This is a genomic window from Candidatus Methylacidiphilales bacterium, from assembly GCA_030054035.1.
GTDB lineage: Bacteria > Pseudomonadota > Gammaproteobacteria > JASGCS01 > JASGCS01 > JASGCS01.
Window position 1 is genome coordinate 1 of the sequence record JASGCS010000001.1, and the last position, 57,671, is coordinate 57,671.

Consider the following 57,671-nt stretch of genomic DNA (forward strand, 5'->3'; position numbering starts at 1 on the left):
AACCTCAGGAGCTTCAGGAACAATATCTCTTACCGCAACTGCAGGTTCTATCGGCTCCTCAACGAATCCCATTATCATTGAACGAACTTCAGGTAATTGGACTAGCTCAAACCTTACCCTCAAAGCCACCAATGGCTCTCTCTTTATTAAAACTGCATCTACTGGTGCACTCTCAGCGCTCACCGATGCAACACCATCTATTACCTTCTTACCAACTGGCACCTTCTCACTTGAACAAACTATTGGAGATATAACATTAACTAATTCTATAAATTTACCAAACTCAACAGTAATTATTAAAACTTTTGGAACTAATGCGTCAATTAATTTACAATCATATTCAATAACCGCTTCAGTTGTATCACTTTCAGCATTAAACTCAATTCATTATTTTCCAAACTCTAGCGCAAGTATACAAATAACTGCAAGTTCAATTAAACTCACTGCTAAAACTATTGCAACATACTCATATCCATTGAATCTAGATATGTTAAATACCATAGGTAATAAATATATCTACATTTTTTCTTCGTATGTTTATTTTGGTAAAATTATTGGTCGAGGTGATTTATTTATTAATGCAGACAGCCCTAATGCAGACAGCACTAATGCAGACAGCCCTGTTCCCTCTAACCAGAATGTTAAATTAAGTGTTCAGGAAGTAGGTAATAGTGATAGTGCGCTTCGATTTAATAATATTATGATAGGCAGTTCTGGCAGTTCTGGCAGTTCTAGCAGTTCTAGTGTTCAGTCGATTTCAAATGGACATTGCGCAGAAGACTCAAGAGGTAGAGTGTTAAATTTTGATGAAAGTAATTGTGTTAACTCTAAACCTTTTTATAAAGTAGCAAATTTTAATTTTAACGACACTCTAAAAATCTACACAAGTTCTTATATTGGAACAGAAACTAAGGCACTATATATTGATTTTGATGCGGTAAATAAAAGACATAAATTAGCACCAAATGACGTGTTGGTTACGGCAAGTTCAGGTTTGGAAGCGTATCTGTACGCTAATACATCAATACTAGATCAGCAAAATGATATTAGAAAAGCTATAGCTGATGGATATATTGTAATTACAAATTTTAGCACTATTGCTGTACCGAATTTTAATATTGTTTTGACTTTTCCAATTGTCTATGTACAGGTCGAACCACCTCAAGAAATTGCATTGTTTAAAGTCTCTGATGAGCCAATACAAACCTGCCCAGATCAGGCTTTGTCAGAACAAGCCTACTTAGAGCTAAAAAAATTGAATATTCCTGGATGCGAAGATTCCTTAAGGATTGCTAGTGCTGATGCAAACAGGGTAGATTCCTCTGAATTAAAAAACAATTCGGTCAATGTTACTTTACCATCCCCAACCCCGCCCACCATTCCGTTAACGACATCTGAAGAGCCCCAGAATTTAGCACCCTCATCTGCTCCTGCCACTTCTCAAGGTAAATAAAATTAAATTAAATACGGGCGTAAATACTTGCCAGTCTCAGATTTTTTATTTTGTGTGACTTCTTCAGGTGTCCCGGTGGCAATAATTTGACCACCAAGATTACCACCTTCAGGTCCCAAATCGACCAGATAATCAGCTATTTTAATAATGTCTAAGTTGTGTTCGATGATTACAAGAGTGCTACCTTGATCTCTTAACTTTAACAAGAGTTGAATTAATTTTGCAATATCATGAAAATGCAAACCAACTGTTGGCTCATCAAGTAAATATAACGTTTTTCCAGTATTTCTTTTTGAAAGTTCTTTACTCAGTTTAATTCTCTGCGCCTCACCACCTGATAAGGTTGTTGCAGATTGACCAAGTGTTAAATACCCAAGGCCAACATCAAGTAAGGTTGATAATTTAGAGTAGATATGAGGATGATTTTTAAAGAACTCGCACGCTTGAAGTATGGTTAAGCATAAGACATCGTAAATATTTTTATCTCTGTAATAAATTGAGAGTGTTTCCTGATTAAAACGTTTGCCTTTACAAAGCTCACAGGTGACATAGACATCAGCTAGAAAATTCATTTCAACATGCTTGAGCCCATCTCCTTCGCATTCCTCACATCTGCCACCGCTGACATTAAAACTAAATCTACCCGGATTAAAACCTCTTGCTTTTGCATCAGGTGTTTGAGAAAAGAGCATTCTGATTAAAGTAAATAATCCGACATAGGTTGCTGGGTTTGATCGTGGCGTTCTTCCAATTGGACTCTGGTCAATATTTATAATTTTATCTAGTAAATCTAGATTTTCAATCCCATCACAGTTTTTTGGATTGCTTTCACTTTGATGCAAGTGATGCGCAACGATTGGGTAGAGTGTTCCGTTTATCAAAGTTGATTTTCCTGATCCTGAAACACCTGTAACACAGGTAATACACCCAACTGGAAATGAGACCGTTACATTTTTTAAATTATTGCCATGCGCGTTTTTAATTGTAATTTTTGGTTTGTCTAAATAAGATTTTCGCTGAGATGGTATCGGTATGAGGAGTTCTTCTCTTAAGTATTTTCCCGTTAATGAATCAGGGTGTTCCATTATTTTCTTTGGAGTGCCACTGGCAATGACGCTACCTCCTTCAACGCCCGCACCGATACCTAAATCAACGATATGATCAGCGTTCAATATAGCGTCCTTATCATGTTCTACAACAATTACGGTGTTGCCTAGGTCTCTCAAATTAAAAAGCGTTTGAATAAGTTTTTGATTGTCTCTTTGGTGCAATCCAATCGAAGGCTCGTCTAACACATACATCACACCTACTAATCCAGCACCAATCTGGCTCGCCAGCCTAATTCTTTGTGTCTCTCCCCCTGAAAGCGTGTTGGCGTTTCGATTTAAACTTAAATAGCGCAATCCAACGTTGGTTAAAAATGTTAACCGTTGAACTATTTCATTAATGATTGGAGATGCAATATTTTTTTTATTTCCCAGTAACGGTAATGATGTAAAAGCGCTAAGCGCTTCTTCTATGTTTAGATTTGCTAGATCAGGAACACTAATTGTACCTATTTTCACGGAGCGGGCGGTGGGGTTTAATCTTGAACCTTCACATTCTTGACAAACACTTGTGCTAAATAATTTCAATAACTCGTCTCTAACTTCTGGAGATTCTGTTTCTTTATACCTTCTTTCAAGTTGTTTGGCAATACCTTCAAAGCTATGTTTTCTAATAATATCCTGACCTCTGCTACCTTTGTAAGTAAAAGGGATTCTCGTATGGTTATTACCATAAAATAGGATAGAACTGTGTTTTGCCGAAATTTTTCTGACCGGAATGTCAAGGCTAAACCCATAATAGGTAGCCAAGCTCTCTAGTAATTGCAGTGAGTAGTGATTTTGTTTCCCCCATCCAAGTATTGCCCCTTCGCGAATACTTAACTCAGGGTGCACAATGAGCTTCTCCTTATCTATAAAACTTGTAACTCCCAAACCATCACATGACAAACAAGCGCCAAGGGGATTGTTAAATGAAAACAATCTTGGTTCTAGTTCTCCCAACGAGAAATCGCATTGTGGGCAAGAGAATTTGGTTGAAAATAATATTGGCTGTTCAAGTTTCTCTGAAGTTATTTTGATAATACCTTTACCAAACACAATTGCCAGTTCAAGTGCGTCAGAAATTCTTTTACGTTTTGAATTTGTCAATACTAATGAGTCAATAATTAATGAAATATTGTGTTTTGTTTTTGGTTGTATTACTGGCATTGCATCAAGCATACAAACCTTACCATTGAGTTCAATTTTCATAAATCCCTTTGACTTTAACTCTTCAAATAATTGCTGATGACTCCCTTTGCCGTTTGTTATTAATGGTGCTTGTATGGAAACCATTTCGTTCTGAAGTTGTTCAAATAGACCCTCAATCATTCGGTCAACACTTTTAGCTTCAAGTGAAATTTGATGGGTAGGGCAGTGTGGAGTACCTACTCTAGCAAACAATAATCTCACATAGTCGGAAATTTCTGTAATTGTCCCAACTGTAGATCGTGGATTATGCGAGGTGGATTTTTGTTCAATTGAAATCGCTGGTGAAAGTCCTTCAATTGAATCAACATCTGCTTTATCCATCATGGTAAGAAATTGTCTAGCGTAAACTGATAGTGATTCAATATATCTCCGATTACCTTCTGCAAAAAGTGTGTCAAATGCAAGAGATGACTTTCCTGAACCTGAGACACCAGTAATAACTACAAGTTTGTTTCTAGGAATTTCTAAGGAAATATTCTTTAGATTGTGCGTTCTTGCACCCTTAATTACTATTTGTTTCATTACGATATAATATTAATGTAGGTATTATACGAAATTTACTCAATGACCATATTTGCTTTAGTAACCATGTTTATGACAAGGATGTTTGGTCTTTTCTTGTTGTTTCCTGTATTTATGATAAGTGCCCGTGATTACCCAGCTTATTCACCTCTACTTGCTGGTTTAGCTATAGGAGCCTACGGCCTTACCCAGGCATTGTTCCAAGTTCCCTATGGGGCATTATCTGATCGTTATGGACGTAAACTTGTTTTAGGGATAGGTTTTTTTATTTTTTCCCTAGGCTCGTTTATCGGGGTTTATGCAACTACAATGTATCACTTGTTGATTGCAAGAATAGTGCAGGGTTGTGGTGCGGTAAGTGCAATAATTCTTGCTCTTGCTTCTGACTCAACTTCGGCCAACCATCGCCCCTTAGTTTTTTTATTCTTTGGCCTTTCAATTGGCTTTGCTTTTATTATTTCTTTAAGCGTTGCGCCACTGCTTGTTTCGCACATCGGACTTTCAGGAATATTTTTAATTACCGCAATCTTATCACTTGTATGCATTTTTTTATTGTTTTGTGTAAATTCAAATCCTAGTAATTCAATGGAAGAAACTATTGCGATGCCTCAAATTGAGGAGAATAGTTATAAACAATCTTTTCACTCCGCCTGTATTTCTATAGCATTTTTACATGGGCTACTGACAATTATTTTTACTCGAGTCCCTGTGGTGTTATTGGATATGTACCATATCCCACTTACCAATCATACCTATGTTTATTTAGCTGTTCTTGTTGTTTCGACTTTTCCAGTGTACGCCATCATACGTAAACCTGTTTTGTTAGCACATTGGCGAAAAGTACTATTTAGCTCACTTGGGATTTTTGTGCTCACAGTACCGGTGCTGTTATTAGGGACTTTCTCTTTTAATTGGTACTGTTTATTCTTAGTGGTGTTTTTCACTGGTTTTTCACTGTTAGAAGGTTTTTTACCGCATATCTCTGTACAAGTAATCCCAAAATCTAAAAGAGGGGCATTACTCGGTGTTTATTCTACTTGTCAGTTCTTTGGAGCGTTTATAGGTGGTGTTTTAGGTGGTTTGGGTTCTCATTATTTATCTATCCATCAATTTACTTTTGGGTTATTTGTGCTATTATTTATATGGCTATTTGTATTACTATTAATAAACAATCTTGGTAGGGTAAAATTAAGACTGTTGCGAGGTTAAAAAAATCAGAAAATAGTATAAGTTAGTTTTTATAAAATGTAGTGAAATATACTAAACTAACTAGTGGAGAAAAAAATGAAAGGTATAAATAAAGTATTTTTAATTGGTAGAGTGGGACAAGATCCTGAATTCAGAACTTTACCTAGCGGTGAGAATTTTGCAAGTTTTAGTCTTGCAACCTCAGATCGATGGCGGGATAAAGCTTCTGGGGAGATGCGTGAGCGAACTGAATGGCACAGACTAACTTGTTGGGGGCGTACCGCTGAAATTGTTAAAGATTATGTCTCTAAGGGACTTTTATTATATATAGAAGGTCGGTTGAGAAATAATAAATGGCAAGACAAAGATGGGAACGAGCGACAAAGAACTGAAATCGATGTCCAAGAATTACAGATGTTATCACCTAAAAATACTTCTAGTGATCAAGGGGGCGGTGGTTATTCAAAAAACCAACCTGCACCATCCCAACCTACCCAATCAGGCCCTCCTGATAGTATGAATGGTCCTTCCAGTGAACTTGAGGATGATTTACCGTTTTAATTGTCTTGCTGCGTTGAACTGATAGATGATAGGTAAATCTTTTGGCTATCAGTTCGATTGGCTTGTAAAATGTTACTCATGGCCCAATTGTTAGAGACTGAAAGTGATACGTTAAAGAGCCAAGTGCTACCTGTATTTGTGCATACCTATGGTTGCCAGATGAATGAGTATGACACAACAAGATTAATGGATGCTCTAAAAAACACATTTACCATTGATGTAGTTTCCTCGCCGTATCTTGCAACGTTACTAATTATGAACACATGCTCGGTGAGAGAAAAAGCCGTTGATAAAATGTTTTCTGAATTAGGGATATGGAGCAAAATTAAAGCTAAAAATAAAAATCTAATTATAGCAGTCGGTGGTTGTGTCGCGAGCCAGGAGGGTACGTATGTGTTTAGGCGTGCCCCTTATGTTGATATTGTTTTTGGGCCCCAATCCTTACATCTACTTCCTACCCTGGTCACAAAAGCCGTCCAAGGAAAACGACACCAAACTGCAATTTCTTTTTTAGCGGAAGAAAAATTTGATCAATTACCTGACCATGTTGTTGAAACTGCTGAACACAATAAAAAACACTCATTTGTTTCTATTATGGAAGGATGTGGTAAATTTTGTTCATATTGCATCGTTCCGCACACAAGAGGTTCTGAATTTTATCGCGCCGTGGACAGTATTGTCCATGAAGTAAATTCACTGGTATCACAAGGGATCACTTCGGTTACCTTATTAGGCCAAAATGTAAACGCCTGGAAAGGTTTTTGGAAAGGAAGGCGAGTAGATTTTGCGTGGTTGCTTCATGTAATTGATGCGATTAAAGGTGTTTCAGAGCTTCGCTTTACCACCTCCCATCCACTTGAAATGACCAAGCGTTTAATAACTTGTTACTCAACAACCCGTTCCCTCGTTGCTGAGTTACATTTGCCAGTGCAATCTGGTAGCGATAGAATTTTAAAAAAAATGAAGCGGGGATACACCGCGGCTCAGTATATTTCGATAATTCAAGAGCTGAGAAAGATTTCACCAAATATCATACTTACTACGGATTTTATAGTTGGGTTTCCTGGTGAGACCGATGAAGATTTTCAATCAACCGTTTCTCTGATTAAAGAGTGCGATTTTGTTCGGGCGTATTGTTACATGTATAGTAAACGGCCTTTTACCAGTGCGCAACATATGGACAATCAAGTCCCACTAGCCCAAGCACAAAATAGACTTAAACATCTTCAAGACATGTTCATTAGTCGGAAAAAAATTGTGCAAAAAAACAATTACCAACCGATTTTATTTACATGAAAAATATCAGGCCAACTGAACATTTTGTTTTATCTCCAGAAAATAACCAGCAGTTACTTTGTGTCAATGGACATTTAGATTCCAATCTTAGATTTATCGAGGCTGCATGTCAGGTTTCAATCCATAATCGTGGCCATGAGTATTTTATTTTTGGCAATCAAAAAAATAGCTCAACGGTACGAGAGACGATTGAGTATTTTTACCATGAACAAAATCAACAACCCATCACAAAAGAAGAGATTATCACACATCTAGGTAATCAAAATCTACCTCTAACTTCTATCCATCATACCGAGACCAAAAGTTCTGAAAGTGTAACTATAGCGACACCATTAAAACTAATTTCGGTGAGTACACAAAATCAAAAAAATTACATTAATTCAATTAGAAAAAATGTATTAACATTTGGAGTTGGTTTTGCTGGTACCGGTAAGACCTACTTGGCTGTGGCTTCTGCAGTATCATTATTGTGTGAAGGTAGTATTAATAAAATTGTATTGGTCAGACCTGCGGTTGAGGCAGGTGAAAAATTAGGATATCTACCTGGCGATATTCAAGAAAAAGTAAACCCATATTTAAGACCTGTGTATGACGCATTAACTGAAACATTAGGACATACTAAGGTTTCTGATTTACAAGCAAGGGATGTTATTGAGATTGCGCCGTTAGCATATATGAGAGGTAGGACCCTGCAAAATGCTTTCATCATTCTCGATGAAGCACAAAACACTACACAAGATCAGATGAAAATGTTTTTAACTAGACTTGGTTACGGTAGTAAAATGGTTATAACTGGTGACGAATCCCAAATTGATGTGCCAAGACACCGCTCCGGACTACAACATATCTTGCATTTAATACAAGGTTTGCTTGATCGACGCCCCATAGGAGTGGTGAGATTTTATGCAAATGATGTTATGAGGCATCCACTAGTGGCAGATATAGTTCAAATTTATGAAAGTCAAGAAAAAAAACAAGCAGGGTAATGCCTCTTCACCATTTCCCCTAACAATACAGAATTATTGTTACGAATTTAAGCCCCCTATACATCTCATGAAAACTTGGTTACAGGCTGCTGGTTGGAAAAAACACCAACCCCTCAGTTTGCTTTTTTTTGGACTTAGCAGAATGAAGACAATTAACGGTAACACACGGGGACGAAATGTACCTACTGATGTTTTGAGTTTTCAAGTGCATAACCCAACACTTTCAAAATATACCTGTGTTCAAAATAATATCTCTGTCCCAATAGCATACTTTGGTGAAATTGTTTTATGTCCTTCGTATATCGCCTCCGATGCCAAGCGATATGGCTTACCCTTTACCCAAAGACTTGCGCATGTAACCATTCACGCCTTTTTACATCTGATTGGTTATGATCACGTTACTAGCCGAGATCAATTAGTGATGGAAACGAAAGAAATAAAGGTGCTGCGCTCACTTGATATTCCCAATCCATACCTATGGCAATGAATTCTATACAAACAATGAAGCGCTTTTTATTTGCTCTGGTACGGAAAGAGTTAAACTATTTACCAACTACTTCCACCGAATTAGCCCTACTTATCGAGGAAGTCGCAAATAGATCACAAGGTAAGGTAATTGATTTTTCTGTAGTCCCAATGTTAAAAAGTTTACTAAGATTTTCTGAGTTAACCGCTAGACAAGTAATGGTACCCCAGTCGACGATGAAAGTGGTTAATAAGGAAAGTGATTTGGATGAAATTATTGAAGTGATGAGTTCGTCTGGTCATTCAAGGTTTCCGGTCATTGGTAAATCAAGAGATAATGTCGAGGGTATTGTGTTGGCAAAAGAAATATTTTGCTTCGCATCTCATTTTAAAAAAGAAAAAGAACGATTTGTATGGAATGATTTTATCAGAACTCCACAGTTCGTTCCTGAATCTAGATCCATTAATGTCTTACTCAATGATTTTAAACGCACCCATAATCACATGGTTTTAGTGGTTAATGAATATGGAAGTGTTTCTGGTCTGGTAACCATTGAGGATGTGTTAGAGGAGATTGTGGGCGAAATTGTTGATGAAAGTGAAAGAGAGATTGTCGAGCAAATTATCCAATTAGATAAACATCACTATCTTATTCACCCACACACAACATTATCAACTTTACAAAAACAGTTACAAATTGATCTACAAAGCGATACCCAAGACACTATTGCGGGATATATATTTGAAAAATTAGGTAGATTAGCGAAAAAAAAAGATGTGGTCTCCTTTGATACCGGTGAGTTTGAGATTGTGAAAGCCAATAAACGAGGAATTGAAAAAATAAGATTAACCTTGTTTGATTCTGATCATTAGTCATAGTGTGGTGCAGAGTTTTGTAGCATTTCTAGTAGGAGGGCTAGGCGCGTTTGGTTTTGCTCCTTATTCAAGTGTCCCCCTGCTTGTATTAAGCCTATGGTATTACTGTGTTTCAAAAGGAGGTTTTTTTTGGGGAGTAGGCTTCTTTCTTACTGGTGTTTACTGGGTCTATGTCCCAATAATTCAATTTACTAGCGCTACTTGGTATTTGGCAATTGTAATGGTATTTTTGTTAGTAGTTGTGCTCGCGTTATTTTCCTATTTGCCAAAAGTTATCTTGGCGCGATGTATCCCAGATTCTATACACTATCTCGCGCTCCCTGTCTTGTTTTCTATCGGCGAGTACTGCAGAACTTTTATCGGCGGAGGGTTTCCCTATCTTATGATTGGTGACGCATTAAGTGGCACAGTGCTTGATGGATTGCATCCAATCTTGGGTTCGTTAGGCAGTGGTTTTTTATTACTAGCTACCGTTTCTTTTGTATCTAGATTAGCTAAGAAAAAACAATGGTCAGGTATACTTCTAACCACAACAATTGTTATTTTTATTCAAACTAGTTTAGGTTTTATTTCTTGGACAAAACAGGTTTCTTCAGATCATGCTATAGCGCTTATCTCAACCCAAGTCAAGCAAAGTATTAAATTTACCTCATCTCAAGCGTTGCAAACTCTTAAGAATATTGAACTACTCTCCACAAGTACTCTTTCAAATAATTCAGTGCAGATTATAATTTTTCCAGAAACAGCAATTCCTTTTAGTAGCGATAGCGTTATCCCGATGTTGCAATCCATCAAAAAACAAATGCGAGATGATCAAATGGTCATTACTGGAATATTTTTACCTCATACGCAAGGCTATTCTAATGGGATCCTTGCGTTTACTTCTACCAATCAATATGAATATCGTAAAAGGCAATTAGTGCTTTTTGGTGAATTTTGGCCAAACATTCCAGGTGCAAACATTATTTCAAATCTTTTGAATATTCCGTTTTCTTCACTCAAGTCGGGTGCAAAACAACAAATGCCATTGATATATAAAGATTTTTATCTAATTCCTACGATTTGTTTTGAAGTAGGTTACTCAAGATTATTCAGACACAATCCCGCTCAAAAAAGTGCATTTATTTCAATTAGTAATAACGGTTGGTTTGGTAATACCAGAGCGTCAGATCAGCAATTACAAATAGCAATCAGTAGAGTTCGAGAATATGGTAAACCGTTATACCTTGTTTCAAATTATGGCACTACTACTCTAATAACCACTGATGGAAAAACTCAAAATCCAATTACTTCTACTGATGGTGTAATGAAATATCCTCTTTTAGCGACTTTGGGAAGTACCCCTTATAATATATGGGGGAATATACCAGTGGTTATAATCTGGTTACTGATTTTGAGTATTGTTATAAGGTATGTCATTAAAGAAAAACGAAAATTACCAGTTTGATCTAATAGAAAAAGAAGTTCAAGAATTTTGGCAACATGACAAAACGTTTGAAGTGGAAGTGGATAATACAAAAGAAAAATTCTATTGTCTTTCTATGTTCCCTTACCCGTCAGGGAAGTTGCATATAGGTCATGTAAGAAATTATACTTTAGGAGACATAATTGCACGCTATCAGAGACATCAAGGTAAAAATGTATTACAACCTATAGGGTGGGATGCGTTTGGATTACCGGCTGAAAATGCTGCGAGAATAACTAATAGCTCACCTGAAGTTTGGACTAAAAAAAACATAGCTGAAATGCGCACCCAATTAGTACGTCTAGGCTATGGCTATGATTGGCGCCGAGAATTAGCAACATGCGATCCAAGTTATTATAAATGGGAGCAGTGGTTATTCACCAAATTAATTCAAGATAAAACCAAAGGATCTCCCTTAAGAAAATCCGCAACTGTAAATTGGGATCCGGTTGATCAAACAGTGCTTGCCAACGAGCAAGTCATAGAAGGGAAGGGATGGAGAAGTGGTGCGCCAGTTGAAAAGCGTGAAATTCCTAGCTGGTATTTTAAAATTACTGACTATGCCGAAGAGCTCTTAGTTGGACTTGATCAATTAACCGGGTGGCCAAAAGAAGTAATTCAAATGCAAAAGAATTGGATTGGAAAGTCTGAAGGAGCAACTGTTAGATTTTTACTCAACCTACCTTCCCCCTCAACCTACCCTTACTTGGAGGTCTATACAACTAGAGTTGATACTTTATTTGGAGTAAGTTATCTTGCTATTGCAAAAGAACATCCATTAGTGTCATTGTCGAAATATAAAAATGAAATAAAAGACTTTATTGAGATATGTAAATTAGGAAGTACTTCGGAGAAAGAAAGGGCTACTGAGCAAAAACTTGGATTCTTAATTCCTGATTTACATGCTATTCACCCATACACCAATACAGTAATTCCGATTTATATCGCAAATTATGTATTAATGGAATATGGTAGCGGCGCTATCATGGCTGTCCCGGCTCATGATGAGCGTGATTATGAATTTGCAATTAAATATACCTTACCTATTAAAGAAGTAATTTCACATGCAACCTTACCAATCCCTCACGCTGAGGAAGGTGTCTTGATTAATTCAGAGGAGTTTACAGGTCTTCCCAGTAAGGTCGCTAAAAATAAAATTGTTCAGTATCTATCTGCTAAAAATCTTGGCTTTGTTACTACTACATACCGACTAAGGGATTGGGGGGTTTCCAGACAACGGTATTGGGGATGCCCTATACCAGTCTGTTATAGTGAAGACGGCGCCGTTCATGCCCAAAATACTCTTCCAATTGTTTTACCAAACAAAGATTTCCAGACTTCGAATATTCAATCATTGGCTCACGATAAGGAGTTTCTGCACTCTTGTGCCCCAGGCTTGACTCGTGACCCAGATACTTTTGACACTTTTGTCGAATCAAGTTGGTACTATGCACGGTTTCCAAGTTATGACTCTGCTAACGCAATGATCGATCAAAGAGCTTCTTACTGGCTTCCAGTTGACCAGTATGTAGGTGGGATTGAGCACGCTGTATTGCATTTACTCTACGCAAGATTTTTTAATAAATTATTACGAGATCAGGGTTTAGTGCAATGCGATGAGCCTTTTATTTCTTTGTTGACTCAGGGCATGGTTTTGGCTCCTGCATATAAGCATGTAACTAAAGATGGCGGAATTGAATGGGTTTCGCCAGAAGATGTTATCACCCATAAAAAAGGAACAGATAGTTACTACACTGATAAGAGAGACGGCTCTCAGATACTCTGTGTTGGTAAGGAGAAAATGTCAAAATCTAAAAAAAATGGCGTTGACCCAGATCGATTATTAGATGAATATGGGGCAGATACATTACGTCTGTACATAACGTTTGCTGCCCCTCCTGAGCAAACGCTCGAATGGTCACCTGCTGCATTAGAGGGCTGTTCTAAGTTTTTAAAGAAAGTATACCTTTTATGTAGAAGCCATTCGGAAGATTTAATTACGCTGTACCAAGAATTCGGAATACCAAAAAAAACTATTGTCTCTCCATCAGCAACACTTAATCGAATTTGTGACGCTACTCAAAAAGCACTTTATGATTACGAGCGAAAACAATTTAATACAGTTGTTTCAAGTGCCATGATTATCTATAATGAGCTCGTGGATCACACAATTAAACAAAAGGATCAAACGTTGGTGTTTTTTTCAATTTACACTATTTTATTGCTCTTGTCTCCTATTACCCCTCACGTATGTCAATATTTATATCGTGAGTTGGGTTTCGGAGAAAATATCCTTAAAGCACCCTGGTTACAATCTAGTGAGTATAAAAATTCAAGCGAGTCTGTAACAATGGTGATTCAAGTGCATGGCAAAAAAAGAGGAATTTATGAGTGCCCGAGAGACTCTACACAATCAGAAGTAATTGCACTGCTCACCAATCATTCGCAGTATAGCAAACTCCTAACAACACAACCAAAAAAAATTATATTTATACCAAATAAAATATTAAATATTATTCCTAGTGAGAATGAGCCACATTCTTAAATTTCTTACTCTCACTATTTTGATTCAAAGTTGCTCTACCGTTTCTTACCAACAAGCACAGGCATTAGTATTAGATAAGAAAGTCTATATTCAATACCTACAAGCGAACAATGATTTTCAAACTGCGCTTGAAAAAGTGGTTCCTTTAGCCCAAGCACCTTCGGACATAGCGCTTACCATACATACAATTGAGATTAGAAATTCAACCGCATTATATAATTCACTTGGAGGTAGGCTTGAGAATGTTATTCTTGTCGTAGTTCAATTCTCAGTTACCTATCTTGGTAATCAATCAATGCTTTATCAAGCTCGTTCAATTTCTTTTTTCCCATCATTTCAATCGGAACAAAATAAATTTAATGCATTTAGTAATTCTGAAACATTAGTGTTGCTTGCCGATGTTTCACAACAGATTAAAAATAGAATCGATTGGTTTGTCTCAAGCGTTATGCCTTAGTAGTAACTATTCATGAGATAATTTAATATAATAGAGCAAAAGAATCATGGATTTTATCTACCCTTTAATTAGGCCCCTATTATTTTTACTTGACGGTGAGTTTTCTCATACTATCACCATTCAATTACTAGATAAATGTCCGTGGTTAGTTAGAAAGTTCAGCTTTTATAAACCTGTAGTGGTCTCTGGAGTTCAATTTAAAAATCCAATTGGCATAGCTGCTGGATTAGTTAAAAATGCAGATGCGCTTATTGCATTAGCTCGTATGGGGGTTGGCTCAATTGAGGTCGGTACCGTAACTCCTCATTGGCAATCAGGTAACGATGGTCCTAGGCTCGAAAGAATAATTTCAGATCAAGCACTCGTCAATAGAATGGGTTTTAATAATAAAGGTTTTTTAATAGTGCGTGAGCGCTTACTTGCTGTGAGAAAAAAGTTACAAAATATGAATGTCGTGATTGGGGTTAATATTGGCAAACAAAAATCAACTCCAATTGAAGAAGCGCATCTTGATTATATAGAAGGAATTCGTTTTTTCAAAACTTGTGCAGATTATTTTGTTCTCAATATCTCTTCCCCTAACACTAAAGATCTTCATTTGCTTCAATATGGAAATAGATTTAGTGATATGTTATCAAAAGTTACTACCTATTGGCAACAAATTGATTTACTTAATCAAGCGAAACCTCCTATTTTTATTAAAATATCTCCAGTCTTATCTGAAAAGGAAATTTCATTTATTATTGATTGTTGTGTTTCAGCTGGTATCAATACTATAATTGCTACTAATACTTTACCTACCGAACAAGGCGGCTTATCTGGATTACCGCTAGCTCAAAGAAGTAAAGAAACCTTAACTTTAATAAAAAAAATCAACCCTTCAATTCAAGTCATTTCTAGTGGGGGAATAATGTCTTCTCATGAGGGAATAGAAAGATTTCAGTTAGGCGCCTCAATTATTCAATTATATAGTGGCTTAATTTATCAAGGACCAGGATTAATTAGAAACATTGCCAAATTACTTGACAAATGATATAAAATATATTAGAATAATTCTAAAATATAAGGAGTCAAAAATGGAACTAAAAAATAGTAAAACTGAAAAAAATTTAAAAGATGCGTTTTCTGGTGAGTCGCAAGCCAACAGAAGATATTTGTATTTTGCTGCGAAAGCAGATGTTGAGGGTTACAATGATGTTGCATCTGTTTTTAGATCTACCGCAGAAGGTGAAACAGGTCACGCACATGGCCATCTAGAATTTTTAGAGGCAGTGGGTGATCCAGCTACTGGAAAGCCAATAGGCCCAACTGACGATAATTTGCGCGCTGCTATTGCAGGAGAAACACATGAATACACTGATATGTATCCAGGTATGGCAAAAGTTGCTCAGGAAGAAGGTTTTGCAGAAATTGCAAATTGGTTTGAGACCTTAGCAAAAGCTGAGCGATCTCATGCAAATAGATTTCAAAAAGCTCTTGATAGCTTAAAATCTTAATTTTCTTAGCGTAAATTTTAAATGAGTTTGCGTGAGGGAGGGCTAGATGCCCCAACCAGACATCCAGTTCTTTGGGATAAGCCAGAGTTTTATGATCAAGCCGAATTAGATAAAGAACTAACTAGGGTCTTCGATGTATGTCATGGGTGTCGTAGATGTGTTTCTCTCTGTGAATCATTCCCAACTCTTTTTGAACTTGTAGACTCGTCTACAAGTTTTGAAATTGATGGAGTGGATACAAAAGATTTTCAAAAGGTAGTTGAACAATGCTTTCTATGTGATCTTTGTTATATGACAAAATGCCCTTATGTGCCTCCCCATGAATGGAATATAGACTTCCCTCACTTGATGCTTCGCGCAAAAATTGTTAGATTTGCTAAAACAGGTAGTTCACTTCGCGAGAAAGTTCTTTCATCTACAGATATAGTTGGTAGGATTGCTTCAATCCCAGTTGTTAAGTCTGTAGTTAACTCAACTAATACAGTAAAACCATTTAGAGTTCTTTTGGAAAAAGCGCTAGGAGTGCATCGTGAGGCATCTTTACCTACCTATCAACGATTATCACGATCATCACTTATTGACAATCAACCCATTTCAAAATATAAAGTTTTGTTATTTGCAGGTTGCTATGCTAATTACAATAACCCATCTCTAGCTGAAGATCTAGTTTCGGTATATCAACACCAATCCGTCTCTATTTCATTATTACCTAAAGAACAATGTTGTGGAATGCCAAAGTATGAGCTTGGTGATATTGCCTCTGTGGTAGCTATCAAAGAGGCCTTAGTTGACGCTCTCTTTCAAGCGGTTTGTGATGGTAAAAAAATCGTTATTCCAGTTCCATCATGTGTATTGATGATGCGACAAGAGTGGCCACTATTGTTTCCAAATGATGAAAAAGTACTTGCAATATCTAAATCAATTTATGATCCATGTGAGTTTTTAATGAAAATTCATCGTGAACAATTGCTCAATACTAATTTTAAAAATACTCTGGGTGTTGTAAGTTACCATGCTTCTTGCCATCAACGAGTGCAAAATATAGGCTCGATGACTAGGCAATTACTTCAACTTGTGCCAGGCACAACTGTCCATACTATAGAGCGCTGTTCAGGACATGATGGAACCTATGGAGTAAAAAAAGAGACATATCCAATTGCTAAAAAATTAGCCAAACCTATTAGCGACGCACTTAGTAAACAAAAGTCAAATTATTTTTGTAGTGATTGTTCTTTGGCAGGCAACCATATTGTTCATATTCATGCAAACGCGACCAATCATGTGTTCACTAATTATCACCCACTTTCACTAATTAAAATCGCATATGGAATCTAATCTTTCAAAATTGCATATTTCCGATTTTCTAAATATTCGTGAGTATGAATTAGTTAGAAACGAATGGACAAAAAAGATTATCGCCCATAAACAAACGAGAAGATTACAAATTAACGAACATATTATGTTGTGCTTTGAAGATAAACGTACCATTTGGTATCAAATTCAAGAAATGATCAGAATAGAAAAAATCCATTCTTCAGAACTTTTGTTAGAGGAAATTGATGCCTACTCGCCGCTAATCCCTAATGGTAGTGAGTTTAAAGCAACGATGATGATAATGTATGAAGATGCTTCCACGCGAAAAGAGTGGTTGACTAAATTAAAAAATATTGAGCATACGGTTTGGGTTGCGATTGGTGATCACCCACCTATTTACGCAATTGCTGATGAGGATTTGCCTAGAAGTGACGAAGAAAAAACCTCTGCGGTTCATTTTTTGCGTTTCCCCTTAACAGAATCTCAATGTAAAGATTTTAAGAAAGGGGCGCAGGTGTCAATTGGGGTTGATTGTAAAGTGATTACCTTAGATACTATTATGCTTTCAGATCATTTACGCAAAGCATTACTGAAGGACTTGCTGTAAAAAATAATCTCTGCCCCATTTAAAGTATCTGAACACAAGCCAAACTCTTTTGCTAATTCTTTAACCAAGTCTTGAGGTAGTTTATTTTTTGGATACAGGTCAATTAACTCTTTTGTTGTAGAGTCAAACATATGAAAATGAGGTGCTGTATTGGTATCATAATATGTGCGATTAGGCTCAACGACAACTTCATTAAGTAGCCCTTTTTGTACAAAAATCTTTAATGTGTTGTAGATCGTGGCAAGAGAAATAATTTCCTCCTTTTTGTTAATTGAATTGTATAGTTGCTCAGCAGTCACATGCATGTGAGATTGGAGTAAAAATTCCAGTAGCACAACCCTTGGCTTGGTAATTCCTAAACCATATTTACGAAGAGTGGCGACGCTTTCATTCGACATTTTTTGTTATTATATCACTTTGAGGGTTAAAATAGTATTAAATGAACCCAGTCTATTGGTATGCGTCTGACGATCATGTTATCGTGAATGAGTATCTTGAAGTTTGTAAAAAAAAACATGGTTGTAGCAAAGCTATCTTAGAAATTATTGATGACTATCGAAGTTTTGATTGGAACATGATTGTGGAGTTAAGAGATGCACAAAGTATTTTTGATACAAAAGAGAGCATAGTAGTAATTCTAAATCTACCTTCTGACCCAGATAAATCACTTAACGCTGCAGGAAAGCAAGTAATAGACGACTGGATGGTAAAATCTAAATCTACCGTATTGTTTATCCGTTCACCTCTGTATTCTTATGGGGTTAAGAACACAACGTGGTATAAACAATATAAAAGTATTGGGATAATCCATGAAATTTCTTTGACACAAGATGAAATCGTAACTTGGATTGATAGGCGGGCAAAACAGAAGGATCTGAATTTAACTCAAGATCAAATAGATAAACTCATAGGAACATTTAGTGGTAAATTAGATTCAATTGAAAATGAACTTACCATCATGTCTTACTCTTCACACGCCCTCAAGGTGTTGCCAAATGTATCTAGATCACTTTCTGAATTAAGTGAAGAGCTTCCAAAGAAATCGCTCGCAAACCTCATTGCCTTAATTAATACTTATGAAAAACAAGCCGAGGACCCTATGCAGGTATTTTCAATAATCTCTTTCTTTATTAATAAGTGTTTTAAGACAGATATTGGACTCTGGAATTATAAAAGTGGCGTTACCATTCGTGGAAAAGCTGCTGCTGCGCGCTTTTATGAATTATTAGCAGTAGAATTAGCAATAAAAGGTATGAGAGGTGCTCCACCTTGGTTTGCAATACGTGAGTACGTTAGACGTATTGCTTCATAGAAGATGAAAAACTACATACATTCTTTAGTCATATCCGCCAAAGATGCCGCTATAACTATGAGAGAAAGTGGGCCCCTGCAACGCAATGAGGCCTTACGGATTGCTGCATTGGAAATTAAAAATCGAGCTTCATATATACTTGATGAGAATGAAAAAGATTTTATTCAAGCAAAATCACAAGGGTGCGATCAGTTCATTCTTGCGCGATTGCGTTTAACCAAAGAAAAAATTGATAGAATTTTTGATTCTATTCAGGCTGTGGTTCAGCTTCCTGAAGTAATTGGCGTGACTGATTCTAAACCCCAGCAGAATGGCATCACGGTTGGTACTATGAGAGTTCCAATTGGAGTGATTGCAATAATTTATGAGTCTAGACCGAATGTTACTTCAGAATGCGCTTCACTCTGCTTAAAATCAGCTAATGCTGTGATTCTTCGTGGTGGTAAAGAGTCTATCAATACAAACCGAGCAATACATACTTGCTTTCAAGTTGCGCTAGAAAAAGTTTCACTTCCAAGTGGGTGTGTGTTGTTTATTGATAACACTGATTACGCATTAGTACAGTCTTTATTATCTATGAATCAGTGGATTGATTTAATAATTCCTCGCGGTGGAAAATCATTAATTGAAGCGGTAAGAAAACACTCTACTATCCCTAGATTAGATCACCTTGATGGGGTATGTCATATTTACCTAGATGAAACAGCCGATGAATCTATTGCTATTCGGATTTGTAAAGATGCAAAAATGCCACATTATGCTATGTGCAATTCCGTAGAAACAATTCTAATTCACCATTCTAGGGTTCCTGACCTAGCCCCAAAGTTGGTAGATGAGTATCAGAAATTAGGCGTCGAAGTTCGTGCCTGCCCAATAATTTCTTCTCACGTTTCTGGCACTGTTCCAGCCACAGAAGAAGACTGGCATACAGAGTATTTAGCCCCAATCATTTCTATCAAGGCAGTTCCCACCCTAACAGCCGCTATCGCTCATATAGAAACTTTCGGATCCCATCATACTGATGCAATTATCTCTAAAGATCAAAAGTCTATTCAAATATTTCAAAAGCATGTAGATTCAAGTTCCGTGATGATAAATACCTCAACAAGATTAGCGGATGGGTTTGAGTATGGCCTTGGTGCAGAAATAGGAATTTCTACTGCCAAACTACATGCCCGTGGACCGGTTGGATTAGAAGGGCTAACTTCAAAAAAATTTATTGTATTTTCTGATGGATCGGTTAGAAATTAAACCAAGTAAAACATTGTGTATTTATGGCGGTGCGTTTGATCCACCTCACCGTGGACATCTGCATTGCGTATTAATCGCAAAAAAGTATTTTCCTAATGCAAAAATTATTGTGTTACCTACACCAACAAACACTACATCAAAAAATACAAAAAGTTCTTTTTATCATAGATTTAAAATGGTTAAGTTACTCATGCCGCCCTATGTTTATGTTAGTGCCATTGAACAGCGCCGAAAATTTATTTACTCATATCAAACCCTTCGCTACTTAAAACAAGGTCGTTTTAAACAATATGTATTCCAATGTATTATCGGGGATGATCAATTAACTAATTTCACAAACTGGGAATATTGGAAAAAAATTCTTACCTTAGCTCATTTATTTGTTATCCCTAGACTTTTATCTAAATCGGCAATCGATACATTATGTGTTCGTTTGCGCAAACAAGTTCCAATGATGTTGGGAGTATCCGTTGCTTCTCAGAAACCTGTTTTAATTAGTTCAACTCACTTGAGAGAAAGTGTTTTTGAACCCCCACCTAACATTCGCATGTACAGCAAAAAAAACAAACTCTATCGATATGCCACGTATTCCTGAACTTCTAACTTCAATTATCTCTATCTTAGAGGATCAAAAAGCAACTGAGATATTTTATACTTCAGTAAAAAAACACACGAGCCTGTGTTCGTATATTGTTGTCGCTTCTGCGCGATCTACCAAACATGCGTACGCTTTAAGCGATATGGTCATAGAGCTATGTGAGGATAGCTCATTACCGTTAGCGCATAGGGAAGGTGATAGTTCTAGTGAGTGGATCTTGATTGATGCTGGCAGTATTATTGTGCATGTTATGACCCCAGAGATGAGAGCTTTATATTGCTTAGAAAAGTTATGGCACTAACTTTGACGATTAGAAATTGGTCAAAGCGAATATTTATTTGGTTATTTTCATTTAGTATCGTGTGGTTGTTGATTATGCACTTGATAGTCTACGGAATAAACACAAGTTTATCCAAACCAGTAAATGATTTTATAACCACCTATTTTAAAAATAAAACTAACCTGACTCTTTCCCATGCTGGAATAGTAGCAAGTACTAACGGATATTCGGTTACATTCTTAATAAAAAACGTCGCTATCTCCACCAGTGATAAAAAAAATATTGTTCCGAATATTGATCATATTGAAATAACTCTTGCATTACTCAATTATTTCAATTTTATAAATCCCTCAATCGCAGAAATTGTAATCTCAGGGTTGAAAATTAAAATAACTCGAGTTTCTGATTTTGATTTTAACGTGGCGAATTATGCATTATCATTTCAAAATAAATCTACAAGCAACCCGTTAGCTAAGCTCGGTAGAGTTCCATGGACTGTTATCATACTATCAAGTGAGGTTGAGTATAGTGACTTGGCTCATCCAACTCAAATTATAATAAATCCAGAAATAACTATAGCCAACAGCGCAAAGCAACTTTCGGTAACATTAAAGAGTTCACTTCCTATTCAATACGGCACTAATCTACAAGCCTTAATTGAATTAAACAAAAGTGATGCTACAATCCAAAGTTTTAGCTTAAGACTTAATAATATTAATATTAAACCAATATTTGAGGTTACTAGATTGGCTAAATATCTGAAACATAGTAATGCTAATCCCAATATATCCTTTGTATTATTTGGAAATAAAATACAAAAGCAATTACAAATCAAGGGTTCGTTTATTGTGCAAGAATTAGAAAATAAAACTTCACTCCAATCTAGTTTTACTCTCGATGATTTAGGAAATACCTATTCTTTGTGGATCAAACGACTTTCGGTTTTGCAAGGAGAGAGAAAAGTTTTACTAGGAAATGATATTCAAGTCGTTATCGATACCCATTTAGATAATACTATTCAGTTCAAAAGTGCTTATATTTCCCATCTTGTTTCACATCGATTTGAGCTATCTCCTTTTTTAATCACCGACCATATCCCAAATCATGTCAACTTACAAAATACTTATTTTTCTGGAGAATTAAATAAAGTGTCCATTGCGTTTGAAAATGGTTTTGCTTCTCGGATGTCTATGAACGGCCTTATCTCTATTTCTGAAGCAGCAATTAATGATCAATATTACATCACCAATACTCGACTAGTAATTACCTCTGTACCAGGAGATATACGAATAGCGGTAACTGGCATTAATGTTACACTCAAAGTATTCGAGTTGTTTCCTCTAAACAAATACGCTGATTCGTTATCAGGCATATTGAGAGTTAGAAGCTCAGGCGATAATGTATCATTAATAAGCGAACGTATTACATTACAAAATAATGGGAGCAAGCTTTATGGTCAATTACTTTTAAGGTATAAAAAAAATTACTCTCCTTATTTGAACTTATATCTCGTTGCCGATACTTTTGATGGTGTGACTGGATTGAATTCAATACCACACAGTATACTTAACACCCAGCTATCATTTTGGCTTACTAACTCGGTTACAAGCGGCGTCGCAACAAATTTTAAACTTTTGTATGCAGGTAACTTGTTATACTCATTACCTTCTGCGGGTCCAGAGGTGCTTGAAATTAACTTTGATTTTCATTCAGTATCATTACGATATCAATCTCAGTGGCCAATTGTTAAATCATTGGTTGGACGATTTAACTTCGCTAATAATTCACTTCGGATTATCATTGATGATTCAATGATTTACACTATGCACACAAAGGGGACAATTGAAATTACTGATTTTAAGCAAGTTGTACTACACGCAACGTTACATGTTTCTGGCAGCGCAACAGAATTTAAGGAGTTTGTTCTTAATTCGCCACTTACAGCTTTTCTGGGAAAATTTGTCAATACTGTCACAATGGAAGGCCAATTTAAATCTTTACTAGCTTTTTCAATTCCGATACTAGACCCTACACTTGATCGAGTTGCTCTTCAAGGTTTAGTTATCCCCACAATATCAAATTGTAAAATAAATCAAAGTCATATAACGGTGTCAGATGTCAATGGATTAATTTATTATAACGAACATTCAGTTTATAGCGATTCTATATCGGCTCAATATGATGGTGAGCGCCTTGAGACATCAATTCGTACAATTTACAATAATGATAACCATCAAGTAGTATTAGAAATGAAAGGGCGTGCATCGCTACAGGCTCTCAGCGGTGTTCCAAATATCATTACCACCTTAGGAGTTCATGGTAAGACAAATTTTACTTTAGATATGTTGATCCCCATGCGTACCGCAGTATTACCTTCTGTGGCCACAATTAAATCAAACATGATCGGTATTTCAATACAACAATCAAACCAGCTTCAAAAGAAAATCGAAGAAGTAAATCCTTTACTAGCACAAGTATACATTTATAATGACAAACTCGTAATAACAGCTCGGCTAGAAAAAAAAGCCAGTACCACACTGTCTTTTTTAAAACAAGCCGGTCAATTTCAGTTAGCTAGTGGGGTAATAACTTTAGGGGAAGGGATGGATCAGGTCCAAACTCTGGAACTACTTTCAAAACAAAAATTAGATATTAACGCTAAGCTATCAAAAATAGGGATCGATCCTTGGCTTGAGCTAAAAAATGCAGCTTCTGCATCTTTAATACCAATCCCAATTATATTGAAATTAAAGAGTGAGCAATTATTTTATAATAACTATATAATCAACAATAATGAGATGAAATGTGAGCTTAGTTCACAAACTCAGTTTAATTGCGATTTGACCTCAACTGAAATAGACGGCGCAGTGTTAAAAACTCCTAATCAACCACTCACGTTCTTAATAACAAGACTTGTAATAGGAAATAGAAATCTCGCAAAAAAAATTGGATTTAGTAAGTTTAGACCCACCCAACTCCCAGCATTTGTAATGGATTGTGCTTATTGCCAATACCAGGACAAAATTTTCAGGGATACTAAAATTTACAACTCTCCCCAACCAAATGGAGCATTACTGACGTTAATTATGCAAAATAAAATTACAGATTATTTAGGAAAAGTTCAATGGTTGCATGATGAAAATACTAATAGTGATCTTTCCAGGCTAGAATTTAATATTTCTAGTAAAAATATGGGTGGGGTGATGAGTGACATTGGATTCCCACAGGTGCTTGAAAAAGGTGAAGGTACTGCAAAAATTAAACTTGCATGGTCAGCCCCATTATTTTCAATTGATATAAACACTTTGAGTGGCGATGCTGATTTTGATCTTAAATCAGGAGTACTAAAATCTATTTCTCAAAACGAAGCTCAAAATTTACTAAGTATTTTAAATATTACACAGATTCCCAATAGAATTTTATTTGATTTTGATGATATTTCTAAACATGATAACTCAGACACTATTTTTGATCACATTACTTCGTCGTTTACACTCTCTCAAGGTGTGGCCTCAACATCTAATGCAAAAATACAAGGCAGTTTTGGATCCATTACGCTTTTCGGTACCGTTGATTTTAATGAACAACGCTTTAATTTAAACGCGCTTGTAATACCTAATATTTCTGATGCTTTGCCAATAATCACAGGATTTTTAGGAGGTCTCCCATTACTTCTTGGGTCACTTATTATAAACAAGGCAGTTGATAGCTCAGGAAAGAGCGTAAACACATTGGGTGCAGTAAACTATTCAGTAACTGGAAATTTCAATAATCCCACTATCGTTAAAGTTGAAAAAAAATAACACCCGTGAAACTGTATCCATTTTAATTTATATGATACTATAATGCAGAATAATATGGAGAATAAAATGAAAAAAACAAGGGTTATTAAAACAGTAATTTTAATTACACTAGTACTAGGTACTCGAAGCAGTTTTGCTGAAATTCATGTTGTTGGTTCAGGAACTGTCTATCCATTTACTGTAAAAGTTGCAGAAGTTTTTGCTAGTAAATCATCAGCGAAAATACCACGAGTTGAAGGCATTGGTACTGGAGCTGGGATTAAACTTTATTGTAGCCCTTCCACAAGTGTTAGACCACAACTTTTAAACGCATCGCGATTGATAAAAGACGAAGAGCGGGAACAATGTGAAAAAAATGGAAGAAGTAATCTCGTTGAGATGAACATTGGGTATGATGGCGTGGTGCTCATTAGAGGGTTGAAAAATAGTAATGCACAACTAACCCTGTATCAACTCTATCGAGCCATTGCTCGCTATGTACCAAACTCTGACGAAACTAATTTTATTGAAAACTCAACCAAGTTTTGGAGTGAAATAGACTCAAGTCTTCCGAAAACTAAAATTGAAATCTACGGCCCATATGCGGCTTCAGGTACCAGAGACACTATAGATACACTTATCGTTGAAAATATCTGCAAGAAAATAAAGAGTAGTAAACAATTATCCAAAGCAGATTTTGAAAAATATTGTAGGTCGATAAGAATTGATGGCGGCTACATTGAAACTGGTGATAATTTTAGTCTAACTGTTTCAAAAGTCTCAAGAAGTCAAAATGCGTTTGGTTTAGTTGGTTTTAGTTATTTAATTGAAAATAAAAACAAAGTTGGTTCTGTGGCTATAGAGAGTGTTATTCCAACTATCAAATCTATTTCTAATGGCACATATCCATACTCAAGAAAATTATATCTTTATGCAACTGAAGCGGAAATGAAAAGCAACCAAGAGCTCAATGAATTTCTGAAAGAATATTTTTCTGAGCGTGCAATAGGTGAAAATGGTTACGTAACTAAGATCGGACTTATCGCTTCACCACTAGAAAATCGCAAACAGCTACGAACGTATCTTAACAAAAAATAAACTTGAAGGTTTTGAAAATAAATAGGATTGTTTATGGTTGAAAGAATAGCACGATTTTATTTTATCTGTAGTGCTATTCTTGTATCGTTAATTACTGTTTGCATTGTTGGCAGTATATTGTTTGAGAGCATTTCTTTTTTTGGCACTATTTCAATATGGGAGTTTTTTTTATCGACTCAATGGGAGCCTTCTAGCAATAGCAATGAGCACTATGGTGCAATCCCACTCTTTTTCGGCACCATCGCAATATCGTTAATTTCGATGTCAATTGCAGTCCCGTTTGGAGTTCTTACTGCAATATATTTATCTGAATACATTAAACCAAATATGAGAAAATGGTTAAAACCAATCATTGAATTTATTGCCGGCATTCCAACAGTGGTCTATGGTTTTTTTGCAGCCATGGTTGTTGGACCACAACTTAGATCTTTTGCTGAATTTTACGACATTCCCGCAACTACTGAAAGCTCATTAGCCTGTGGTATTGTTATGGGGGTAATGATTATCCCATATATTTCATCAATGAGCGACGATATCATTCAATCAATACCTGAAAATCAAAGACAAAGCTCACTCGCACTTGGAGCCAATAAATCTGAAACCATATTAAGAATTGTAATACCGGCCGCTTTACCCGGCATAATTGCAGCTTGTATTCTTGGCTTATCTAGGGCTATCGGAGAGACCATGATAGTGGTTATGGCTTCTGGACTTACTGCTCGAATTTCTTTAAATCCTTTTGAGTCGCTTACAACTGTCACCGTTCAAATAGTTGGGTTACTTACTGGCGATCTCTCTTTTGAAGGAGTAAGCGTAAAAGCAGCCTATGCGTTAGGGCTCACGTTATTCATCTCTACTTTTATTTTTAATGCACTAGCGATTCGAATTATAACGTATTATCGGAAAAAATATGTTTAGTGTAACTTTTCGCCGAGCTTTCAAAGATCGAATGTTCGCCATAATTAGTTTTTCCTCGGTGTTAGTTACGTTACTATTTTTAGGCTTCTTTTTGTACACTGTTATTTATAAAGGCATTAATGTATGGTTTTCACATTCACTTACCCTTACGATTACTGAATGGGTAGTAGAAAAAAATATTGATGAAACTGGTAATGAAATAAATTCATTAACTCCAGATAGCTATGCTACCCTTGAACATTCGCTTCAAAAAACTCTACCAATCTACTTGCTTAATAAAGCCAACCTCGAACAAGTTGAACTTACTAATTTAATATCTTCAGGTTCGTCGCTTATTCTAAATTCACAATTTCATAAAAATAATCAAATTACTAAATCAACATTCGTTCAATCAGTACCACTAGATAATGAAGTGATGCTTTTTATAAATGAAGAAAATGAGTCAAGCTTAACTGACTTAGAAAAAGAAATTGTAAGGTATTGGTCAGCGAAAGGTCTAATAAAGAAAAGTTTTAATAAAAATTTCTTCACTTCATATGATTCAAAATCTCCAGAATTAGCTGGAGTTTATGGAGCTCTGGTCGGCTCTGTTACTATGTTACTTATTGCGTTTATGATTTCTTTTCCAATTGGACTTGGAGCATCGGTTTATTTTCAAGAACTCGCTCCTAAACATAAAATCACTGATTATTTAGTGATCAATATTAATAACCTAGCAGCTGTACCATCCGTTATCTATGGAATACTCGGATTGACTTTATTTATTACCATGTTTGGTCTACCTCGGGCTTCTGCTTTGGTGGGTGGGATGGTGCTTTCGTTGATGGTAATGCCCCTGATAATAGTAACTGGTATGTCAGCTTTAGCTAATATTCCAAAATCAATTGATGAAGCGGCGTTAGGACTCGGGGCTAGTCGCATACAAGTTATTCTCCACCATAAAATCCCTTTGGCCTTACCAGGACTTTTAACTGGTTCTATCATTGGGGTCTCAAGAGCGCTAGGTGAATCATCACCTCTTTTACTTATTGGAATGTTATCATTTATTTCAAATAAAACTGAGTCTATCACCGACCCGATTGCTTCACTACCTACCATCATCTACTTATGGAGTCAACAGCCTGAACAGTATTTTGCAGAAAAAGCCGCCGCTGCAATTTTCGTACTATTAGTCGTATTAGTATTTCTTAATTTATTTGCTATACTATTACGAAATCGGTTCCAAAAAAGATTTTAATAAAGAAAGGTTTATTCAAATAATGCAAGATACTATATTTAATATTCAAAACGCAACATTTCAAGAAACTTTTGGTGAAATGTATGTCGAATCTCCAGTAATTACTGTGAGAAATCTTAACGTCTTTTATAATAAAAAGCAAGCTATTTTTAATAGTAATCTTGATATCGGTAAAAAAGAAGTTTTAGCTTTGATTGGACCATCAGGTTGTGGAAAATCAACTTTTATCAGATGTTTAAATAGAATTAATGATACCATAGAAGGATGCACCATAGATGGAACGGTAACATTTGAAGGTAGGGATATCTATGAGGCAACGCAAAATCTTGCCCAATTGAGAAAAAATATCGGAATATTGTTTCAAAAACCGAATCCTTTTCTAAAATCAATTTTTGATAATGTTGCCTATGGACCGAGAATCCATGGATTGGCTAAAAATAAAAAAGAGCTTGAAGAAATAGTTCTTACAAGTCTCAATCGAGTTGGTTTGTTAGACGAAGTTAGGGATCGCTTACATGCACCAGGAACTAGCTTATCTGGGGGACAGCAACAACGCTTGTGTATAGCGCGCACCATTGCGATTAATCCTCAAGTAATTCTTATGGACGAACCTTGTTCAGCTCTTGATCCAATCGCAACTGCAAGAATTGAGAAATTAATCAATGAATTAAGAGAAAAGTATACTATTGTAATTGTTACACATTCTATGCAACAAGCCGCAAGAGTTAGCCAGCGTACCGCATTTTTCCATTTGGGTAAAATAATTGAAGTTGGGCAAACCTCACTTATTTTCACCACACCAAAACATCAGCTAACTGAAAACTATATAACAGGGAGATTTGGCTAACCATGCAGGAAAACAATAATTCAACATACTTTAAACACACCTCTCCAGATTATTCTCAGGAGTTAGAAAAATTACATCAGCAGTTAGTTAGTATGGCTGTAGAAGTTCTGCAACAAGTTACCAATGCTTTTACTTCACTATTGGAAAATAATATCCAACTTGCAAAACAAGTAATGAAAAATGATCAACGTATTAATGATTCTGAAAAAAGAATCGATTCTCATATTATTACCACCATTGCGTTGAGACAGCCGGCTGCCAGAGATTTAAGGATGTTAGTTTCTGGACTTAAACTTATTCAAGATCTTGAGAGAATTGGTGATGAAGCAAAACGTTTTGCTTCTATTAGTGCGTTTATAATTGACGATCAAATGGCCGATTCTGCCAAACCACTTTCCGAACTTAGCGAGTTAGTTACCCATCGATTGCAAAAATCCTGTCACGCCCTTTCGTCATTAAGTCTTAGTGATGCGCTAATTCAATTACGTAAAGATTCAGAAATTGAAATTGAATTAAGAAATCAAACGAATAATTTGGTTAAGTTATTAAAGGATTTTCCAGAGCATGCTTGGACTTACTTGCGTTTAAGTAATTGTATCCGATCCTGTGAGCGGATAAGTGATCATTGTAGTAATATTTGTGAGTATATTGTCTATGAAGTGCAGGGTCTTGACGTCAGACATTTAGGTAATCAGTCAGAAGTTCCAACTAAAAATTCATAAGTTTTAACAACAGACTTTTTTGCACATGGAGTCTATTTTCCGCTTCATCCCATACTCTAGAAGTTGGCCCATCAATAACATCACCTTCAACTTCTTGGTCTCTTTTAGCTGGAAGGCAATGTAAAAATATTGCATTTTTATTGGCAAATTTCATAATTTGTTTAGTGACTTTAAATGGGCTAAATAATTTTTTTCGTTCATCTTGTTCGCTTTCTGAATGATGCATACTCAACCATACATCTGTCATGACTACATCAGCACCTCTGACCATGGTCTCGGTATTTGAACTCGCTTTTACTCCTTGCTTGATTAGATAATCTTTATTAATTTGAATTATAGATTCTGGGCAAGCAATGCGTATTTCAAAATCACAAATTTCACTCGCTTTTACTAATGAAAAAAATACATTATTACAATCACCAATCCAGCAGATAACTTTATTTTTTACTGATCCAAATTCTTCTTGTATGGTCATAATATCTGCCAAAACCTGACAGGGATGTTCCTTGTCACTTAATCCGTTTATAATTGGAATAGATGAATACTTTGCAAATTCAATTAAGGTTTCATGATTTTTAGTTCGAACCAAGATGGCATCACAGTAACGTGAAAGAACTTTAGCGCTGTCTGAAATACTTTCTCCTCGTGCTAATTGCGAATCTCCATACGGCAAGACTATCGCGTTACCATCTAAGTGGTTCATCGCTACTTCAAATGAAATTCTTGTCCTTGTAGAGTGACTTTCAAATACCATCGCAAGTGTTTTGTTAGTAAGCAACTTGCTATGTTTTTTTTTCTGCCTATGTTCCGCTTTTAACTCTATTGCAGTTTTGATAATGCATTCAAATTCAGACTTAGTTAAGTCTCCAATAGAAAGCAAATGCCTAAGAGAAATATTTAAACTCACGACAAAATTAAATAAATGATTGGTTAAACGATATCAGTAAAAAATATAGCCACCATGACCATAGGAAACCATAGATAAAATCATTGGAATAGAAAGTATGGCGTTGGTACGTGATGCGTAAAAGGCTACCATTCTAGCTTTATTTTTTTCTTCATCGGTTGCTTCTACAATTCCGAGAACTTTTTTCTGATTTGGCCAGATAAAAACCCAAACATTAAATAACATAATGGTACCTAACCAGGCACCAATACTCATTACTGGAGATGAAAATTTAAAAAAGATATCTATAATTTTACCATTACCAAAGAGCAACTCGATTGCGATTGCTCCAGTTAACCAAGTTGCAACGGCACCCCATCTAAACCACAAAAGTGCTCGAGGTGCTAGGTATTTTGTTATTCCTTTTCCGCCGGGCCCATTAGTGTCTGAAGCGGCTTCTGCTAGAGCTGGAACTTGAACAAAATTAAAATAATACAATAAGCCAATCCATATAATTCCAAAAAATACATGTAACCACACTACAAGACTTAAGGTATTTAAAGCAATTTCTTGTTTTCCTGATAGGAAAGAAATAATTATTGCTAATATAAAACCAACAACCAATGTGCCAGTAATAGTTTTTAATGGGTTCATAATTTTACTCCTTGTTTGATCACGCCAACATTTTACCACATACTGTAAACTATTCTTACAATATCAATGTGTGGAATTTTTGGAGAATTTAGGATAACTGCCAAGGCTCAAGAGCAACATCTCTACTATCAAGCCTTACAGAAAATAGCCTATCGCGGACCTGATCACCAAGCCATAGTTCATTACCAGCATTGCACGCTGGCTCATGCCAGGCTTTCTTTGATTGATTTAGATCAGCGCGCCCATCAACCTCTTATTTCTCTTGACAAACGTTACACAATAGTGTTTAATGGAACTATCTATAACTATAGAGAGATTACTAAAACGTTACAAAAACTTGGCCACCAATTTGTAACAAGTGGCGATACAGAAGCCATTTTATTAGGGTATAAAGAATGGGGATCTGCTATTTGTGAAAAATTAGACGGGATATTTGCCTTTGCGATTTATGATGAAGTTAACCAGCAATTATTTTTAGCTAGAGATAGATTTGGTGTTAAACCATTATATATCTATAAGAATAGCCAACTGATTAGATTTGCTTCAAATATTGATGCGCTATTGTCTTTTCCTGATATTTCAATTACTTTTAATCAACCTGCGCTTCATTACCAATTCTCATTTCATGGCGCCGTTCCCGCACCACATACTATAGTCAAAGAGATTACAAAATTACCTCAAGCTACGTATAGTTTTTTTTCAAGAACCCAAGATGAGGTTTCTTATCAATATTGGTCACTTATTTCATGCAGAGCTAAAACCATGATCTCGGTACAAGAAATGCAAGATCAAACAAAACAATTGCTCTTATCTGCAGTCAGAAAGCAAATTAACGCGAATGAAGTACCGGTTGCCATATTGTTATCTGGTGGACTAGATTCTAGTTTGCTAGCTGCCCTAATGACCAAATGCAGCGATCAGCCAGTTTGCACCTTTAGTATTGGATTTGAAGATCATCCAAGTGAAGAGGGTAATGAATTTAGATATTCAAACCTAGTCGCGGATCATATAAGCAGTACGCATAAGGTCTTTCTTATCCCAACAATTGATCTTATGAAAACGCTTCCGAGCGTTATTGCTTCAATGAGCGAACCAATGTTCGCACAAGATGCAGTGGGGTTTTATTTACTTGCTCAGGAAGTGAAAAAAGAATTTAATATTGTTTTAAGTGGACAGGGTGCTGATGAAGTTTTTGCAGGCTATCATTGGTATCAGCAGTTTCACGCAAATCCCCAGTTCTCAACGTTCGACTTGGCTTACCTAGATCGATCTCATGAAAATCTACTTTCTCTGTTAAATATATCTCCAACTACTCCTGACTACAGTCGTCAATTAGCGCAGCGAGAACTTTCTAAACCATTTGCTGATACTTTTTTAGATCAGGCACTTAGATTTGACATAACCAAGTTGCTCGTAGATGATCCTGTCAAGAGGGTTGATTCAATGACAATGGCTCATGCGCTGGAAGCGCGAGTACCTTTTTTAGATCAGTTCTTAGTTGAATTTGTCGCCACTTTACCACCTGAAGTTAAATTACAAAATCAAGGAAAAGGGATTTTGAAAAAAATTGCAGAACAATATTTACCTAGAGAAGTGATTTATAGAAATAAAGGATATTTTCCTGTCCCTCCACTTAAATATCTTCAAGGAGAAACTCTCACTCTTGTTACCGATACATTAACATCTCAAAATTGTAAACATAGAAATTTATTTAACCAAAAAACTATTGAGCGGTTGCTTACTGATCCCAATAATCTTGGTAGAACCCCCATAGCAGGTAATACTCTTTGGCATGCTACCTTGTTTGAGCTCTGGCTACAACAAAAATTACCTAACTGTAGGCTAGATTAGTTACATAGCTCCCAACTTCTACGCTATGAGTAGGGCTTTATTTTATGTTAACTCTTAATTTATTTTGTGTTATAATAATTGGCCGTAGTATTGGGCCTTGAACGCAAGGAGGGGTACTCAAGCGGTCAACGAGGGCAGACTGTAAATCTGTTGGCTATGCCTTCGTAGGTTCGAATCCTACCCCCTCCACCAGGTGGTAGATAATTTTAACCGCGGGTGTAGTTCAATGGTAGAACCTCAGCCTTCCAAGCTGATGGTGGCAGTTCGATCCTGCTCACCCGCTCCACTACTGATGCCCATATAGCTCAGTCGGTAGAGCACTTCCTTGGTAAGGAAGAGGTCACCGGTTCGATTCCGGTTATGGGCTCCATACTATGAAATAAGGAGAATGATAATATGTCAAAAGAAAAATTTGAACGCACTAAACCCCATGTTAATGTAGGTACCATAGGCCATGTCGATCATGGTAAAACCACTCTTACTGCCGCACTTACTATGGTTATGGCTAAGAAATTTGGTGGTGAGGTTAAAGGGTATGATCAAATTGATAATGCCCCTGAAGAAAAAGCTCGAGGTATCACTATCTCTACTTCTCATGTTGAGTATTACTCAACTAACCGTCACTATGCGCATGTGGATTGCCCTGGCCATGCTGACTATGTTAAAAATATGATTACAGGTGCCGCCCAAATGGATGGTGCAATTTTGGTGGTATCAGCAAATGATGGACCTATGCCACAAACCCGAGAACATATTCTCCTTGCTCGTCAGGTAGGTGTTCCTCGCATCGTCGTCTTCCTCAATAAGGCAGACATGGTCGATGATAAAGAACTCATTGACTTGGTTGAGTTAGAAGTTCGCGATTTACTTAAAAAGTATGAATTCCCAGGCGATGAAACACCAATCATCATCGGAAGTGCGCTCAAAGCTGTTGAAGGTGACCAGTCAGACATCGGCACTAAAGCAATTGAAAAATTAGTAGAAGCCATGGATTCATTTATACCAATTCCAGAACGACCCATTGATCAACCATTCCTACTCCCTATTGAAGATGTCTTTTCAATATCAGGTCGAGGTACCGTAGTTACTGGTAGGGTTGATCGAGGTAGGGTGCTGGTTGGCGATGAAATAGAAATAGTTGGCATCAGACCAACTCAAAAAACTACCTGTACCGGAGTTGAGATGTTCAGAAAGCTGCTTGATGAAGGGCAAGCCGGCGATAATGTTGGTGTTCTTCTGAGAGGCACTAAACGAGAAGAAGTAGAGCGGGGTCAAGTGCTTTGTAAACCAGGAAGCATAACTCCACATACAAAATTTGAAGCAGAGGTGTATGTGCTCTCAAAAGATGAAGGTGGAAGACACACTCCATTTTTTAATGGATATCGACCACAGTTCTATTTTAGAACTACCGATGTAACCGGTGAGGTACAACTACCGAGTGGAACAGAAATGATCATGCCTGGAGACAATGTAAAAATTAATGTAAACTTGATTAACGCAATTGCAATGGAAAACGGTGTGCGTTTTGCAATACGAGAAGGTGGAAAAACAGTGGGTGCAGGGGTAGTAACAAAAATAATTGAATAATACGGAGATTATGTTTAGGCCAGTAGCGCAATTGGTAGAGCAACGGTCTCCAAAACCGTAGGTTGGGGGTTCAAGTCCCTCCTGGCCTGCCACTGAATATATAGAAATTAAATGAATAAAATATCTAAATCATTAAAAATTGATAAGAATCATCCAAAAGAATCTTTCAAACAAAGATTCTTTGAATTATCAAGCAGTCTTTTTGTTTTTATTAAAGAATCTGCATTTGAATTAAAGAAAATGGTTTACCCGACACGAGTTGAAACAATGACAGTAACTTTTCAAGTTTTAGTTGCGGTTATTGTGTTAAGTTTGATACTTTGGCTCATCGATTTATTTTTTGGATGGGTAGTGAGAAACTTTTTAGGATTTTAAAATGACCGATCAGCAGATAGAAATGAAATGGTACATAGTTCAAGCCTATTCAGGAAATGAACAAAAAGCAGTAGTAACTTTAAAAGAACGAATTGCTCGATTAAATATGACACAATTTTTTGGTGAAATATTAGTTCCAACAGAAAATGTGATTGAAATTAAATCAGGACAGAAGAGAAAAGTAGAACGTCGGCTGTACCCCGGTTATATTTTTATTCAAATGGCTTTAACAAGTGAGAGTTGGCACTTAATTAGGCACACTCCAAATCTTTTAGGATTTATTGGGGGCAGGGGAGATCAACCTGAGCCGATCGCTGATAATGATATTAATAGCATTAGAGGTCAAATTGAAGAAGGCGTCAACAAACCAAAGCCAAAGGTACTATTCTCACCCGGTGAGTTTGTTAGAGTTACCAGCGGTCCATTTAACGATTTTAGTGGTACTGTAGAAGAAGTTGATTTTGAGAGAAATAGATTAAAAATTTCTCTGACGGTTTTTGGTCGTCCGACTCCTGTTGATATGGAGTTTAGTCAAGTAGTTAAATTAAAATAGGAAAAGGAGAATTTATGGCAAAAGAAATAACAGGGTATGTAAAATTGCAAGTTGCAGCAGGCCAAGCTAATCCAAGTCCTCCAGTTGGCACTGCTCTTGGCCCAAGAGGAATTAATATTATGGACTTTTGTAAACAATTTAACGCTAAGACAGAAAGCATAGAAAAAGGTCTTCCGATACCTGTTGTCATTACTATCTATAAAGATAAAAGTTTTACCTTCATAATGAAGTCACCTCCTGCAACAATACTTTTGAAAAAAGCATCTGGAATCCAAAAAGGAAGCGGGGTGCCAAATAAAAATAAAGTTGGTAAAGTCACAAGAAAACAGCTTGAAGAAATCGTCAAGGTAAAGCAAGAAGACCTTAATGCTTTTGAACTTGATGCTGCTATTCGGATAATTGCTGGTTCCGCTAGAAGTATGGGTTTGGAAGTTGATGGAGTGTAAAAATGAAAAGAAGTAAAAGATATATTTCTGCCCAATCAAGTATTAATAGAGAAACGTTCTATGTTCTAATTGACGCCATTGAAATTTTAAAAAAGACTCCGATTACTAAATTTAATCAATCGGTGGATATTGCAATCGTTCTCGGTATAGACGCATCTAAATCTGAGCAAACAGTTCGAGGGGCGATAACGTTACCTCATGGAGTAGGTAAAACTAAACGTGTTGCAGTTTTTGCCGAAGGTGAACATGCTCATAAAGCTTCACAGGCAGGCGCAGATATTGTTGGTACTGATGATCTAGCTAAATCAATCAAAGAAGGCGTTTTTGATTTTGATATTTTAATTGCCATGCCTTCTACTATGAAATATGTTTCAACATTAGGACAAATTCTCGGTCCTAAAGGATTAATGCCCAATCCGAAACTTGGCACCGTTTCAAACGATGTTGAAATTGCGGTAAAAAACGCTAAATCAGGGCAAGCAATATTTAGAAATGATAAAGCTGGAATTATTCATACATCAGTTGGTAAAATCAACTTCTCTAGTGATAAAATAGTGGACAATATAAAAACCTTACTCAGTGAAATCCAAAAGTTAAAACCATCTTCAAGTAAAGGCTTGTTTTTACAGAAACTGTATGTGTCTGCAACTATGAGTCCTTCAGTGAGAATTGATATGTCTGGACTGAGGTAGTAATTATGACATTAAATAGAAGTCAAAAAGAATTAATTGTTGCGGAAATAAAAGAACTTGCAGAGAAGTCAAGTTCTTTAGTTGTTGCAACCTATACTGGTATGAATAATGCTGAGCTCACATTGCTTAGAAGCGCAGCAAGAAAAGCTCAAGTGAAAATTAAAATAGTTCAAAATACATTAGCACGAGTAGGATTCAAGAACACTTCTTTTGAAAGCGCTAATGATAGACTTCATGGACATTTGCTTTATGCTTTTTCGCTTGGAGAGATGGTAGGTGCTCCGCGTTTGATTAATCAAGCACTTGCGTCTTATTCAAATTTAAAACCTGCTTTAATTGTTATTGAAGGAAGGGTATTTGAAAAAGACGAACTAGGTAGGGTTGCTAACTTACCGAACCGTCAAGAAGCAATTGCTATACTTGCAGGATTATTAAAAATGCCAGTGACTAAACTTGCTCGCACACTTTTTCAAATCCCGCAAAAACTAGCATCAACAATTCATGCAATTTCATTAAACAAAAAATAAAGTAAAGGAGAATATAAGTATGTCGCTTACAAATGATCAAATAATAGAAGCTATTTCAAGCAAGTCAGTAATGGAAATCGTTGACTTGGTCAAAGCCATGGAGGAAAAATTCGGAGTTACTGCCGCGCAAGCAGTTGTGGCAGCAGGTCCTGCAAGTGGTGGTGCTGCTTCGGTAGCTGAACCAGTAAAAGACTCTTTTAATGTAATGTTATTAAAATCTGGGGATAATAAAGTTGGTCTAATTAAGGTAGTCAAAGAGCTAACTGGACTAGGCCTTAAAGAAGCAAAAGATTTAGTTGACGGAGCTCCAAAAATTATTAAGGAAAATCTACCTAAAAAAGATGCAGAAGAAGTAGCTAAGAAATTGACAGACGCTGGCGCACAAGTTGAGCTTAAGTAGCATCTTGTTCTTTATAAATATTTGTCCTTCACTTTATAACAATATAGGTGTCAATTAATTACATGCAGTCAATTTCTCATACTGAAAAAAAAAGAATTCGTAAGTTTTTTGGTGTACATACCAATATTTCTTCTGATCAACAAATTCAGACAAAGCTACTTGATATTCAGTTACATTCGTACAAGTTCTTTCTAGAAAAAAGAGCTGAAAATGGGGTTGAGATATCTTCGGGTATAGAGCGTGTCCTTAGTGCTTTTTTTCCATTAAAAAGCCATTCTGGTAATATTCAAATTGAATATGTAAGTTCAAAATTAAAACCACCCTTATTTAATGTAAGAGAAGCAATTATTAGAAATGTTAGTTATGTTTCTCAATTGGTTGTTACGGTTCGTGTCGTAATGTATCAAAAACAAAAAGATAATGAAACTAGAAAAAAAGTAAAAGAAATTAGCCAACATGAAATTTATTTAGCTGAAATACCGCTTATGACTGAGTATGGCACCTTTGTCGTTAATGGCGTCGAAAAAGTACTTGTTTCACAACTGCATAGATCACCAGGTGTGCTATTTGATCATGACGAAGGCAAAACTCATACTTCTGGTAAATTGCTTTATTTAGCTCGAATTATACCCTATAGAGGATCATGGTTGGATTTTGAGTTTGATACTAAGGATTGCTTGTATATTAGAATTGATAGGAAGAGAAAAATTCCTGCAACAGTTTTGCTAAAAGCACTTGAATACGATGAAGAGTCTATTCTTAAATTGTTCTATACTTGTGTTGATATTCTTCACACTGATGGAATTGGATACACCATCGAATTTAATCCCGAATTATTTCTAAATGAATTAGCCCCGTTTGACATTATGCTGAACAAATCAATAGTAGTTTCAAAGGGTAAACGTATAACAGAAAAACATATTCAGGAATTAGCGGATGCAAAGGTAAAATTTATTAGTTTGCCAGAACACTGGTTATACCAAAAACGATTATCCAAACCAATGTATGATCGAAAAACCGGTGAAATATTACATCACATTAACACACCTGTAACTTCTGAGCTATTGAGTGATCTAATTAAACACAGTATAGATAAGTTCCCAATTATTTTGACAAATGAAATTGATCGTGGACCCTATATCGCTCAAACCCTAGATATTGATAAATGTAACAGTACCACTGATGCCCTCACAGAATTGTTTAGATTAATGCGACCTGGTGAACCTGTCACCCAGGATGTTCTCAATGATTTTTTCAAAAATCTTTTTTTTCAACCTGCTCGGTATGATCTATCTGATGTTGGTCGGATGAAATTTAATTTAAGAATGAAAAGAAAAGATTTAACTGGTCCTACAGTCCTAACCAAAGAAGATATTGTTGACACTATGAGAGTTCTAATTAATATTAGAGATGGTAGAGATGAGGTTGATGATATTGATAATCTTGGCAACAGAAGAATCAGAACTGCAGGTGAGATGATTGAAAATCAATTTAGAATAGGTTTAGTGAGACTAGAAAGATCTGTTATGGATCGCTTGTCGCAGTATGAAAATGACGAAGCAGAGTATCACGAAATTATTAACTCCAAACCTGTTACATACGCATTAAAAGAGTTTTTTAACAAAAGCCCTCTTTGTCAGTTTATGGATCAAATCAATCCATTATCTGAAGTAACACACAAGAGAAGAATTTCAGCGCTGGGACCAGGTGGTTTGGCTAGAGATAGAGCTGGTTTTGAAGTTAGAGATGTGCACCCTACTCATTACGGTAGAATTTGCCCTATAGAAACTCCAGAAGGTCCAAATATTGGATTGATAAATTCTTTGGCGATGTATTCAAAGATTAATCGATATGGTTTTTTAATTACCCCATATTTTAGAGTTGATAAAGGCATTGTATCCAAGCATGTGGTTTATCTAAGTGCGATTGAAGAAAGTAATTTTATAATTGCTCAGGCACGCACCCCCGTGGATTCAAATGGAAAATTGACGAGTGAGTTAGTTACTTGCAGATATAAAAACGAATTTCTCCTAATTTCATGCGACCAGGTACAGTACATTGACGTCTCACCTAGTCAAATTGTGTCTGTAGCTGCGGCATTAATACCATTTCTTGAACATGATGACGCGAACAGAGCGCTTATGGGTTCAAATATGCAAAGACAAGCTGTGCCTTTACTTAGACCAGAAAAACCACTTGTTGGAACAGGTCTTGAGAAAATTGTTGCCATAGATTCTGGAGCAACTGTTGTTGCAAAAAGAAGTGGTGTTGTTGATCGGGTTGAGTCAAATCGAGTTGTTGTGCGGGTTAATGAAGATGAAATAGAAAAGCATAAAATCCAATCTGGTGTAGATATATATAATTTGGTTAAATACACTAGATCCAATCAAAATATGTGTATCAATCAAAAACCAATAGTTAAAATTGGTGAAAAAGTTCACGCTGGTGATGTGTTGGCGGATGGTCAATGCAGTGATTTGGGAGAGCTTGCCCTAGGTCAAAACATGCTTGTAGCTTTTATGCCTTGGAACGGATATAATTTTGAAGATTCAATATTAATATCTGAGCGAGTTGTCAAAGAAGATAGATTTACATCAATCCATATTGAAGAATTGGAATGTATTGCTAGAGATACAAAACTAGGTAAAGAAGAGATCACTTCTGACATACCTAATGTCTCCGAACACCTACTGAATAAACTTGATGATTCGGGTGTTATTTATATTGGTTCTGAGGTCAAACCGAATGATATTTTAGTTGGGATGGTCACCCCCAAAGGGGAAATTCAGCAGAGTCCAGAAGAAAAACTTCTTAGGGCTATATTTGCTGAGAAAGCTACTGAAGTCAAAGATAGCTCACTTAGAGCTCCTCAAGGAATGGAAGGTGTAGTCGTTGATGTGCGAGTGTTTACACGTGAGGGCATACCAAAAGACTCCAGGGCACTGTCAATTGAAAAAGAAGAGGTTGCTAAACTTAAGAAGAATATCGACGATGAGGTTAGAATTCAAAAAGAAGATATTATTAAACGCGTCAAACTTGTTGTTAAAGGTCACAAATTACAACATTCACTAGGTTCTTGTAAATCTGGTGTGGTTTTAGATGATAATTTACTAAATCAATTTAGCTCAGATGAGATATTTGAAATTAGAATTAAAGACCCAACAGTAGCAGATAAGTTAGAAATTCTTTCCTCTCAAGCCGATGATTTAAATAAAAAATATAAAAAAATGTTTGATGAAATGAAAGCAAACATTACTCGACATGATGATCTGCCACCTAATGTTCTGAAGATGGTAAAAGTGTTCATTGCAGTAAAACGTAGATTACAACCAGGTGACAAAATGGCTGGAAGGCATGGTAATAAAGGAGTTATTTCTATGGTTGTGCCTGTAGAAGATATGCCATTTTTGGAAGATGGTACGCCTGTTGATATTGTACTAAATCCGTTAGGTGTGCCTAGCCGTATGAACATTGGCCAAGTTTTGGAAACGCATTTAGGATGGGCTTCTAAAGCATTAGGTAATCAACTCGCTAAATTGTTAGAAAAGAATGCGACTCAAATTGAATGCAAAGAATTTTTAAATTTAGTATATGGCTCATCTGACCCAACTGTAAATAAATTTAAAAATTTTTCAGAACATGACTTTACTCAACTTGTCAATAATCTGATTGGCGGAATCCCTTTTGCCACTCCAGTTTTTAACGGAGCCTCAGAAGAGGATATTAAAAAAATGTTGACACTTGCTAAACTTCCTACCAGTGGTAAAGTTACTCTATATGATGGAGTTACAGGCGATAAATTTTTAAATCCTGTCACAATTGGTTATATGTATATGCTCAAGTTAAACCATCTAGTCGATGAGAAAATGCATGCACGTAGTACCGGACCTTATTCGTTAGTTACTCAGCAGCCTTTAGGTGGGAAAGCTCAATTTGGTGGTCAGCGATTTGGCGAAATGGAAGTTTGGGCACTACAAGCGTATGGCGCTGCACATACATTACATGAGCTATTGACTTATAAGTCAGATGACATTTCTGGAAGAAATAGAGTGTATAAAAACATTATTGAGGGTGGGCAATCCTTTGAATCTGAGGTTCCAGAATCGTTTAATGTGCTGATAAAAGAAATTCGCTCAATTGCACTCGATATTAAAGTGCACGAAATGGAGAAATAAAAAGTATGAATATTCAGTTTGATCAAATATTTTCAAAGCAATTTCAGTCGAAGCAAAGAAAGCTTAAATCTGTGGATGCGATTGAGATTTCAATTGCTTCTCCAGAAACTATTCGAAGTTGGTCTTTTGGTGAAGTAAGAAAATCAGAAACGATAAATTACAGAACTTTTAAGCCAGAACGTGACGGATTATTTTGTGCAAAAATATTTGGGCCTGTAAAAGATTTTGAATGCTTGTGTGGAAAATATAAACGATCCAAACATAAAGGTCAAGTTTGCGAAAAATGTGGCGTAGAAGTAACTTTGTCAAAAGTCAGAAGAGACCGAATGGGTCATATTGAATTGGCGTCCCCAGTAGTTCATACTTGGTTCGTGAACTCACTTCCTTCAAGAATTGGATTGCTCTTAGATTTGACTTTAAAGCAATTACAAAGTATCTTAGCGTTTGAAAGATTTTTAGTTATTGACCCTGGGTTAACTGATTTAAAGAAAGGCCAGTTACTTACAGACCAAGAGTACTTGGATAAAATTAAGCAGTTTGGAGAAGATTTTGATGCCAAGATGGGACCTGAAGCTATTCATTCGATGTTATGCGAGATCAATCTAGAGAACGAAAAAAAAGCCACTCACGAGTTACTCCAAAAAAATAAATCAGAAATTAAACTAAAAAGACTATCTAAACGGCTAAAAATTATTGACTCGTTTATAACATCCAAAAATCGTCCTGAATGGATGGTTATGACAGTGTTACCTGTACTACCTCCGGATCTTAGACCTTTAGTGCCTCTTGATGGTGGAAGATTTGGATCGGCAGATTTGAATGATCTATACCGTAAAGTCATCAATCGTAATAATAGATTAAAACGACTTTTGGAGATTCATTCCCCTGATATCATTATTAGAAATGAAAAAAGAATGTTGCAAGAAGCCGTAGACGCGCTCATTGATAATAGTAGACGTTCACGCGCTACTCTGGGGACAAATAGAAGACCTTTAAAATCTCTCGCAGATGTGATTAAAGGAAAGCAAGGAAGATTTAGACAGAATTTACTTGGAAAAAGAGTTGATTATTCTGGTCGATCAGTGATTGTTGTTGGTCCGAATTTAAGACTGCATCAATGTGGATTACCAAAAAAAATGGCTTTAGAATTGTTTAAACCATTTATAATTTCCAAACTTCAACTACGAGGTCTAAGTACGACAATAAAGCTAGCACGAAAAATGGTAGATCGAGAAGAATCAATCGTTTGGGATATTCTTGATGAAGTAATTAAAGGACATCCTATTTTGTTAAATCGCGCTCCAACATTACATCGACTAGGAATTCAAGCTTTTGAACCTGTATTGATTGAAGGAAAAGCAATACAGTTACATCCATTAGTCTGTACTGCATTTAATGCAGATTTTGATGGTGACCAAATGGCAGTCCATGTCCCGCTTTCAATAGAAGCTCAACTAGAAGCTAAGATTCTGATGCTTTCATCTAATAATATACTATCTCCCGCAAACGGAGAACCTAATATTGTACCTTCCCAAGATATTGTTTTAGGTTTATATTCAATGACAAAAGAAAGACTCTTCGATTTAGGTGAAGGTAGTTTTTATGTTGATCCTGACGAAGTTGAGAGAGCGTATTTGACTGGTCAATTGGGCCTTAATGCTCAAATATTTTGCAAAATAGAGGAGCGAAATTTTAATAAAGATGGTGAAATAACTTCTGAATGTCGCGTTTATAAAACTACAACTGGTCGCGCGATATTATCTAGATTGCTTCCTATTGGATTAAGTTTTAATGTTCTTAACTTAGTCATGACAAAAAAAGCAATTTCGAGTGCTATTAATAAGTGCTATCATGCAATTGGCATTAAAGAGACTGTTACTTTTGCTGATAATCTTATGGCCTACGGTCTTCAATTTGCAACAAGAGTTGCTGTTTCAATAGGTATGGATGATATTTTAGTCCCTAAAAACAAGGATATTCTCATTAATCGAGGGCATGAAGAAATTAAAAAGATCTTTAACCAATTTAATAATGGATTGATTACAGAAGGTGAGCGTTACAATAAAGTAATTGATGTCTGGTCAAAAATTAATGAAGAGATTACAATTTCTATGAGAAATAATTTAGAGACTGAAACAGTCACTAACCCACTTACTGGCGAAAATCAAAAGCAACCATCTTTCAACTCTATTTACATGATGTGGGATTCAGGAGCAAGAGGTTCTTTGCAACAAATTAGCCAACTTTCTGGAATCCGAGGATTGATGGCGAAACCTGATGGAACTATTATTGAAACCCCAATAACTGCAAACTTTAAAGAAGGGTTAGATGTGCATCAGTATTTTATTTCAACCCATGGAGCGAGAAAAGGACTTGCCGACACAGCTCTAAAAACAGCGAATTCTGGTTATTTAACTCGACGACTTGTTGATGTTGCACAAGATTTAGTTATAGTTGAGGAAGATTGTGGCACGGCTAACGGTATAACAAGCAGTAGCGTTATTGAAGGTGGTGAGATTGTTGAATCATTATCATCTCGTGTACTTGGTAGAGTGTGCGCGGAAGACTTACAAACCCATAAAAATACAGATCAAATATTAATAAAGAAAAATACTTTACTAACAGAAAAACACATTGAATTACTCGAAAAACATAAGATAGACTCAATTTTTGTCCGTTCAGTAATTACTTGTGAGTCAAAATATGGTCTATGTGCTATGTGCTACGGCAGAGATTTAGCACGAGGTAAATTAGTTTCTATTGGTGAAGCGGTTGGTGTTATTGCTGCGCAATCAATTGGTGAGCCTGGTACACAGTTGACTATGCGTACTTTCCATATCGGTGGTGCGACTTCTAGAACTGTTGCCCAAAATAAAGTTGACTCACCTGTCGATGGTAAAGTTGTGTATCAAGATCTCAGAACTATTGTTAATAGAGACGGTACAAGAACTGTCATTTCTCGATCAGGTAGGGTTAGTATATTGGATAAAAACGACACTGAAAAAGGTCGTTATAAAGTACCATACGGTTCAGTAATTAACTATAATAACTTGGACGAAGTCCAAGTTGGAAAATTAGTTGCTAGCTGGGATCCGCACACCTACCCAATTATTTGTGAACATAAGGGGTATGTAAAGTTTGAGAACTTTGTTGACAGGGTGAATGTTGAGTATCAAGAAGATGCCCAAACAGGTATAGGTAATTATGTAGTACTTGATGCAAGTAAGACTTCTTCTACTTCAGACACTTCTATTAAACCAACTATTAAGCTTGTGGATGGTAGTGGGAACGAACTATTTTATAAAAGTTCAGAGATACCAATTTCATATTTACTTACAGAATCTTCGTTACTGAGAGTGGCTGAGAAACAAGAAGTGTTACCAGGCGATGTACTGGCTGTTATACCTGAAGAGTCGGCACGAAGTTCTGATATAACTGGTGGATTACCAAGAATTGTAGATTTATTTGAAGCAAGGCATCCCAAAGATACTGCCGTGTTAGCAAAATTTGATGGTGTAATAGCTTTTGGAAAAGAAACCAAAGGCAAAAGACGCACTCATATTATCAGTGAAACTAATGAAATCTTAGAAGAAATTATGTTACCTAAATGGAGAAAAATAAATGTCCATGAAGGTGAGAAAATAGAAAAAGGTGAAATTATAAGCGAAGGAAAAGAAGTTGATCCACATGACATTCTTAGGTTGATGGGGGTAGCGAAGCTTTCCGAATATTTGGTAAAAGAAATTCAAGATGTTTATAGACTTCAAGCTGTTAAAATTAATGATAAACATATAGAATTGATCATTAGACAAATGCTCAGAAAAGTAGAAATTGATAATTCTGGCGATTCTTTATTTCTTCCTGGTGAGCAAATTGATAGAATTAAAGTTGATATTGCTAATCAAGAGCTCATTCAGAAAAACCAAAAACCAGCAGAGTACACAAATGTGTTGCTAGGAATAACACGAGCCTCCTTAGTGACAGATTCCTTTATATCTGCAGCGTCATTTCAAGAAACAACTAGAATTTTAACTGAATCTGCAATTAGAAGAAGGATAGATCCGCTATTAGGGCTAAAAGAAAATGTTGTTGTGGGTGGGCTTATCCCAGCTGGAACCGGTTTTTCATTAAAAGTTAAGAAAAAAATTAAAGCTGTATCTGAAAGAAAAAATGCAGAGATTGAAATTGCAAAACAATTAGCATCATTAGACAAATAATTCCTACTTTTTATAATTTTTAGGGTATAATAATCGTCCTTATCAGGAGATTTTTAGTAGAAAATATTTTGAACTCTAGATAAGAATACTAATTATGACTACCGTTAATCAATTGGTTAGAAAACCAAGATTGTCACCTTCATACAAAACGAAGGTACCTGCGCTTACATCTTGTCCCCAGAGAAGAGGAGTGTGTACTCGTGTCTACACTACAACCCCTAAAAAACCGAACTCTGCCTTAAGAAAAGTAGCAAGAGTTAGGTTAACTAATGGTTTTGAAGTAACTTCATATATTGGAGGTGAGGGACACAACCTTCAAGAACATTCGGTCGTGCTTATTAAGGGCGGAAGAGTAAAAGATTTACCTGGTGTGAGATACCACATTGTTAGAGGGACACTCGATACTCAAGGAGTGAAAAATAGAAAACAAGGTAGATCATTATATGGAACAAAAAAACAAAAAACAACTTAACGAAATATGTCAAGACGTCATTCAGCTGTTACAAGAAAAATCAAACCTGATCCAGTGTATCAAAGTTTAATACTTTCTAAGTTCATTAATATGATTATGGAGCGTGGAAAAAAATCTATTGCAGAAAAAATACTATATGGCGCTATGGCAATTATAGAATCAAAAGGCCATCAAAACCCTCTTAAGGTAGTTGAACAGTCACTTGAAAATGTTAGCCCATTTGTTGAAGTTAAGTCAAGAAGAGTTGGAGGCGCTTCTTACCAAGTTCCAATAGAAGTAAGGCCTTCAAGAAAGCTTTCTTTAGCAATGAGATGGGTCCTTGATGCAGCACATAATCGAAAGGATAAAAATATGGTTCAAAAATTATCATCCGAATTACTTGATGCGTTTGAAAATAAAGGACAAGCAATTAAGAAGCGTGAAGATACTCACAGAATGGCTGAAGCGAATAAAGCCTTTGCTCATTTCAGGTGGTAAAATTCAGGAAATGGTATGTCTAGAGCGGTCCCAATAGAAAACTATAGAAATATAGGTATAATGGCTCATATCGATGCCGGTAAAACTACAACCACTGAACGCGTACTGTTTTATACCGGAGTCACTCATAAAATTGGAGAAGTTCATGATGGAGCTGCAGTTATGGATTGGATGCCACAAGAACAAGAACGGGGTATAACCATCACTTCGGCTGCTACAACTTGTTTCTGGAAAGGTATGGCAGCTAACTTACCTGAACATAGAATTAATATTATTGACACTCCCGGGCATGTCGATTTCACTATCGAAGTTGAGAGATCTTTACGTGTATTGGATGGAGCCGTTGGTCTTTTTTGTGCAGTTGGTGGTGTTGAACCTCAATCTGAGACCGTTTGGAGACAGGCTAACAAATATAAAGTTCCAAGAATTGCTTTTGTTAACAAAATGGATAGAGCAGGGGCTGATTTTTATAGAGTACTTGAGCAAATTAAAACTCGCTTAAATGCTAAACCTGTCGCAGTGTCACTTCCAATAGGCTCAGAAGATAATTTTACCGGCGTCATCGATTTAGTTAAAAGAAAAGCCATCCGCTGGAATGACACCAATCAAGGGTTAACTTTTACTTTAGAAGAAATCCCAGAGAATTTAAAAGAAGTGGCTGATACCTATTATGAAAAGTTATTAGAAAATGCATGTGAGGCTGATGAAAAATTGATGAATCAATATCTTGAACACTCAACACTTTCAGAAGATCAGATATATCAAGGTCTACGAAAACGGACTATTCAAGGCGAAATTATTCCAGTTTTTTGTGGGTCAGCTTTTAAAAATAAAGGCGTCCAGTTGGTACTTGATGGGGTGATTAGGTATTTACCTTCACCTGCTGATTTACCACCCATTAAAGGAGTCGCTTTGGATAATAAAATACCAGACCAACGTAAGGCTAGCGATGACGAACCATTTAGCGGTATTGCGTTTAAAATCGCAACAGATCCTTTTGTTGGCACTCTGTCATTTTTTAGAATCTATTCAGGAAAAATTGCAACAGGCGATACTGTTTTTAATCCAATCAAAGATCGTAAAGAGCGTATAGGTCGACTGGTTAGAATGCATGCAAATTCTCGTGAGGAAATAAAAGAGGCTTTCGCAGGTGATATAGTTGCTGCTGTTGGGCTGAAAGATGTAACTACTGGCGACACTTTGTGCGATCTCCAAAAACAAATTACCTTAGAAAAAATGGAATTTCCTGAGCCCGTTATATCGGTTGCAATTGAACCTAAAACTAAAAATGATCAAGAAAAAATGGGAATTGCATTATTTAGATTAGCCCAAGAAGACCCATCCTTTCGGGTTAGAACAGATGAAGAGTCTGGTCAGACTATTATTTCTGGAATGGGTGAGTTGCATCTTGAAATAATTGTGGATCGACTGAAAAGAGAATTCAAAGTTGAAGCAAATGTAGGAAACCCTCAAGTTGCATATCGAGAAACTATTAGAAAACCTGTTGAGCAAGAAGGTAAATTCATTCGCCAAAGTGGTGGAAGAGGACAATACGGCCATGTTTATATTAAAATTGAGCCCCTACCACCCGGTACCGGCTATCAATTTGCGAACGAAGTTGTTGGGGGATCCATTCCTAAAGAATACATACCAGCAATTGACAAAGGTGTAAAAGAGCAAATGACAAATGGAGTACTTGCAGGATACCCTGTAGTTGATGTTAAAGTAACTGTTTTTGATGGCTCTTACCATGATGTGGACTCATCTGAAATAGCTTTTAAACTCGCAGCTTCTTACGCATTTAAAGAAGGTGCATTAAAGGCACACCCTATCATTTTAGAACCAATTATGAAGGTAGAGGTAATTTCACCTGAGGATTATATGGGTGATGTAATGGGAGATTTGAATCGTAGAAGAGGGGTACTTAGCGGAATGGAAGACACACCTATGGGTAAATTGGTTCGCGCAGAGGTTCCGTTGTCCGAGATGTTTGGCTATGCTACAGATTTACGTTCTGCAACTCAAGGGCGAGCTACTTACACTATGGAATTTTCTAAATATTTAGAATTACCAAATCAAATCGCGGAAAGTTTAATTAAACGTAAATCACAGTAAATGAAATAAGGAGAATGATAATATGTCAAAAGAAAAATTTGAACGCACTAAACCCCATGTTAATGTAGGTACCATAGGCCATGTCGATCATGGTAAAACCACTCTTACTGCCGCACTTACTATGGTTATGGCTAAGAAATTTGGTGGTGAGGTTAAAGGGTATGATCAAATTGATAATGCCCCTGAAGAAAAAGCTCGAGGTATCACTATCTCTACTTCTCATGTTGAGTATTACTCAACTAACCGTCACTATGCGCATGTGGATTGCCCTGGCCATGCTGACTATGTTAAAAATATGATTACAGGTGCCGCCCAAATGGATGGTGCAATTTTGGTGGTATCAGCAAATGATGGACCTATGCCACAAACCCGAGAACATATTCTCCTTGCTCGTCAGGTAGGTGTTCCTCGCATCGTCGTCTTCCTCAATAAGGCAGACATGGTCGATGATAAAGAACTCATTGACTTGGTTGAGTTAGAAGTTCGCGATTTACTTAAAAAGTATGAATTCCCAGGCGATGAAACACCAATCATCATCGGAAGTGCGCTCAAAGCTGTTGAAGGTGACCAGTCAGACATCGGCACTAAAGCAATTGAAAAATTAGTAGAAGCCATGGATTCATTTATACCAATTCCAGAACGACCCATTGATCAACCATTCCTACTCCCTATTGAAGATGTCTTTTCAATATCAGGTCGAGGTACCGTAGTTACTGGTAGGGTTGATCGAGGTAGGGTGCTGGTTGGCGATGAAATAGAAATAGTTGGCATCAGACCAACTCAAAAAACTACCTGTACCGGAGTTGAGATGTTCAGAAAGCTGCTTGATGAAGGGCAAGCCGGCGATAATGTTGGTGTTCTTCTGAGAGGCACTAAACGAGAAGAAGTAGAGCGGGGTCAAGTGCTTTGTAAACCAGGAAGCATAACTCCACATACAAAATTTGAAGCAGAGGTGTATGTGCTCTCAAAAGATGAAGGTGGAAGACACACTCCATTTTTTAATGGATATCGACCACAGTTCTATTTTAGAACTACCGATGTAACCGGTGAGGTACAACTACCGAGTGGAACAGAAATGATCATGCCTGGAGACAATGTAAAAATTAATGTAAACTTGATTAACGCAATTGCAATGGAAAACGGTGTGCGTTTTGCAATACGAGAAGGTGGAAAAACAGTGGGTGCAGGGGTAGTAACAAAAATAATTGAATAATGTAAAAACTAATGTCAATAAATAAACAAAATGTAAAATTAAGGTTGCAAAGTTACGATCATCGTATACTTGACTCTTCTGTAAAAGAAATTATAGATACTGTTAAGAGAACTGGTGCTCGAGTGCGGGGCCCTGTACCATTGCCTCGTACAATTGAACGTTTTACTATTTTAACTTCTCCCCACATAGATAAGGATGCTAGGGATCAATATGAAATAAGAACATATTCTAGAATTATATATATAATTGAACCCACTGATAAAACCATGGATGCTTTGAATAGATTAGCATTAGCTGTTGGTGTATCAATTGATATCAAATTAACAGGATAAGAGACATGAACGAGAATAATTTTTCATTTATTGCAAAAAAAATTGGGATGACTAATGTTTTTAATGAGCAAGCATCTAATATTCCTGTTACGGTTCTAACATACACTAAACATACTGTAGTAAGGATTAAAAATCAATCGTGTGATGGGTATGATGCACTTTTAATTTCTACAGGTAATGAAGTTAAGGATTCTAAAATTAATAAATCAAATAAGTCATTATTCCATAAATCTTCAACACCTTGCATGTCAAAACTTTATGAAGTACGCCTGAATTCCCCTGAACAACCTTTTGTAGTTGGATCTGTATTAGCAATTGAGAATCTTGCAATTGGTACATTGTTAACTGTTAGAGGAGTATCAAAAGGAAAAGGTTTTGCAGGCACTGTAAAAAAATATGGATTTGCCACACAAGACGCTTCACATGGTAATTCACGTTCTCATCGTGTTCCTGGGTCTACCGGTCAGCGTCAGACACCTGGTAGGGTTTTTATTGGAAAAAAAATGCCAGGTCAAATGGGGAATAAGATTTCAACCGTAGAGCATATTCCAATTTTTCAAATCGATCCAACAAGAAATATAATTGTATTGCAAGGTTCTATTCCAGGTGCTCCAGGGTCATATGTTACATTAACTACGAAACTCAAACAAATTTCTGAAATGATATTTAAAAATTAATTTTATTATGGATATAACAGTTTTAGGTACAAAAAATATTATTTCATTTTCTGATGAATTGATGAAGACAACTTTAAATAACTCTCTCGTCCATCAAGTCGTAACTTCATATCTGGGTATTCAAAGAGCAGGTTCAGCTAAGCAAAAAAATAGATCTGAAGTTCGTGGAGGGGGTATTAAACCTTGGAAACAGAAAGGTACTGGCCGTGCGCGAGCTGGTTCAATAAGAAGTCCTTTGTGGCGAAAGGGTGGCGTAACTTTTGCTGCGCGTGGTAAAAGATCATATGGCGGAAAAATTAATAAGACAATGTATAGACTTGCGATCAAGCAATTGCTTATTTCAAAAATACAAAAAGGAAATATATTTATAGTGGAAGAATTAAATTTCCAAAAACCATCTACAAAAGACTTCATACAAAAATTTAATCTTTTTAAGATACCACTTGTTTCTACTGTCATCATTCTTGATCCAAATAATCACAACGCACATCTTTCGTCAAGAAATATCCCTCGTGTGTATACTTGTTCTGCGCAAGACCTAAATCCTTATATTCTGTTAAAATATGATCATTTCGTCTTTGAAAAAACAATCTTCGAGCAATTACAATATTTACAAAATGATGAAAAATAATTTCTATACAATTATTAGGCCTATAATTACTGAAAAAACAAATGCACTTGTTTCTAATAGTACCTATGTATTTGCTGTACGAGTAAATGCTGATGTTCTAGAAATTAAAGAAGCAATCCAAGAACATTTTAAAGTTTCCGTACTAACCGTTAGAACATGTATAATGCAAGGGAAAGCTAAAAATTTTAAACAAAGAAAAGGTAAAAAATCAGATTGGAAAAAGGCATATGTTGTACTCAAAAATAACGATTCAATTGATTACTCTACCTACACTACGACAACCTAACATATGAGTTTATATAAATTAAGACCTACTTCTCCCGGTGCAAGATTTGTCATAAGGGTTAAAAATACTGATTTAAATAAAGACAAACCACATAAACCGTTATTATCTTTACTTCACAAACAAGCAGGTAGAAATAATTATGGAAGAATTACAGTAAGACATCAAGGTGGTGGTAATAAGCGTTTTTATAGAGAAATTGATTTTATTCGTACAGTGGATAATTGTAAGGCGGTAGTGGAAACAATCGAGTATGATCCAAACAGAAGCGCAAGAATAGCTAGAATATGTTACGCTAATGGGAAAAGATCTTATATTATCGCTACTGAGCAAATGAAAAAAGGTGTCTCCATTTTAAATGGACCATCAGCACCGATTTCTGATGGAAATTGTTTACCTCTATCCTCAATCCCATTGGGAACTCAAATATGTTGTGTAGAAATGAAATTTGGTAAAGGAGCACAGATAGCACGAAGTGCTGGCTCAGTCGCACAATTACTATCAAGAGACGACCAATATGTAACAATAAAACTTAAATCTGGTTTTGTTATTAAAATTAATTCAAATTGTCGAGCTGTTATAGGTACTGTCAGTAATTTTGAACACAACTTAAGAAAGTTAGGTAAAGCTGGGGCCAGCCGTTGGCGAGGTATAAGACCAACAGTTAGGGGCGTAGTAATGAATCCAGTAGACCACCCACATGGAGGTGGTGAAGGTAAAACTTCTGGAGGTAGACATCCTGTTACTCCTTGGGGTAAAAAAACTAAAGGTTTAAAAACAAGAAAAGTTAAACGCACTAACTCAACTATTGTGAGTCGTAAAGTAAAATAATGGATAAAATAATATGAGTAGATCAATTAAAAAAGGACCGTTCGTCGATTTGCATTTGCTAAAGAAAATTGAAAAAGCAAAACTTGGAAATCAAAAGAAATCTATTAAAACTTGGTCACGCAGATCTTTAGTTATTCCTGAAATGGTTGGTGTTACTCTCCTTATACATAATGGAAAAACCCATGTCTCGGTTTTTATTACTGAAAATATGGTCGGCCATAAATTAGGTGAATTTGCGCCTACAAGAATTTTTAAAGCTCACTCAGCATCAGCAAGTAAAGCGGCACCTTCTCTTAAATAATACATGATTATCACTTCTTCGTATCGCTTTGCTAAATCTTCAAGTCAGAAATGTAGATTGGTTGTTGATTTAATAAGAAATAAACCAGTTTTAGAAGCTGAAACTATTTTGCAATTTACAAATAAAAAAGCCTCGAAGCTTGTAGCGAAAGCACTAAACTCTGCTATTGCTAATGCAAGCCATAATCATGGTATATCGAAGGAAGCGTTAATTGTGAAAAAAATATTAGTTGAAAAAGGACCGGCGGTAAAAAGAATCCATGCAAGAGCAAAAGGTAGGGCTTATAGAGTCGTTAAACAATATTGTCATATTTTTATACATTTATCAAACACAGGAGTTTCATAACATACTATGGGTCAAAAAGTTAATCCAAATGGATTTAGATTAGGCATCACCACGGATTGGTCGTCTAAATGGTACGCTAACAGACAGTTGTTCCGTTTGCAACTTCTACAAGATTTAGTCATTAGAAAGACGCTTCAAAATAAACTTGAAAACGCTTCTGTGAGTAAGATTTTAATCCATAGAGAAGCAGATACTTGTATTATTACGATCACAACTTCTAGACCAGGTATTGTTATAGGTAAAAAAGGTGAAGATATCGAAAAGCTAAAAGTTGAAGTTGAGAAATGTAGTCTTGATTTTCAAAAGAAACATCACACACATAAACTGATTAATAACATTAAAATTCAAATCGAAGAAATTAAAAAACCTGAGCTCGATGCAACTCTTGTTGCAGAAGGTATTGCACAACAAATTGAAAAAAGAGTCATGTTTAGAAAAGCAATGAAAAGGGCCATCACTTCAACTATGAGATTAGGTTCGTTAGGAATCAAAGTCAGAGTTTCTGGAAGATTAAATGGCGCTGAAATTGCTCGGGCTGAATGGAATAGAGAAGGTAGAATCCCACTTCATACATTACGAGCTGAAATCGATTATGGTACAGCAATAGCAAAAACAACCTACGGTATTATAGGAATCAAAGTGTGGATTTATCGTGGTAATAAATTTTCAATGATTGAGTCTAAAGATTCAAATAAAATAAATTAAACTTCGATTATGTTATTACCTAAAAAGACTAAATATAAAAAACAACATAAAGGCAGAAATAGAGGTTTTGCAACATCAGGAGTTACAATTGCTTTTGGTGAATTTGGTTTAAAAGCTATAGAACATGGTAGAATAACAGCTAAGGAAATTGAAGCTGCTAGAAGGGCTATAACTAGATATATAAAACGTGGCGGTAAGGTTTGGATTCGAATTTTCCCAGATGTACCAGTTACTAAGAAACCAATTGAAGTCAGAATGGGTAAGGGTAAAGGTCCAGTAGAATATTGGATTTCTCGGATTCAACCTGGTAAAGTTTTATTCGAGTTAGAAGGCGTGACGAAGGAAATTGCACAAAAAGCTTTTTTACTTGGCTCGGCAAAACTTTCTGTGAAAACAGTTTTTATATCCAGATTGTAAAGGAAAAAAATGTCTAAAAAAAATAAAAATATCGAAAATTTATCAACTGTAAAAGAATTGCGTGACTTGTTATTTCGTCAATCAATAATTAAAAAACTTAATCCTGGCATCAACAATACTTTTTCAGCTAAATCAACTAAAAGATTAGTAGCAAAAATAATTACTAAGCAACATGAAGAAGCAAAATTAAAATCATGAATACTGTTAATCATCTGCGCAAAGTAAAAGGCACTGTTGTCAGTCATAAACCTAATAAAACTATTGTTGTTGAGGTAGCAAGATTGGTTAAGCATCCATTGTATGGAAAATTTATCAAAAAAAAATCTAAAATATACGCTCATGATGAAAAAAATCAATGTAGCCAAGGTGATTATGTGGTGTTATTTGAAACTAAACCAGTTTCAAAAACTAAATCATGGTGTTTGGAGTCAATTATCAATAAAGCTCCTTTAGACGATACTCGCATAACTGTGGAGAAGATTTCATGATACAAATGAGGACCGTGTTAGAAGTTGCAGATAACAGTGGGGCAAAAAATCTAAAATGTATTAGTGTTCGTGGCTCTACAAAAAAGAGAATAGCGAATATAGGTGAGGTCATTAAAGTAAGTATAAAATCAGCGCTCCCACATACCAAAGTAAAAAAGGGAGAAGTGTATAACGCAGTTATTGTTAGAACTAAACACCCAATTCGAAGAAATGACGGATCGATCATCAGATTTTCTGGTAATGCAGCGGTGTTGCTGAATGATAAACTAGAACCAATTGGTACTAGAATATTTGGCCCACTACCTAGAGAACTTAGAAATAAAAATTTTACTAAAATTTTGTCACTAGCGCCTGAGGTTTTATAATATGAAGCATTTAAAAAAGGGTGATGAAGTAAAAGTTCTTTCTGGTAAAGACAAAGGTAGGGTAGGTAAAATTTTAAAAATTATTAATCCTTCTCATTGTATTGTTTCAGGTATTCAAGTGCAGAAAAACTCTATTAAGGCAAATCCAAATCAAAACCAACAAGGTGGTTTTGAAAATAAAGAAATGCCTATACCACTTTGCAAGGTGTCAAAATATAATTCTAAAAATAAAAAATCTGAAAGAACATTTGTCTTGGTGCAAGAAAATGGAAAAAAAATAATAGAATTTGTTTCAAATAGAAGTAAATAAAAAATGAATACAGCTATAAATAAAAAAACTCGTCTTGAAAAACACTATAGAGAACATATTGTTCCAAGTTTACAAGATACTTTCAAATACCCTAATGTTATGTCAGTACCAAAATTGTTAAAAATTACCTTGAATGCGGGATTGGGTGAGGCTGTTGAAAATAAAAATGTAATTACAAATGCTTTAGAAGATTTGAAAAAAATCACTGGTAGGAAAGCTGTAGTCACGAAAGCAAGAGTTTCAATCTCAACTTATAAAATAAGGGTTGGAATGCCAATTGGTGTAAAAGTTACTTTACGAGGAGATGTCATGTATGAGTTTTTAGACAGACTTATCTCAATAGCAATTCCTAGAATTAGAGATTTTAGGGGACTGAGTAATCGCTCTTTCGATGGAAGAGGTAATTATAGTTTTGGTATTAAAGAACAGATCATTTTTCCAGAAATTGACTACGATAAAATTGACATGATTCGCGGACTTGATATATGTATCTCAAGTAATGCAAATACTGACCAGGAAATGCGTGCCTTATTGCAAGGATTTTCATTTCCGTTGAGGGCAAACTAGTGGCTAAATTATCTATCAGAGTTAGAAATTATAAAAAGATATCTTTAGTGCAAAAACATCTTAAGAAAAGAATGGAATTAAAATTAAAAATTAAAAATTATAAGTTATCAAATGAGGAAAGAGAATTGGCAAAAATTGAATTGATGCGACTACCAATTAATTCTAATCCTATTAGAGTTAGAAATAGATGTGAATTAACCGGTAGACCACGTGGCTATTACCGGAAATTTGGTTTGTCTCGGTGTGTTTTGAGAGAGGTTGCGATGCGTGGTGAAATTCCAGGATTAACAAAAGCTAGTTGGTGATGCTATTATGAGTTTAACAGATCCAATCGCCCAACTTTGTACTGTAATTAGAAACGCCCAACATGCTGGTTTAAAATCAGTCACTGTACCTTTTTCTAATGTCAAGGAAAAAATTGTGTCATTATTAGCAAAAGAATTGTATATAGAAAAATTTGAAATTATTGATAGTGAAATAGTAAGTAAAAAATCTATCCTCATCATATTGAAATATTATGAAGGAAAAGCGGTCATAAAAAAAATTAGAAGGGTAAGTAAACCAGGTTTGCGTGTTTATACAACATATGAGACTATGCCTAAATCTTTGGGCGGTGTTGGTATGTATTTAATATCTACATCCCGCGGTATTATGACAGACGCTGAAGCAAAAGAGCATAAATTAGGTGGAGAGCTTCTCTGTGAGGTAGTTTGATACTATGTCAAGATTTTCAAAAAGACCAATTTTAATCCCTCCAAATGTACAAGTTACATTTGAGAATAGTTTTTTGATTTTTAAGGGGGCGTTAGGCGCTATTAGATTACTAGTAGATAACTCTGTCATGGTAAATATTTCTGAAAATTCTATAATTATAAAATCTAAAAATATTGCTGATAATTTTAATTATCCTAAACTCGGCACAACTTGTGCGTTAATCAAAAATTACTTTATTGGCGTTACGACTGGGTTTGTTAAAAAACTTGATCTTGTTGGGGTTGGTTATCGTGCGCAAGTTCAACAAAAAAAATTAATTCTGACACTAGGATTTTCTCATCCGGTAAGTGTAGATCAGCCTGAAGGTATTACTTTTGAAACACCTTCACAGACTGAGATTTTGATTAAGGGCATGGACAAACATATTGTTGGTCAAACAGCAGCCTACATTAGAAGTTTACGACCACCTGAACCATATAAAGGTAAAGGAGT

The 57,671-nt window shown here is 36.0% G+C and carries 58 protein-coding genes, 4 tRNA genes and 1 pseudogene (1 of these 63 running past the window's edge); 59 read left to right on the forward strand and 4 right to left on the reverse strand.

Going from position 1 to position 57,671, the window contains the following annotated elements; translation table 11 throughout:
• On the forward strand, positions 1–1,453 hold a 1,453-nt coding region (locus QM538_00005; GenBank protein MDI9346883.1), incomplete at its 5' end, for a hypothetical protein.
• A 2-nt stretch (positions 1,454–1,455) separates the two neighbouring features.
• On the opposite strand, the gene uvrA is transcribed toward QM538_00005, so the two are convergent.
• Positions 1,456–4,272, reverse strand: coding sequence for an excinuclease ABC subunit UvrA (gene uvrA, locus QM538_00010; GenBank protein ID MDI9346884.1), 2,817 nt, complete (start codon positions 4,270–4,272; stop codon positions 1,456–1,458).
• A 42-nt stretch (positions 4,273–4,314) separates the two neighbouring features.
• Between uvrA and QM538_00015 the strand changes: the two genes are divergently transcribed.
• The 13 genes from QM538_00015 to QM538_00075 all read left to right on the forward strand — a co-directional run bounded on the left by QM538_00015 (position 4,315) and on the right by QM538_00075 (position 17,528).
• Entirely contained in the window at positions 4,315–5,481 is a 1,167-nt protein-coding gene (locus tag QM538_00015; protein ID MDI9346885.1) for an MFS transporter, read from the forward strand.
• A 63-nt stretch (positions 5,482–5,544) separates the two neighbouring features.
• On the forward strand, positions 5,545–6,021 hold the full coding sequence (locus QM538_00020) for a single-stranded DNA-binding protein (GenBank protein ID MDI9346886.1): 477 nt from the start codon (positions 5,545–5,547) through the stop codon (positions 6,019–6,021).
• 78 nt (positions 6,022–6,099) lie between these two features.
• The gene (miaB, locus tag QM538_00025; GenBank protein ID MDI9346887.1) at positions 6,100–7,317 is read left to right on the forward strand and encodes a tRNA (N6-isopentenyl adenosine(37)-C2)-methylthiotransferase MiaB; all 1,218 of its coding nucleotides are present in this window, start codon (positions 6,100–6,102) and stop codon (positions 7,315–7,317) included.
• Positions 7,314–8,303 carry a PhoH family protein gene (locus tag QM538_00030; GenBank protein MDI9346888.1) on the forward strand — a complete coding sequence of 330 codons (990 nt, stop codon included), beginning with the start codon at positions 7,314–7,316 and terminating at the stop codon, positions 8,301–8,303. The genes miaB and QM538_00030 overlap by 4 nt, the downstream gene beginning before the upstream one ends.
• Positions 8,272–8,790, forward strand: coding sequence for an rRNA maturation RNase YbeY (gene ybeY / locus QM538_00035; protein ID MDI9346889.1), 519 nt, complete (start codon positions 8,272–8,274; stop codon positions 8,788–8,790). Before QM538_00030 ends, ybeY begins: the two co-directional genes overlap by 32 nt.
• Positions 8,791–8,804: 14 nt before the next feature.
• Entirely contained in the window at positions 8,805–9,641 is an 837-nt protein-coding gene (locus QM538_00040) for a hemolysin family protein (protein MDI9346890.1), read from the forward strand.
• Positions 9,625–11,091 (forward strand): apolipoprotein N-acyltransferase, encoded by a 1,467-nt coding sequence (lnt, locus tag QM538_00045; GenBank protein ID MDI9346891.1) that lies wholly within the window; start codon positions 9,625–9,627, stop codon positions 11,089–11,091. Before QM538_00040 ends, lnt begins: the two co-directional genes overlap by 17 nt.
• Positions 11,057–13,654, forward strand: coding sequence for a leucine--tRNA ligase (gene leuS, locus QM538_00050; protein MDI9346892.1), 2,598 nt, complete (start codon positions 11,057–11,059; stop codon positions 13,652–13,654). Before lnt ends, leuS begins: the two co-directional genes overlap by 35 nt.
• On the forward strand, positions 13,638–14,111 hold the full coding sequence (locus QM538_00055) for a hypothetical protein (GenBank protein MDI9346893.1): 474 nt from the start codon (positions 13,638–13,640) through the stop codon (positions 14,109–14,111). Before leuS ends, QM538_00055 begins: the two co-directional genes overlap by 17 nt.
• Before the next feature lie 46 nt (positions 14,112–14,157).
• Complete coding sequence (locus QM538_00060; protein MDI9346894.1) at positions 14,158–15,144, forward strand: quinone-dependent dihydroorotate dehydrogenase; 987 nt, start codon at positions 14,158–14,160, stop codon at positions 15,142–15,144.
• A gap of 43 nt (positions 15,145–15,187) precedes the next feature.
• Positions 15,188–15,607 carry a rubrerythrin family protein gene (locus tag QM538_00065; protein ID MDI9346895.1) on the forward strand — a complete coding sequence of 140 codons (420 nt, stop codon included), beginning with the start codon at positions 15,188–15,190 and terminating at the stop codon, positions 15,605–15,607.
• Between the two features lie 21 nt (positions 15,608–15,628).
• Positions 15,629–16,942 (forward strand): heterodisulfide reductase-related iron-sulfur binding cluster, encoded by a 1,314-nt coding sequence (locus tag QM538_00070; protein ID MDI9346896.1) that lies wholly within the window; start codon positions 15,629–15,631, stop codon positions 16,940–16,942.
• Positions 16,932–17,528, forward strand: a complete 597-nt coding sequence (locus tag QM538_00075) for a DUF3501 family protein (protein MDI9346897.1) — start codon at positions 16,932–16,934, stop codon at positions 17,526–17,528. The genes QM538_00070 and QM538_00075 overlap by 11 nt, the downstream gene beginning before the upstream one ends.
• On the opposite strand, the gene QM538_00080 is transcribed toward QM538_00075, so the two are convergent.
• Positions 17,492–17,926, reverse strand: a complete 435-nt coding sequence (locus tag QM538_00080; GenBank protein MDI9346898.1) for a Fur family transcriptional regulator — start codon at positions 17,924–17,926, stop codon at positions 17,492–17,494. The two genes, QM538_00075 and QM538_00080, sit on opposite strands and share 37 nt — an antisense overlap.
• A gap of 41 nt (positions 17,927–17,967) precedes the next feature.
• On the opposite strand from QM538_00080, the gene QM538_00085 reads away from it, so the two are divergent.
• The 10 genes from QM538_00085 (at position 17,968) to phoU (ending at position 29,573) form a co-directional block, all read left to right on the forward strand.
• Complete coding sequence (locus tag QM538_00085; protein ID MDI9346899.1) at positions 17,968–18,840, forward strand: hypothetical protein; 873 nt, start codon at positions 17,968–17,970, stop codon at positions 18,838–18,840.
• Positions 18,841–18,843: 3 nt separating this feature from the next.
• The gene (locus QM538_00090) at positions 18,844–20,091 is read left to right on the forward strand and encodes a glutamate-5-semialdehyde dehydrogenase (GenBank protein ID MDI9346900.1); all 1,248 of its coding nucleotides are present in this window, start codon (positions 18,844–18,846) and stop codon (positions 20,089–20,091) included.
• Positions 20,072–20,686 carry a nicotinate-nicotinamide nucleotide adenylyltransferase gene (locus QM538_00095; GenBank protein ID MDI9346901.1) on the forward strand — a complete coding sequence of 205 codons (615 nt, stop codon included), beginning with the start codon at positions 20,072–20,074 and terminating at the stop codon, positions 20,684–20,686. The genes QM538_00090 and QM538_00095 overlap by 20 nt, the downstream gene beginning before the upstream one ends.
• Positions 20,670–20,990 carry a ribosome silencing factor gene (gene rsfS / locus QM538_00100; protein ID MDI9346902.1) on the forward strand — a complete coding sequence of 107 codons (321 nt, stop codon included), beginning with the start codon at positions 20,670–20,672 and terminating at the stop codon, positions 20,988–20,990. The genes QM538_00095 and rsfS overlap by 17 nt, the downstream gene beginning before the upstream one ends.
• Positions 20,981–24,772, forward strand: a complete 3,792-nt coding sequence (locus tag QM538_00105; protein ID MDI9346903.1) for an AsmA-like C-terminal region-containing protein — start codon at positions 20,981–20,983, stop codon at positions 24,770–24,772. Before rsfS ends, QM538_00105 begins: the two co-directional genes overlap by 10 nt.
• Positions 24,773–24,838: 66 nt before the next feature.
• A complete protein-coding gene (locus QM538_00110) occupies positions 24,839–25,849 on the forward strand; it encodes a substrate-binding domain-containing protein (protein MDI9346904.1) in 1,011 nt (336 codons plus the stop codon).
• Between the two features lie 33 nt (positions 25,850–25,882).
• Positions 25,883–26,767, forward strand: coding sequence for a phosphate ABC transporter permease subunit PstC (pstC, locus tag QM538_00115; GenBank protein MDI9346905.1), 885 nt, complete (start codon positions 25,883–25,885; stop codon positions 26,765–26,767).
• Positions 26,760–28,004 carry a phosphate ABC transporter permease PstA gene (pstA, locus tag QM538_00120; GenBank protein ID MDI9346906.1) on the forward strand — a complete coding sequence of 415 codons (1,245 nt, stop codon included), beginning with the start codon at positions 26,760–26,762 and terminating at the stop codon, positions 28,002–28,004. Before pstC ends, pstA begins: the two co-directional genes overlap by 8 nt.
• Positions 28,005–28,026: 22 nt before the next feature.
• A complete protein-coding gene (gene pstB, locus QM538_00125) occupies positions 28,027–28,851 on the forward strand; it encodes a phosphate ABC transporter ATP-binding protein PstB (GenBank protein ID MDI9346907.1) in 825 nt (274 codons plus the stop codon).
• A 2-nt stretch (positions 28,852–28,853) separates the two neighbouring features.
• On the forward strand, positions 28,854–29,573 hold the full coding sequence (phoU, locus tag QM538_00130; protein MDI9346908.1) for a phosphate signaling complex protein PhoU: 720 nt from the start codon (positions 28,854–28,856) through the stop codon (positions 29,571–29,573).
• Here the strand turns inward: phoU and argF are convergent.
• Positions 29,560–30,480 (reverse strand): ornithine carbamoyltransferase, encoded by a 921-nt coding sequence (gene argF, locus QM538_00135; GenBank protein ID MDI9346909.1) that lies wholly within the window; start codon positions 30,478–30,480, stop codon positions 29,560–29,562. The genes phoU and argF overlap by 14 nt on opposite strands.
• A 33-nt stretch (positions 30,481–30,513) precedes the next feature.
• On the reverse strand, positions 30,514–31,113 hold the full coding sequence (locus QM538_00140; protein ID MDI9346910.1) for a urate hydroxylase PuuD: 600 nt from the start codon (positions 31,111–31,113) through the stop codon (positions 30,514–30,516).
• 66 nt (positions 31,114–31,179) lie between these two features.
• Here QM538_00140 and QM538_00145 point away from each other — a divergent pair, with 66 nt between their 5' ends.
• The 35 genes and pseudogenes from QM538_00145 to rplF form a co-directional block, all read left to right on the forward strand.
• Positions 31,180–32,964 (forward strand): N-acetylglutaminylglutamine amidotransferase, encoded by a 1,785-nt coding sequence (locus tag QM538_00145; GenBank protein ID MDI9346911.1) that lies wholly within the window; start codon positions 31,180–31,182, stop codon positions 32,962–32,964.
• 107 nt (positions 32,965–33,071) lie between these two features.
• Positions 33,072–33,156 (forward strand) — tRNA-Tyr (locus QM538_00150).
• A gap of 20 nt (positions 33,157–33,176) precedes the next feature.
• Positions 33,177–33,250: transfer RNA gene (locus tag QM538_00155), tRNA-Gly, on the forward strand.
• Between the two features lie 8 nt (positions 33,251–33,258).
• Positions 33,259–33,334: transfer RNA gene (locus QM538_00160), tRNA-Thr, on the forward strand.
• A gap of 26 nt (positions 33,335–33,360) precedes the next feature.
• Entirely contained in the window at positions 33,361–34,551 is a 1,191-nt protein-coding gene (gene tuf, locus QM538_00165; protein ID MDI9346912.1) for an elongation factor Tu, read from the forward strand.
• Between the two features lie 16 nt (positions 34,552–34,567).
• Positions 34,568–34,643, forward strand: a tRNA-Trp gene (locus QM538_00170).
• 19 nt (positions 34,644–34,662) lie between these two features.
• Positions 34,663–34,926 carry a preprotein translocase subunit SecE gene (gene secE / locus QM538_00175; GenBank protein ID MDI9346913.1) on the forward strand — a complete coding sequence of 88 codons (264 nt, stop codon included), beginning with the start codon at positions 34,663–34,665 and terminating at the stop codon, positions 34,924–34,926.
• A 1-nt stretch (position 34,927) separates the two neighbouring features.
• Positions 34,928–35,479 carry a transcription termination/antitermination protein NusG gene (gene nusG / locus QM538_00180; protein ID MDI9346914.1) on the forward strand — a complete coding sequence of 184 codons (552 nt, stop codon included), beginning with the start codon at positions 34,928–34,930 and terminating at the stop codon, positions 35,477–35,479.
• Positions 35,480–35,493: 14 nt separating this feature from the next.
• Positions 35,494–35,925 (forward strand): 50S ribosomal protein L11, encoded by a 432-nt coding sequence (gene rplK / locus QM538_00185; protein MDI9346915.1) that lies wholly within the window; start codon positions 35,494–35,496, stop codon positions 35,923–35,925.
• A 2-nt stretch (positions 35,926–35,927) separates the two neighbouring features.
• Positions 35,928–36,617 carry a 50S ribosomal protein L1 gene (rplA, locus tag QM538_00190; GenBank protein ID MDI9346916.1) on the forward strand — a complete coding sequence of 230 codons (690 nt, stop codon included), beginning with the start codon at positions 35,928–35,930 and terminating at the stop codon, positions 36,615–36,617.
• Between the two features lie 5 nt (positions 36,618–36,622).
• Positions 36,623–37,144, forward strand: coding sequence for a 50S ribosomal protein L10 (rplJ, locus tag QM538_00195; GenBank protein ID MDI9346917.1), 522 nt, complete (start codon positions 36,623–36,625; stop codon positions 37,142–37,144).
• Positions 37,145–37,163: 19 nt separating this feature from the next.
• A complete protein-coding gene (gene rplL, locus QM538_00200; GenBank protein ID MDI9346918.1) occupies positions 37,164–37,544 on the forward strand; it encodes a 50S ribosomal protein L7/L12 in 381 nt (126 codons plus the stop codon).
• Between the two features lie 62 nt (positions 37,545–37,606).
• Complete coding sequence (gene rpoB / locus QM538_00205; GenBank protein MDI9346919.1) at positions 37,607–41,719, forward strand: DNA-directed RNA polymerase subunit beta; 4,113 nt, start codon at positions 37,607–37,609, stop codon at positions 41,717–41,719.
• 5 nt (positions 41,720–41,724) lie between these two features.
• Positions 41,725–45,936 carry a DNA-directed RNA polymerase subunit beta' gene (gene rpoC / locus QM538_00210; GenBank protein ID MDI9346920.1) on the forward strand — a complete coding sequence of 1,404 codons (4,212 nt, stop codon included), beginning with the start codon at positions 41,725–41,727 and terminating at the stop codon, positions 45,934–45,936.
• 94 nt (positions 45,937–46,030) lie between these two features.
• The gene (rpsL, locus tag QM538_00215; protein MDI9346921.1) at positions 46,031–46,408 is read left to right on the forward strand and encodes a 30S ribosomal protein S12; all 378 of its coding nucleotides are present in this window, start codon (positions 46,031–46,033) and stop codon (positions 46,406–46,408) included.
• 6 nt (positions 46,409–46,414) lie between these two features.
• Positions 46,415–46,885 carry a 30S ribosomal protein S7 gene (gene rpsG, locus QM538_00220; protein ID MDI9346922.1) on the forward strand — a complete coding sequence of 157 codons (471 nt, stop codon included), beginning with the start codon at positions 46,415–46,417 and terminating at the stop codon, positions 46,883–46,885.
• A 15-nt stretch (positions 46,886–46,900) separates the two neighbouring features.
• Positions 46,901–49,000: an elongation factor G gene (gene fusA, locus QM538_00225; protein ID MDI9346923.1), complete on the forward strand. Its 2,100-nt coding sequence runs from the start codon at positions 46,901–46,903 to the stop codon at positions 48,998–49,000.
• A 22-nt stretch (positions 49,001–49,022) separates the two neighbouring features.
• Entirely contained in the window at positions 49,023–50,213 is a 1,191-nt protein-coding gene (gene tuf / locus QM538_00230) for an elongation factor Tu (protein MDI9346924.1), read from the forward strand.
• A gap of 17 nt (positions 50,214–50,230) precedes the next feature.
• On the forward strand, positions 50,231–50,545 hold the full coding sequence (rpsJ, locus tag QM538_00235; protein MDI9346925.1) for a 30S ribosomal protein S10: 315 nt from the start codon (positions 50,231–50,233) through the stop codon (positions 50,543–50,545).
• Between the two features lie 5 nt (positions 50,546–50,550).
• A complete protein-coding gene (rplC, locus tag QM538_00240) occupies positions 50,551–51,222 on the forward strand; it encodes a 50S ribosomal protein L3 (GenBank protein MDI9346926.1) in 672 nt (223 codons plus the stop codon).
• Positions 51,223–51,229: 7 nt separating this feature from the next.
• On the forward strand, positions 51,230–51,853 hold the full coding sequence (rplD, locus tag QM538_00245; protein ID MDI9346927.1) for a 50S ribosomal protein L4: 624 nt from the start codon (positions 51,230–51,232) through the stop codon (positions 51,851–51,853).
• Positions 51,840–52,139: a 50S ribosomal protein L23 gene (gene rplW / locus QM538_00250; protein ID MDI9346928.1), complete on the forward strand. Its 300-nt coding sequence runs from the start codon at positions 51,840–51,842 to the stop codon at positions 52,137–52,139. The genes rplD and rplW overlap by 14 nt, the downstream gene beginning before the upstream one ends.
• Before the next feature lie 3 nt (positions 52,140–52,142).
• Complete coding sequence (gene rplB, locus QM538_00255) at positions 52,143–52,967, forward strand: 50S ribosomal protein L2 (GenBank protein ID MDI9346929.1); 825 nt, start codon at positions 52,143–52,145, stop codon at positions 52,965–52,967.
• A gap of 13 nt (positions 52,968–52,980) precedes the next feature.
• Positions 52,981–53,268: a 30S ribosomal protein S19 gene (gene rpsS, locus QM538_00260; protein ID MDI9346930.1), complete on the forward strand. Its 288-nt coding sequence runs from the start codon at positions 52,981–52,983 to the stop codon at positions 53,266–53,268.
• Between the two features lie 3 nt (positions 53,269–53,271).
• Entirely contained in the window at positions 53,272–53,613 is a 342-nt protein-coding gene (rplV, locus tag QM538_00265) for a 50S ribosomal protein L22 (protein ID MDI9346931.1), read from the forward strand.
• 6 nt (positions 53,614–53,619) lie between these two features.
• Positions 53,620–54,270: pseudogene (rpsC, locus tag QM538_00270) on the forward strand (30S ribosomal protein S3).
• Between the two features lie 57 nt (positions 54,271–54,327).
• A complete protein-coding gene (gene rplP / locus QM538_00275; GenBank protein ID MDI9346932.1) occupies positions 54,328–54,735 on the forward strand; it encodes a 50S ribosomal protein L16 in 408 nt (135 codons plus the stop codon).
• A gap of 9 nt (positions 54,736–54,744) precedes the next feature.
• Entirely contained in the window at positions 54,745–54,933 is a 189-nt protein-coding gene (locus tag QM538_00280; GenBank protein MDI9346933.1) for a hypothetical protein, read from the forward strand.
• Complete coding sequence (gene rpsQ, locus QM538_00285; GenBank protein ID MDI9346934.1) at positions 54,930–55,223, forward strand: 30S ribosomal protein S17; 294 nt, start codon at positions 54,930–54,932, stop codon at positions 55,221–55,223. The genes QM538_00280 and rpsQ overlap by 4 nt, the downstream gene beginning before the upstream one ends.
• Positions 55,220–55,588, forward strand: a complete 369-nt coding sequence (rplN, locus tag QM538_00290) for a 50S ribosomal protein L14 (GenBank protein ID MDI9346935.1) — start codon at positions 55,220–55,222, stop codon at positions 55,586–55,588. The genes rpsQ and rplN overlap by 4 nt, the downstream gene beginning before the upstream one ends.
• Position 55,589: 1 nt before the next feature.
• Positions 55,590–55,898, forward strand: a complete 309-nt coding sequence (gene rplX / locus QM538_00295; GenBank protein ID MDI9346936.1) for a 50S ribosomal protein L24 — start codon at positions 55,590–55,592, stop codon at positions 55,896–55,898.
• A 3-nt stretch (positions 55,899–55,901) separates the two neighbouring features.
• The gene (gene rplE / locus QM538_00300) at positions 55,902–56,465 is read left to right on the forward strand and encodes a 50S ribosomal protein L5 (protein ID MDI9346937.1); all 564 of its coding nucleotides are present in this window, start codon (positions 55,902–55,904) and stop codon (positions 56,463–56,465) included.
• Positions 56,465–56,770: a 30S ribosomal protein S14 gene (rpsN, locus tag QM538_00305; protein ID MDI9346938.1), complete on the forward strand. Its 306-nt coding sequence runs from the start codon at positions 56,465–56,467 to the stop codon at positions 56,768–56,770. Before rplE ends, rpsN begins: the two co-directional genes overlap by 1 nt.
• Before the next feature lie 7 nt (positions 56,771–56,777).
• Positions 56,778–57,179, forward strand: coding sequence for a 30S ribosomal protein S8 (gene rpsH, locus QM538_00310; protein MDI9346939.1), 402 nt, complete (start codon positions 56,778–56,780; stop codon positions 57,177–57,179).
• 4 nt (positions 57,180–57,183) lie between these two features.
• Positions 57,184–57,671, forward strand: the 5' portion of a protein-coding gene (rplF, locus tag QM538_00315; protein ID MDI9346940.1) for a 50S ribosomal protein L6. It continues 49 nt past the right edge of the window; the window shows 488 of its 537 coding nt (coding positions 1–488); it begins with the start codon at positions 57,184–57,186; its stop codon lies beyond the right edge, outside the window.

Bases quoted from the DNA above. Each gene is read 5' to 3' on its own strand.
- QM538_00145 (MDI9346911.1), top strand. From the start codon at position 31,180: ATGTGTGGAATTTTTGGAGAATTTAGGATAACTGCCAAGGCTCAAGAG.
- uvrA (MDI9346884.1), bottom strand. From the start codon at position 4,272: ATGAAACAAATAGTAATTAAGGGTGCAAGAACGCACAATCTAAAGAAT.
- phoU (MDI9346908.1), top strand. From the start codon at position 28,854: ATGCAGGAAAACAATAATTCAACATACTTTAAACACACCTCTCCAGAT.
- nusG (MDI9346914.1), top strand. From the start codon at position 34,928: ATGACCGATCAGCAGATAGAAATGAAATGGTACATAGTTCAAGCCTAT.
- QM538_00105 (MDI9346903.1), top strand. From the start codon at position 20,981: ATGGCACTAACTTTGACGATTAGAAATTGGTCAAAGCGAATATTTATT.
- rplC (MDI9346926.1), top strand. From the start codon at position 50,551: ATGAACGAGAATAATTTTTCATTTATTGCAAAAAAAATTGGGATGACT.
- pstB (MDI9346907.1), top strand. From the start codon at position 28,027: ATGCAAGATACTATATTTAATATTCAAAACGCAACATTTCAAGAAACT.
- QM538_00065 (MDI9346895.1), top strand. From the start codon at position 15,188: ATGGAACTAAAAAATAGTAAAACTGAAAAAAATTTAAAAGATGCGTTT.
- rpsH (MDI9346939.1), top strand. From the start codon at position 56,778: ATGAGTTTAACAGATCCAATCGCCCAACTTTGTACTGTAATTAGAAAC.
- rsfS (MDI9346902.1), top strand. From the start codon at position 20,670: ATGCCACGTATTCCTGAACTTCTAACTTCAATTATCTCTATCTTAGAG.
- fusA (MDI9346923.1), top strand. From the start codon at position 46,901: ATGTCTAGAGCGGTCCCAATAGAAAACTATAGAAATATAGGTATAATG.
- rplE (MDI9346937.1), top strand. From the start codon at position 55,902: ATGAATACAGCTATAAATAAAAAAACTCGTCTTGAAAAACACTATAGA.
- QM538_00090 (MDI9346900.1), top strand. From the start codon at position 18,844: ATGAAAAACTACATACATTCTTTAGTCATATCCGCCAAAGATGCCGCT.
- QM538_00070 (MDI9346896.1), top strand. From the start codon at position 15,629: ATGAGTTTGCGTGAGGGAGGGCTAGATGCCCCAACCAGACATCCAGTT.
- pstA (MDI9346906.1), top strand. From the start codon at position 26,760: ATGTTTAGTGTAACTTTTCGCCGAGCTTTCAAAGATCGAATGTTCGCC.
- QM538_00280 (MDI9346933.1), top strand. From the start codon at position 54,745: ATGTCTAAAAAAAATAAAAATATCGAAAATTTATCAACTGTAAAAGAA.
- rpoB (MDI9346919.1), top strand. From the start codon at position 37,607: ATGCAGTCAATTTCTCATACTGAAAAAAAAAGAATTCGTAAGTTTTTT.
- rplJ (MDI9346917.1), top strand. From the start codon at position 36,623: ATGACATTAAATAGAAGTCAAAAAGAATTAATTGTTGCGGAAATAAAA.
- rplA (MDI9346916.1), top strand. From the start codon at position 35,928: ATGAAAAGAAGTAAAAGATATATTTCTGCCCAATCAAGTATTAATAGA.
- rplD (MDI9346927.1), top strand. From the start codon at position 51,230: ATGGATATAACAGTTTTAGGTACAAAAAATATTATTTCATTTTCTGAT.
- tuf (MDI9346912.1), top strand. From the start codon at position 33,361: ATGTCAAAAGAAAAATTTGAACGCACTAAACCCCATGTTAATGTAGGT.
- QM538_00110 (MDI9346904.1), top strand. From the start codon at position 24,839: ATGAAAAAAACAAGGGTTATTAAAACAGTAATTTTAATTACACTAGTA.
- QM538_00015 (MDI9346885.1), top strand. From the start codon at position 4,315: ATGACCATATTTGCTTTAGTAACCATGTTTATGACAAGGATGTTTGGT.
- QM538_00055 (MDI9346893.1), top strand. From the start codon at position 13,638: ATGAGCCACATTCTTAAATTTCTTACTCTCACTATTTTGATTCAAAGT.
- rplV (MDI9346931.1), top strand. From the start codon at position 53,272: ATGATTATCACTTCTTCGTATCGCTTTGCTAAATCTTCAAGTCAGAAA.
- rplL (MDI9346918.1), top strand. From the start codon at position 37,164: ATGTCGCTTACAAATGATCAAATAATAGAAGCTATTTCAAGCAAGTCA.
- QM538_00060 (MDI9346894.1), top strand. From the start codon at position 14,158: ATGGATTTTATCTACCCTTTAATTAGGCCCCTATTATTTTTACTTGAC.
- rplB (MDI9346929.1), top strand. From the start codon at position 52,143: ATGAGTTTATATAAATTAAGACCTACTTCTCCCGGTGCAAGATTTGTC.
- QM538_00040 (MDI9346890.1), top strand. From the start codon at position 8,805: ATGAAGCGCTTTTTATTTGCTCTGGTACGGAAAGAGTTAAACTATTTA.
- miaB (MDI9346887.1), top strand. From the start codon at position 6,100: ATGGCCCAATTGTTAGAGACTGAAAGTGATACGTTAAAGAGCCAAGTG.
- rplP (MDI9346932.1), top strand. From the start codon at position 54,328: ATGTTATTACCTAAAAAGACTAAATATAAAAAACAACATAAAGGCAGA.
- rpsS (MDI9346930.1), top strand. From the start codon at position 52,981: ATGAGTAGATCAATTAAAAAAGGACCGTTCGTCGATTTGCATTTGCTA.
- QM538_00080 (MDI9346898.1), bottom strand. From the start codon at position 17,926: ATGTCGAATGAAAGCGTCGCCACTCTTCGTAAATATGGTTTAGGAATT.
- QM538_00030 (MDI9346888.1), top strand. From the start codon at position 7,314: ATGAAAAATATCAGGCCAACTGAACATTTTGTTTTATCTCCAGAAAAT.
- QM538_00075 (MDI9346897.1), top strand. From the start codon at position 16,932: ATGGAATCTAATCTTTCAAAATTGCATATTTCCGATTTTCTAAATATT.
- rpsL (MDI9346921.1), top strand. From the start codon at position 46,031: ATGACTACCGTTAATCAATTGGTTAGAAAACCAAGATTGTCACCTTCA.
- QM538_00095 (MDI9346901.1), top strand. From the start codon at position 20,072: ATGGATCGGTTAGAAATTAAACCAAGTAAAACATTGTGTATTTATGGC.
- tuf (MDI9346924.1), top strand. From the start codon at position 49,023: ATGTCAAAAGAAAAATTTGAACGCACTAAACCCCATGTTAATGTAGGT.
- rplW (MDI9346928.1), top strand. From the start codon at position 51,840: ATGATGAAAAATAATTTCTATACAATTATTAGGCCTATAATTACTGAA.
- rplK (MDI9346915.1), top strand. From the start codon at position 35,494: ATGGCAAAAGAAATAACAGGGTATGTAAAATTGCAAGTTGCAGCAGGC.
- secE (MDI9346913.1), top strand. From the start codon at position 34,663: ATGAATAAAATATCTAAATCATTAAAAATTGATAAGAATCATCCAAAA.
- ybeY (MDI9346889.1), top strand. From the start codon at position 8,272: ATGAAAGTCAAGAAAAAAAACAAGCAGGGTAATGCCTCTTCACCATTT.
- rpsQ (MDI9346934.1), top strand. From the start codon at position 54,930: ATGAATACTGTTAATCATCTGCGCAAAGTAAAAGGCACTGTTGTCAGT.
- rpoC (MDI9346920.1), top strand. From the start codon at position 41,725: ATGAATATTCAGTTTGATCAAATATTTTCAAAGCAATTTCAGTCGAAG.
- leuS (MDI9346892.1), top strand. From the start codon at position 11,057: ATGTCATTAAAGAAAAACGAAAATTACCAGTTTGATCTAATAGAAAAA.
- pstC (MDI9346905.1), top strand. From the start codon at position 25,883: ATGGTTGAAAGAATAGCACGATTTTATTTTATCTGTAGTGCTATTCTT.
- rplN (MDI9346935.1), top strand. From the start codon at position 55,220: ATGATACAAATGAGGACCGTGTTAGAAGTTGCAGATAACAGTGGGGCA.
- QM538_00140 (MDI9346910.1), bottom strand. From the start codon at position 31,113: ATGAACCCATTAAAAACTATTACTGGCACATTGGTTGTTGGTTTTATA.
- rpsG (MDI9346922.1), top strand. From the start codon at position 46,415: ATGTCAAGACGTCATTCAGCTGTTACAAGAAAAATCAAACCTGATCCA.
- rplX (MDI9346936.1), top strand. From the start codon at position 55,590: ATGAAGCATTTAAAAAAGGGTGATGAAGTAAAAGTTCTTTCTGGTAAA.
- QM538_00085 (MDI9346899.1), top strand. From the start codon at position 17,968: ATGAACCCAGTCTATTGGTATGCGTCTGACGATCATGTTATCGTGAAT.